Genomic DNA, 56527 nt, shown 5'->3' on the forward strand with positions numbered 1-56527 from the left:
CCGATGAACGTGAGCCAGAAGTGGACTCGTGCCAGCGTTTTGTTGAACATACGGCCCGTAAAGAGCGGGAACCAGTAGTAGACGGCGGCGAACATGGCGAACGGAATCAGCCCCATGATGATGAGGTGGAAGTGACCGACGACGTAGTAGGTATCGTGGAGCACGAGGTCAACCGGAATCGCCGCCAAGAAAATCCCGGTCACGCCGCCGATGATGAACGTCGCAATCGACCCCACGCAGAACAGCATCGGGGCTTCCAGTCGAACGTTGCCGTTCCACATCGTTGAAATCCAATTGAACACCTTCACCGCACTCGGCACGGCGATGGCGAGGGACACAGCCATGAAACTCGCGCGGATTCGCGGGTCGATGCCCGTCGTGAACATGTGGTGTGCCCAGACACCGAACGAAAGCACGCCGATGGCGAGCGTCGAGTAGACGACGAACTTGAACCCGAACAGTCGCCTGCTCGCAAACCGCGGGATAATAAGGCTAACCAGTCCCATCGGCGGGAGGACGAGGATGTACACCTCGGGGTGGCCGAAGAACCAGAACAGGTGTTGCCATAGAATCGGCCCGCCGCCGTCGAGCGCGAAGAAGGTGGTGCCGAAGTTGCGGTCGAGCAGAAGCATGATGAGGGCACTGCCGAGCAGCGGGAATGCGAACAGGATGAGCCCCGCCTGCGTGAGGAACGTCCACGACAGGATGTCCATCTCGGCCCAATCGACTTCCTTCTGCGTGAACGTGGTGGCAATGATGTTGATGGCCCCGATGGTGGTGCTTACTCCAGACAGGTGTAGACCAAGCAACATCAGGTTGATCGTTGGATTCGGCTGTTGGCGCGACAGCGGGGTGTAAATCGTCCATCCCGTCTCCGGGGGCTTGAGTTCGAAAAACGGTTGTGCGGCCGCTTGCCCAAGAATCGGTTGAATGATGTGTCCACCAACGTCGGAGATGAGACCGAACCGAACCAACAGCAAGGCTGGCGGAAGGAGCCAGAAGCCGATGGCGTTCAGTCTCGGGAACGCCATGTCGTCGGCCCCAAGGAGCAGGGGCAGGAAGTAGTTCGCAAACCCGAACAGCACGGGCGTGGCGAAGAAAAACAGCATCGTAATCCCGTGCATGGTGAACAGGCCGTTGTACGTCTCGGCGTTCCACACGTCCACCTGCGATGTGAACAGTTCGGTTCGGATCATCATCGCGTCCGTTCCGCCCCAGAAGAACGCCAGCGCGCCGAGTAACAAGTAGAGCGCGCCGATATCCTTGTGGTCGACAGTCGTTATCCATCTGACGAGTCCGGTCGGTTTACCGTATCCGGACTCGAACCCGGTGGCGTACCCGCCATCGGGCTTCGCAGTCGGGGTTCGTGTTTGCTCGTCTATCGAACGGGACAGCCAGAGTGCGACCGCTACCAGTGCGATTCCGAAACCTGCACCAGCGGCGGCTTCACCGAAGAGGTTCATTGTGGTCGGGTACGAGATATCGTCAATTGCTGGCGGTAGTTGCTGTGCGATACTGGTCTCGTCCCGACGTTAGGACGGACATCTCTTAACCGTCGGGGCCATTCTCACGGAATGAAAACGGAATCACCCCCGATTAGTTGTCATCTTGAAGGGGAACGCCGACGACCGGATGGGTTGTCTGGGTGAGCACCGACTGGGTGATACTGCCGAACAGCACCTTTTGGGCTGGACTCCGCTTCTGGCTAAGTCCGATGACGATTTCGTCGGCCTCCTCCGCGTCCGCGAGCGTGAGAATGTCGTGTGCTGGGTCGCTAGCGGCGGTGTTCTGTTCCGTCTCGACGGTTACGATGTCCGCGAGTCGTTTTTCGAACACCGACAGCGCTTCCTTCCCGTCGCGAACTTTTTCCTCGTCGTTGCCGCCGTGGAGTGAGTTGAGGATGGAGACCGATTCGTCCCCGTCGAGTCGTGAAAGGAGGTAATCACAGAGTTTCTCGCTCGTCTCGGTGCTATCGGTTCCGACGACGATGTGGGCCATGCGCGGAAAAAGAACCGGGGGCGATATAAACTGGGTGGCAGGGGTAAACCCTGCAATTTCGTCATGATTGTATTCCCATTTTCGATCGTCCACAACTATTCAACCCCGCCACGTTTGATACAGTCGTATGGAACAGGTGGCGCTCCTCGCTGAGGAAATTCGAGATGCCGATACCGTGGTCGCACTTACCGGGGCGGGCATGAGTACCGCATCGGGGATTCCGGACTTTCGAAGCGACTCGGGTATATGGAACCGATTCAACCCCGAGGATTTCGACTATCGGCGATTTCGTGGCGACCCTGAGGGGTTCTGGGTTGACCGTGTCGAACTCCACGAGACGATGTTTGGCAAGACTATCGAACCGAATCCCGCCCACGACGCGCTCCGCGAACTCGGCGAGGAAGGCTATCTTCACGCAATCATCACGCAGAATACCGACGGTTTACACGACGGCACGACACCTGCAGAACTCATCGAGCTGCATGGCAACGCCCACCACGTCGTTTGTGCATCCTGTGGTCGCCGAACCGACGCTGCTCCGATTAGTGCACGCGTCAAATCGGGAGAACGACCGCCCCGCTGCGGCCACTGCGACGGCGTGTTCAAACCGGACGTGGTACTGTTTGGCGAGCAGCTGGAGCGAACCGACCTCCAGAACGCTCGCGAGTGTTCGCGGAAGGCGGACGTGTTCTTCGCAATCGGGTCGTCACTCTCCGTCGAACCCGCCGCCTCCCTGCCACGAGTCGCCGACCGGAATGGAGCGACCACCGCCGTCATCAATTTCGACGAAACGCCGTTCAACACCCTTTCGGACTTCGATATCCACGGCGATGTGACCGATGTGCTTCCGAACCTGCGCAATTCAGTGATGTGACTTCGGTTCAAAATTTGCCACCCGACACGACCGACGTAAATTCGTTCGGCGACCGAATCGACGACGCCGTCGAGCAGTTCGCCTGAAATCTGATTTCGACCCCCGTTTTCCATTCTATCGAACGAACGTTTATAGCGTTGGGAATATAATTATAATTGATAACGTATGGCAGCGCTCGGCTACGTCGTAAGCGCCCTCGTGATGGGATTCTTGCTCGTGGTGCTCGGACTCGCACTCGTTCGAGCGAGGGATTGGCAACGGTATATCCTGCCGAAACAGTCCGGCCCGAGTTGGTCGGACGGGGAGGCCGAGTTCGAACTGCTTCGTACGATCGCCAGGAATCCCACCGGCTGGGTGCTTGGCTTTCTCGTTGCAACCCTTGGAATCGGTGCCGGGGCCGTCCTCTTTGTCAGCGGTGAGGCGGTTCCGCCATCCCTTCGACGGAACGCGTGGCTTCTCGTTGTATCCCTCTCCGTTGCGCTGGTCGCGGGGTACATATTCTGGGGCACGTACCAATCTTCGCGCTATCGTGGGCTGGACAGCGCACAGGCGACGCTCACAGCACTTTGGGTTTGGGGTGCTCTATTCATCGTCGCCGTGATTGTAAAACTCGTGATGGCGTAGCGACGCTACAGAATCGAATACGACGCCGCGAGCGTTAGCGCCAGCGCGGCAAGCAGACCCACCAATACGACGACCGTAATCGACCGCGGTTCGTATCGCAGATGCTGATAGTACCCCGCCACGAGCAGCGCTTTCGCGAACGACAGCACGATTATCCCTGCGAAGGCAGTCCAGTACGTCAGCCCCGCGAACTCCACGAGAACCTGCGCGGTCGCCATCACGAACAGCAGGACGTAAATCGCCGTGTACAGTTTGGCGTTGGTCATGGTTACAGGATGTAAAACAGCGGGAAGAGGAACAACCAGACGATGTCCACGAAGTGCCAGTAGAGGCCGAAATACTCCACCGGTCGTTCGTCGTCCAGATACGCTCCGTTCCACGCTCTAACGATGAGGTACAGTACGATGAACAGGCCAACGATGACGTGGGCCGCGTGCAGTCCGGTCGTCAAGTAGAACGTCGAAGTACGCATGCCGCTGGAAATCGTCAGTCCCTCGTGGAACAACTCCCGCCATTCGAGACCCTTGTTCACAAGGAAGGCAATCCCGAGAACGAACGTGACCACGAGGCCCGCGATGAGTCCACGCTTACTGTTTCGTTCCGCGGCGACGAGCGCCAGCACGACGCTGAAACTGCTCGTCAGCAGGAGGTAGGTGTTTATCAGCCCGGGAATCGGGTCGTGGGGAACCGGTTCCCACTGCACCCAGCCGCTGGCGACCCGGATGAACGCGTACGACCCGATGAACGCGCCGAACAGCACGACGTCGGAGGCGAGGAAAATCCACATGCCGAGTTTCATGTTTTCCACGCCCGCGAAAGGCCAACTCTCGCCGAACGGCCCCTCCGGCCCGCGGAACCGTTCTCGAGCCATCGAGACGAGGGCGAACCCGCCGAGCGAAATTCCCACGCCGAGTGCGACGAGGGAGGCCATCCCGCCGGTGAGTTGCCCTTGTTCGAACCCGGACATACCCAGGAAGGTGAAGAAGGCTCCCAGACCGACGACGAACGGCCAGATGCTCGCGTGGTCTACCTCGTGTTCGGCGTGGGCCGGTTGCGGTTGTTGCGTCTCGTATGCGACCATTCCACCATCAGTCGCTCCGTCCGCTACACCTCCCTCTAGCGCGCCGCGCTCACCGCGGTCGAACCGGAGTCTTCCGTCTACGAAACTCGGAACGCCGGGGAAGTTTTCGAGGGGCGGCGGCGAGGGAATCGCCCACTCGGTGGTGGTCGAATACGACCACGGGTTGTCCGGCGCGGGCTCCCCGACGACGAGGCTTTTCGAGAGGTTGTAGAACATTACCAGGAACGATGCGCCGAGCAGGAACGCGCCGACGGTGGCGAGTTGGTGCCACGGGATGAACGCCGGGTCGTAGACGAAATCCCGACGAGGGGTCTCCCACGCGAGGAACATCGGGAAGTAAAGCAGGTTGAAGCCGACGAAATACATCGCGAAGTGGACTTTGCCGAGGAACTCGTCGTACTGCTTTCCGCTCATTTTCGGGAACCAGTAGTAGAGGCCGCCGACCAATGCCGTCACGCCGCCGACCATCACGTAGTGGAAGTGCGCGACGACCCAGTACGTGCCCCGGAATTCGTAATCGAGGACAACTGCGCCGAGAAAAACGCCGGTAATTCCGCCGAGGATGAACAGGAGAAGTGCGCCGAACGAGAATAGAAACGGCGTAACGAACCGAACGCGCCCCTTGATCATCGTGTAGATGAGCGCAAACACCATCAGGTCGAAGGGGAGCGAAATACCGATGGTCGTTGCCATGAACAGCGTCTTGATTTGGAGGTTGATACTCGTCAAGAACATATGATGCATCCAGACCGCGAAGCTCTGTACCGCGACGAGAATCATCGCCAAGATGAACCATTTTCGTCCGACGAGTCGCCTGCCGGTAAACGTCTGGAACGTTTCCGCCATCACGCCGACTGCCGGGAAGAAGACGATGTACACCTCGGGATGGCCGAAGAACCAGAAAAGATGTGCCCAGAGAATCGACCCGCCTGCTGTCGCGGTAAAGTAGGTCGTCCCGAGCAGTCGGTCGGAAGCGAGGATGAGCAGGGCCGCAAGCAGCGCCGCAAACGCGAACAGCATCATCCAGACCGTGAGCAGAATCGTCCACGAGAACAGGGGCATCCGCCAGAGGGTCATCCCTTCGGCACGCATTCGATGCATCGTCGTGAGGAAGTTGACGGACGACACCGTCACTGAGGCGACGAACAGCATCAGTGCCAACACTGCGGTCGATGCTCCGACGTTCGGGGTGTAGACGGGGAGATTCAGCGGCGCGTACATCGTCCATCCGCCGGCCAAGCTTCCGCCTTGGAAGAAGGAGATGCCGAGCAAAATTCCCGAGAAGAGATAGAGCCAGTACGAAAGCGCGTTGAGCCGTGGAAACGCGAGGTCTTTCGCGCCGAGTTGGAGCGGAACCACGTAGTTGGCGAACCCGAACGCGAACGGTGAAAGGAACCAGAAAATCATGATGAGGCCGTGGGTGGAGACGGCCTGATTGTACGATGTGGCCGAGAGAATTCCCGTTCCCGGCGTCCACAACTGAAGGCGCATCAACAACGCCAACACGCCACCGAAGATGAGGAAGAAGAGTGCGGTAATCGTATAGAGGATTCCGACATCCTTGTGATTCGTCGTGACGAGCCATCGTCGGACGGAACTCGTCGGGGGAAATGCGCCGTGGGCGTTGGTTTCGTCGGTCATGCTGATCCCGTTGTCGTTCGATTCGTTCCCTGGGTTGCTGTCCGCTTCGTCGAATCGTTGGCTGCGCTATTATCGTTGGCAGAACTGTTGGTGCTCTCGTACCACGACTGGTACTCGCCCCGTTCCATCACGACGACATCCGCAGTCATGTAGGAGTGACCGGCCCCACAGAGTTCGAAACACCGCACTTCGTAGGTTCCCGTTTCGTCGGCGATAAACCACGTATCCGTTTGTTGCCCTGGTATCGCGTCTGTTTTTACGCGTAGCTCAGGGACGCCAAACGTGTGGAACACGTCGGTAGATGTGACGGTTAGCTGTACAGTCTTCCCCTCCGGCACTCGGAGCGTGCTACTTTCGTGTCCGTTCGGATAGATAAATTTCCAATTGAATTGCGAACCGACGACTTCGACCTGCATCGCGTCTTTCGCTTCCGTCGTGCCATCATCTTCGACGTAGAGAAGCGTTCCGTACGTCCAGAGAACCAGCGAGACGACGATGATGCCGCTCATCAAGAACGAAGTTCGAAGTTTTCCCCCGCCGTGACCGCTTCCCGTCGGGAGTTCTCCCAGTTTGGGCGGGTCAAACTCGTGCGTTCCGTTGCCGTCCCGGTATCTGTACGCCGTGTACAGCATGTACCCGATGACGACGAGGGTGACGAGAATACCGAGGAGGAGGAACACATCGAAAATCTGTTGGAACACCTCCGCACGCGTTCCGCGTGGAATGAGACCACTTGCACCGTCGTGTAGTGGGAAGAATCGGACGTATTCCAACATCCTTCATTATTAATATACGTCTATTCACTTAGCGGTTTCGGGGAACTCCTCGGGAACGCTTTTGTCCTTTCATGTAGTATCATCCTTCATGGCAGATAATGACACACAAACAGTCATGGAAGTCGATGTGAACGAAGGTGCCACGGAACCGGATTTCGATACCCTCACCGGAATCGTCGTCGACGGGTTTATCGGTGCAATCGGCGGTCTCGTCGGTACTGCGGTCATGACCGCGGTGCTCATGGTCGGGGCGACCCTCGGGGCGTTCGACCTGAACTCGTTCGCCGTCCTCGCCGAACTCACCGGAACGGAGGCACTTTTTCCCTCGAATCCGGCGGCGGTCGGCTATCTCGTCTTCCTCGCCGGTGGGATGGTGACATGGCCGCTTCTGTTCGCCTCAATCGGGTCGTATCTCCCGGGTGAAAAGTACGCGACGAAGGGGATCCCCTACGGGTTCGTCCTCTGGACCGGGTTCGCACTCGCGTTCTACGACGGCTACACCGGACTTCTCCTGGCGCTGTATCTCGTGCTTACCCTGCTCGGCCACTTCGCCTACGGGTTCGCTCTCGGTGCCGTGTTCGATTACCTCTCGAAACGCCCGACTACGCTGGTGTAAGGGGCGTTACTCTCGCGTTTTCGATTCCCACGGTGACTCGGGGTCGTCGCTATCGTCGGGTGGTTTCATCGACTCTGTGTATATCGCCTCCGGTTCCAGTTCCTCCGCTCGGAACGTTTCGAGGAGGTCTTCGACATCCTTTCCAGTTCGCATCTGGTACTCGGACAGGATCGAGATGAGTCGATTTATCTCGGCATCGGTGAGTGAAACTGTGTTCGACATGTATCAAATACCGTCCTGACGACTAAAAGAAGCCATGCCTGTATCAGCAACGGTGGTAACCCTTTCATGACAATTGTCACTGTTTGACGGTATTCATCACAAATTACATTCACGTTATTCATCGTACGGCCAGCGACCACCGGTTTTCAATTCTTCGACGTAACCCTCGTCGATTTCTTCGCGAATCTCCTCACGCGATTTGTGTGGAATTTCGCGCTCCGATTCGGCTACCGCGACGACCACGTTCGAGAGCACGAGAGCCAGCGCTCGCAGATCACGGATATCGAGCTTATCCAGCGTATCGGCGTGCGTATGGCCCCAACCGCGTCCGCTCCCCTCCGACCGAGAGTAGGCCATCACCGACGGGACACCCTCCTGCACGAACGCCCACTGGTCGCCGTGGGGGCTGATTCCCTCATGTGTGGAGAGCGGAACGCGCATCCCGTCCGTGACTTCCTCGAAAGTTCCGCCGAGTTCGGTGAACCCGTTCGTTCCGACGCCAATGTTTCTGGAGTTGCCCGCACCGTCGATATTGATGACGCATTTCACCGACTCCAAATCGTGCGCTTCGGCCCAGTGGTACGCACCGTAGAGGCCGATTTCCTCCGACCCAAACGTGACGAGTCTCACTCGCGTATCGAGTTCGACCTGTCTGAGCAACCGCCCGATTTCGGCGACGAGCGCGCTTCCAGCGCCGTTGTCGTTCGCCCCCTCGCTGATGTCGTGGGCATCGACGTGGGCGGTGACCAACACTTCCTCCTCGGTATCGGGGCCGACGACGGTCTCCACGTTTCTGGAGTTTGTCAGTTCGTTTCGGCAGTCGACCGTAACAGTCGCTTCGTCTCCCCTCTCCTCGTCCCCTCTGTCGTGCTCTCGCAGCAGTCGCGCCCCAATTTCGGCGGAGACGCCGATTGCCGGAATCGGCCCGGGACGGTTGTGGTAGCCAACCTCGCCGGTCGGCGGAAGACAGCCTTCGACGTGGTTTCGGAAGACGAACCCGACTGCACCGGCGTCAGCAGCGCTGGCGTACTTTTCCATCCGATGAATCCACCGCCCATGGTCGTCGGGGGTCTCGCTGGACGCCATGACGACCTTTCCGTCGAGATCCCGTTCCTCGAAATCCTCGGCCAATCCGTAGCCGACATCGACGAATTCGCCGGTCGCTTCGCCGCTCGGCGTTCCGGGGAGCGCGATGGCTTCGTGGTCTGCGGTGAGCGTTTCGTCACCGACCGCGAGCGACGACGACCCGCGCCACCATCCCGGAATCTCGAACTCGTCGATTTCGACTTCGCGCGCGCCACCGCGCTTGAAGGCGTCAACGATGACCTGCGCGCCGTCCGCTTCGCCCGCTTGTCCCGCCATTCGGTTGCCGACCGAGACGAGCGCTTCGAGCGTTTCCCACGATTCGGTGCTCGTAACGGCGTCGCCGACGACCGATTTGGGTAGTCGTGACATGGTTTGACCACCCACTCGGTCATCAAGAACCTCCGGAACCCGGCACGCCTTACAGCTACTTGATGAACCGACGTGCCGTCGATAACTGAACTACTATCTTTGGGCAGGTCGTACGGGCGAGTATGGATTCCGCTGACCGGACTCGCACGGCGCGCAACGCCGTCGAGCGCATCGCCGAACCGGTGCTTGCACTCGACGTCGAGTGGCGAGTTACCTATCTAAACGACCCTGCACGAGACGTTTTTGCACTCGGTATCGGGGAACGACTGCCCGACGCATTGCCGACCTCTGCGGGCGAGACGATTCACGAGCACTGTCAGGGGTCGATGACGGACGGTGAATCGCAGACCTTCTCTCTGTCCCTCGGTGGCGCGCGGTACGAAGCGACGACGCACCCCAACGAGACGGGTGTGACGCTCATGTTCCGCGAAATCGAGGTGTTGGAGGATGTGGCCGCCGAACTCAAACTGAAAGAGCGGGCCATCAACGAAGCACCCGTCGGCATTACCATCGCCGACGGAGAACCGAACGACGAACCGCTCATCTACGTCAACGAGTCGTTCGAGGAACTGACGGGCTATTCTGCGGAGGAGGTGCTCGGGCGCAACTGTCGGTTCCTTCAAGGAGAAGGGTCAGACCCCAACGCCGTCGCCGAAATGCGGGCCGCAATCGACGCCGAAGAACCCGTCTCGGTCGAACTTCGCAACTACCGGAAGGACGGCCAAGAGTTCTGGAATCGGATCACTATCGCCCCGATTCGGGACGACACAGGTGACGTTACTCACTTCGGCGGGTTCCAGACCGACATCACCGAACGGAAGAACGCCGAGTTTGCGGCCCGACGGCGGGCCGAGGAACGCGAGCACCTGCTCGAACGAATCGAGGGACTCCTCGGTGACGTGACCAGCGCGGTGGTCGAAGCACCCACCCGACAGGCAATCGAGACGGCGGTGTGTGAACGAGTTTCGAGCGTCGAACCGTACAACTTCGCGTGGGTCGGTGAACGCGACATCAGAACCGATAGCGTCGAAGTGCAGGCGGTGGCTGGTGAGTGTGACCCGAAACCGGAACACCCGATCGTCGCCGATGCACTCGAAACCGGCGAACTACAGGTGGACGAACTCGGTATCGAGGGCTGTGAGGCAGTCGCTGCGGTTCCCATCGCGTACGACGACACGGAATACGGTGTCCTCGTCATCTGCGCCACGGAGTCGGATGCATTCGACGAACGAGAACAGGTCGTCCTTCGGTCGCTGGGTAGGGCTATCGCCAGCGCCATCAACGCCCGCGAAACGCGCCGTATCCTCATCGCTGACAGCGTGGTCGAAGCGGAGTTCGCCTTCCAGAGTACCGATCTTTTCTTCGTGGATATCGCCAATCGAACCGGTGCCGAAGTCGAGTATCTCCAATCGACCAACCGCGACGACGGCTCTGTCGTCTCGTTTTTCTCCATTCACGGTGCGTCCTCGGACGACGTGTTGGAGGTAGTCGAAAACAAGTCGGGTGTGACCGATGCTCGACTGGTCGCCGAACACGACGGCGAAGCCTTGTTCGAATTCGTCCTCCCGCCGGGCACGCTCGTCTCGACCATGTCCGAGTACGGTGGAAAGACCCAATCGATTTCGGCGACCCCGAGCGAATCTCGGGTCATCGTCGAGTTCCCCCAGGAAGCAGATGTTCGCGGCCTCGTCGAGCGATTGAAGGATTCGTATCCCGGCACGGAACTGCTCGCCTACCGCCACCGCGAGCGACCTGCGAAGACGAAACAGGACTTCATCGAGACCCTGACCGACAATCTCACCGAGCGCCAGTTAACCGCCCTGCAAACCGCTTACGTCAGTGGCTTTTTCGACTGGCCGCGACCCGTCACCGGCGAGGAACTCGCCGAATCGATGCGAATCTCGCGTTCGACGTTCCACGAACATCTTCGGGCGGCGGAACGCAAACTCTGTGGCGAGTTCTTCGGCGACGAGGAGGTCTAACAGCGTGTATTCACGTCGTATCGTTTCGATTTCCGGTACAACAGCGTTTTAATCAGTCCCGGAATGCGCAACCATTCGATTGCAGACAGTGACGTGATTGCTGCCGGGATTGCGATCAAAAATAGTGCTGGTTCTTCGATGGATTTCGAAACCCGAGTGTAACGGCTACTATCCGTCGCAGTTGATTCCACCATCACCTCCTGATTCTAGCGACAGAAAGCCAGTAAACGTCGAATTGTATCTCTCAGAGTGCTGTTGATAGTCTTCGTATTTTTACCCGAGAACAAACTGACCGAACTAGTTGGGTATTTCTGATTTATTACAGCCGCCCCATCACCAGAACGGGGAGATTCGATGCAAACAACCCGACGTGATACAATAAAAACCATCGGCGGCGCAGGCGTTTTGACAATGCTCGGCGGCAGTGGCGTGGCAGCCGTCGTCGGTGCCGACGACCACCAATCGGACAGCAACGATTCGAAAACTGACGGGGATTCGAAAATGGCGAAAGTGCGTGTCGCCCACGCCTCGCCTGACGCCCCGAACGTGGACGTATGGGTAGATGGCTCGAAAGCCCTCTCCGATGTCCCGTTCAAGACAGTCAGCGACTACCTCGACGTTCCAACCGGAACCCGGACGGTGAAAATCACCGCCGCAGGTGACCCGAGCACCGTCGCCTTCGAGGGCGATTTGACCCTCGAAGCGATGACCTACACGGTCGCCGCGGTCGGCGAGCTGACCAGCGAGGATACCGAGTTCAAGCCGTGGGTGCTTCAAGACGATACGAGTACGACCGAGGGCAAAGCACGAGTTCGACTCGTTCACGCCGCCCCTGATGCGCCAGCAGTTGACGTGACCGTGATGGACGGCGAGACGACCCTGTTCGATGGCGTCGCCTACGGCGAATCCAGCGACTACCTCGAGGTCGAACCGGGCCAGTACACCCTCGAAGTCCGCGGCGACACAGATTCGAACGACGGCGACGTGGCGGCAACCTTCGACGTAACTCTCGAAGCAGGTACCACGTACACGGCATTCGCCGAAGGCTACCTGACGCCCGACGACGAACCGGCGAGCGAGATGTTCGACCTCGTGGTCGCACAGGACTCGGTGAAGGGTACGGATGACACGGAAGAGGACATGATGGACGCGATGGTTCGCGTCGCCCATGCTTCGCCTGACGCGCCGAACGTGGACGTGTGGGTGGACGACAAGAAAGTCCTCTCTGACGTACCGTTCAAGGCAGTCAGCGACTATTTGAGCCTAAAACCCGGAACGTACACGGTGAAAATCACCGCCGCAGGCGACCCGAGTACGGTTGCCTTCGAAGGCGACGTGACGGTGGATGCGATGGCCTATACGGTCGCCGCCGTCGGTGAACTGACCAGCGACGACACGGAGTTCAAGCCATGGATTCTTGTGGACGATGCGTCCCCGAGCGACGACATGGCTGCCGTCCGTCTCGCACACGCCTCACCGGACGCCCCGGCAGTTGACGTGACCGTGATGGACGGGAAGAAGAAACTGTTCAGTGACGTGGCCTTCGGCGAGGCGAGCGATTACATGGAAGTTCCTGCCGGAAGCTACACGCTCGCAGTGTGGCCCGCGGAGGACGCAGGCTGTGAACCGGTTGCGACGTTCGACGTGGAAGTCGAGGGCGGAAACGCATACACTAGCTTCGCTGAAGGCTACCTGACGCCCGACGACGAACCCGACTGTGATTCCTTCGACCTCGTCGTCACGGAGGACGCGACGAACTAAGCTGTCGTCATACATTCATTTTTGACGACGGTCATAAATCACACTTATTGTGTTCCGAATCACTTGATATCATGGTTCGATTGGTAGATTATTCCGAAAATAGCGGAGGTACGATTACGTTGTCATAGTTGATATGTTCGATACTTCACCACCGGCCTTCGGAACTTCTGAGCATCGGTCGATTACTATTTCCCACTGAGCGATACTATCGCTCGATACGCTTATTTCCACGACGTGAGTTCTCATGGACTTCGCGACGATTGGATTTCCTATATCGACGGAGATTTCTTGCTTTAGTGGTTCCCTCTTCGGTTTCGACGAATACCTCTCGGTCATTCTACAGTCATTTTCGTTACTTCTGGTGAACGTAATTAACACTATACTGGATTGAAATCGGTTTCCGATGACATAGCGTGTCGAGCGGCGTCGCCGCTACACAAGACCATGATTTCCACACCGAAAGCGGTTCGTATTAGACAGCGAACAGAAATTCGAACTGGACAGGTGGTACAATGTCCATAAGCCTGAAGCAGAGTATCGTCGTCATTATCACAGTCCTGTTAGTTGCCGGAACGAGCGTTCCGCTCGTAGCATTCGGACAGTCAGACGACGTACAAACGGGAGACGCACCGAATTCGGAGCAACTCTCATCGCCCGCACCGGTTGATGAACTGCACTCGTTAGAAGCCCCGAAAAAGATGAGTCTCGGTCTTCAGCAGACCGAGAACCAAACGACACAAGCTGGTAACGAAACAACGGACAACGCAACGCAAGGCAACGAAAGCCAGCAAGCAGCCCTCAACGGGGCGCAACAAGGTGTCGAGGAAGCAATCGACGCGGGAGTCGAGGTGAGTGACGCGGAGCGAGAGGCGGCAATTTCGGGTGCTGTCAACGGTGCGCTGGAGAACTCGGACGCGAGCCCCGACCAGCTCGAAGCGGCGGCACAGGGAGCGGCTTTCGGTGCTCTCTCCGGGGCCGGGAACGCGACAGCGGATAACGCGTCCACTGGTAACGAAACGACCGCCGATAACAACACCACGACGGCTTCGCGTCTGGCGTTGAATCAGGTGAATCAAAGCGTCGACATCGACGTCATCCAGGCCGCCGCCGCCGGTGGAGCACAGGGTGCAATCAATCAAGACGTCGATATCGACGTGATTCAAGCTGCCGCGACTGGTGGAGCACAAGGTGCCATTAACCAGGACGTCGACATCGACGTCGTCCAAGCTGCCGCCGTCGGTGGAGCCGAGGGAGCCACGCAAGGTGCGGTGGATCAAAACGTGAGCATTGGTGTCGTCCAAGCCGCCGCCGTCGGTGGAGCAAAGGGTGCCACACAAGGTGCGGTAGACCAGAACGTCGACATCGACGTCGTTCAGGCTGCTGCGGCCGGTGGAGCACAAGGTGCAATTAACCAGGACGTCGACATCGACGTCGTCCAAGCCGCTGCGGCCGGTGGAGCACAAGGTGCAATCAATCAAGACGTCGACATCGACGTTGTCCAAGCCGCCGCAGTCGGTGGAGCCGAGGGAGCGACACAAGGTGCGATAGACCAGGACGTCGACATTGACGTCGTCCAAGCCGCCGCAGTCGGTGGTGCCGAAGGAGCCACCCAAGGTGCGATAGACCAAGACGTTGACATCGACGTCGTCCAGGCCGCCGCCGCCGGTGCCTCCCAGGGCGCAATCAATCAAGACGTCGATATCGACGTCGTCCAAGCTGCCGCCGTCGGTGGAGCGCAAGGCGCAATTAACCAAGACGTCGATATCGATGTCGTCCAAGCTGCTGCCGCTGGTGGAGCCGAAGGTGCTGCGCAAAGTGCAGTGGATCAGAATGTCGATATCGACGTCGTCCAAGCTGCTGCGGCCGGTGGAGCACAGGGTGCCACACGAGGTACGGTGAACCAAAACATCGATATCGAAATCATCCAGGCCGCCGCCGCCGGTGCGGCACAGGGTGCGGTGACCCAAAACGTCGATATCGAGATCATCCAAGCCGCTGCGGTCGGTGCGGCACAGGGTGCGGTGACCCAAAACGTCGATATAGAAATCGTTCAGGTGGCTGCTGCTGGTGCGGCACAAGGTGCCACGCAGGCAGCGGTGAACCAGAACATCCAAATCAGAGTCATCCAGACTGCCGCGGTCGGTGCGGCTGAGGGTGCGACACAGGGTGCAGTGAACCAAAACATCGATATCGAAATCATCCAGGTTGCTGCTGCTGGTGCCGCCGAGGGTGCAGTGACCCAGAACGTTGACATCGAAATCATCCAAGCGGCCGCTTCCGGCGCAGCACAAGGAGCGACACAGGGTGCAGTGAACCAAAACATCCAAATCAGAATCGTCCAGGCTGCTGCGATCGGTGCCGCCGAAGGTGCCACGCAGGCGGCGGTGAACCAGAACATTCGAATCAGGATTATCCAAGTAGCCGCACTCGGGAGTGCACAGGGTACCCTCGACGCGGCTGCACAGAACCCCGGCCTAACGCCAGAAGAGGCGCAAGCCGCGGCGAACGGTGGAGCGACTGGTGCGGTCGAGACGGCAGCAGTCAACCAAAACATCAGCATCCGAGTCATCCAAACCCTCGCGGGTAACGGTGCTGAGGAAGGTGTCGCCGCAGCAGCCGCCGGGGCGAGCATCGAAGAAATTCAGAATGCCGCAGAGCAAGGTGCACAGGAGGGTACGGCGACCGGAACTGAGGCTGGAACGCAGACGGCGGAGCCACAGCCAACCGAACCGGAACCGCAACCGACTGAACCACAGCCGGAACCGCAACCGACTGAACCACAGCCGGAACCGCAACCCACGGAACCGCCTGCCAACGCTACCGGATAACAGACAGGTCGGTACCATCGGGTTCAACCGCTCTTTTTTAAACTAAAGATGACGCTCACCGTCCGAACAGGCGCACCCAAACCGATTTTTGTCATCCTACGATTTGCCGCAAGTGTCGCCTAATTCGGCTGAAGGCGTCTCATAACAATATAGGCAGTCGTGAACGTGTCTGCTATGCCCGGCGTAACTGGTGGTACTGTCAGTAGTCGATCTCTCGGTGAGATGTTCGACGCAATGGACGATGAGACGTGGTACGAAACCGCCGAACTGTCGGCAGGCGACTGCCGACTCGGCCTCGTTCACCACGGCGAGCGAGACACAAATGGGTGGACGACGTGGCGAGACGGAAATCGTGTCGGCGTGCTTCACGGCGTGGTGTCGAACCGCGCGGAACTGGGGCTTTCGACCGCCGAAATCTTCGAGCGAGTGCTTTCTGCCCCCGACCGCACGCTCCCGGAACTCAGCGGACCATTCTTGCTCGTCGTCGCCGATGAAAACTCTACCATCCTCGCAACCGACAAAATCGGCACGCGACCGTGCTACTACTCGACGGTTCACGGCTTCCTGTTCGGTAGCGAACTCAAATCGCTCGTCACACAACTTCACGACCCTCGGGTGGACGAACGAGCCGTAAGCGACATGCTGCACATGGGGTACGTGTTTGGACGGAAGACGCTCGTGAGCGACATTCGCTCGCTTCGACCCGCCTCGTATCTGCGTTACGAAAACGGTAACGTCGAGACGAAACGATACTGGCAACCCGACTTCGGCATTGCGTCACCGGAGGGGTACGTCGATGAAGCCGTTCGTCGCTATCGGCGGGTCGTCAGCAACGTCGCGGACACCGTCGACGGACAGACAGGGGTGTGGCTTTCCGGGGGACTCGATAGCAGGACGCTCGCCGCCGCCCTAAAGGACGAAATCGGCCCGATTCAGACGTTCACCTACGATAATTCTGCGACGCAGGAAGACCGAATCGGTGCGGAACGCGTCGCCAAGTCGCTCGAACTTCCGAACCAATTCTACGACTACTCCGCCGATGAGTTCGTGGATGCCATCGAACGCGGCGTGGATATCATGGACGGAATGTTACAGTGGTCGTTTTTCGTCAACCTGGCTCCATCGTTGAACAGCGTCTCCGGACAGGTGGACGTGTTGTTCGAGGGAAGCAGTCAAGGCGAGTTTTTCGGCGATGTGATGTATCGGTCGTATCTCACCGGCAAACAACCGGTCGATGCCCTCTCCGCCCTGAAAAGCCAGTTGGCCCCGGCTGACGTACAGAACCTCCTCACCGCCGATATCTCGCCCAATCAATCGTTGGGACGCGTGGTCGAACGAAGCACGCAACCCCAGCGCGAACACAGAACGCTCGATGCGCTTTGGGAAATTTTTGCGGACTCACATTTCCGCTCGAACCGTCTCTACCGGAGTCAAGCCGGAACCCGCGTTCCGTTCGCGGATGGTGAATTCATGAACCACGTCGCACGGATGCCGTACGACCGCTACCGAATCGGGTCGATTCCGGGCACCCGCGGTAGGATTCCGTCCGCCGTCGCGCCGCTCAAGCTCGAAATCGCCCGTCGGGTCGCGGGCCCGGCGGCGAACGTCCCGTACAACCGAACGAAGCGTCCGCCAACCTCTCCCCTCGCCCTGCATGCCGCAGGGTTTGTCGCGGACAACGTCAAAAAACGGATGCTCGGACAGACGACGTCGCAAATGGGTCTCTGGTACAGAAACGATTCTACTATGCGAAGCTTCATCGACGAACTTCTCGACGATGCGTGTGACCGCGACATCTTCGATTCGAATGCGGTGCGCGACCTCCAGCGCGACCATTTGGATGCACGAGCGGATCTCATCAAACCGATTTCGGCGCTGACGACCCTCGAACTGTGGATTCAAAAGCACCTCGACGCGCTCCGCCCGTCCGCTGGCCAGCGTGTTCCGGTGCAGTAATTTGGATAGTATTTAAGTTTTTGATTTCACATTGAATCCAGATAGGAAGCTTCAAGAACGACCGATTTGACCCTCTGAATGCATGGCATGCGGCAAGCGGCGCGCGAAATTCTCGGTAGCTAGCTATCGAATCTGATGCACTCTGTATGGGGAAACCGGAGTATCCCGAGGGAGAAGACATTTATAACAATTATCTGTCAGCAACGATGATACACTCCACATGGAGCGGTTTTCACAACAACTGCCATCGTAGTTCGCCCCAACGGAACCATCGAAACGCGAACAACAGCGGTGGGGAACTCCGATGGACTGCCCTAGTAACAAACACCCACTAGTTTTGATAATTATTAGATATCCTCGGCTTTTGTTGTGGTATCTGATGCCTCTATCGGTGTCTGACAAAAATTTATTATCCTTGCGGCAACACTGGCGACACAGGCTGGTCACGCGTGGACCGACGAACAAACGACAAACAGACAACTGAAACATCCCAAAATCACCGGAACACACTCGTCCTTCCGCTGTTGGGCGTCTGCTGGCTCGCGTTTCTCGGCTACTCCGAACTTCACGGTGACGGAGCGAACGTCGATTTCGTCGCCATGACGCTCGGTGCCGGATTGATGGTAGCGGGTGTGTTTCGGTTCCTTCGTACTACCGCTGAGACGGAGGAACAACCGAAAGAACGAGGCTAACGCGCGCCGTAGTGTCGTCGATGAACGTCGGCGTGTTTCTCCTCGTCGAGTTTCTCGTCGCAGTCGTCTTTCTTTCCGTCGGCGGGATTCTCATCTACCGCTGTCGAGCCTCCGGGGAGTGGCGACCACGGGAACTACGCGATGCGGAGCACGAGGCGGGAATCGAGGACAAGTGGCGCTGAGCGAATGATGCTCTCACCTACTCTCGCCACTGGCTGTGGAGTTCGGTGTTGTGCGCTCGCTCGTCGGGGTCAGTAATGATTTCGACCATCCCAGTTCGGTCGAGAGCGTACCGTCGTGTTGCGTCACGCGTCGCGAGTGACCGACTTCTCAGTTCGGCGAGGAGGCTCTGTATCTGCTCGACGGATGCGGTCACTTCGTTCGCAATCTCGTGAACTGTCAGCGGGCCGTTTGCCGCGAGCGCGGCGATGATATCCCAACAATGGTCGTCGTTACAGAGCGATTCCCTGCGCGCCGCTTCGATGCGAACCACTACGGGGTCAGCGTTCGCCAGCTCCACGAGGGATGCCGTGTCAGAAATCGACTTTTGTGAGTCTTCGTTCCCGAGTTCGTAGCCGCGTTGGCGGAGTCGTTTTCGGTAGGCTTCGACCGGGTCGTCGCCGTCGTCCGCAAACTCTTCCGTCGTCTGTTCGATTTCCCGTGTCTCCGTTTCCGATTCCGCTTCGGATTTCGATGGTATCGATGCTTCCGGTTCTTCCGACACGACTGAAGTATCCGACGCTTCCGTCGTGTTCAGACGGTCGTTCTCCTCGTTCCGCTCGAAGGCGTTCAAATCCGTCTGTTCGTCCTCTAGCTCCGTAATCCGCGCTTCGAGTTCGCGGATTCGCTCGTTTTTCTCCCGCAGCCGTTGTTCGAAATCCTCCGGTCCCCCCACGTCACCATGGGCGAGAGCGTTCGCCATCTTGCGCGCGGCGGCAGACACGTCGCGGGCAGTTTGGAGTTCGTTTTCCAACTCTGCAATCCGTTCACCCTTGCGCTCCAGTTGGCTTTCGAGTTCCGCGACTCGATTGTGTTCTTGCTCTTGGAGTTCGGTAATCTCCTCCAAATCCCCCATCAACGCGTCGCTGACCGATTTGAGCTCCGGACGCTCGAAATCGTCCAACCCGGGCGTCGCCCCCGCGTCGAACGTCTGCTTGCGGTTGAACTGTACACGTCGGATGCCACCGTCGGTCCAATCGGTCTGGACGAACCCCTCCCCTGCGTTGAGGTCGGGAACCGCATCACCGTACTCGTCGCCGACGATTCGGCTGACGACTTTGGTGTCGTTCTCCCACGTCAGCCGATGCCAGACCAGCCAGTTCGCCTGTGTGATGAAGTCCTTTTTCACGTCGGCAGGACGCTGGCTGATACCCATCACGCCCAGGCCGTGTTTTCGCCCGCGCTTGCCCACCTTGATGAGCATCTTTCCGGTTTCGCCCATTCCACCACCCTCGGGAATGTACTCGTGGCACTCTTCGACCACCAGCAAGAACGGCTTTTTCAGCTTCTTCTCCTTGGCGAACAGGTGCCGTGCGGTCTCGCGGATGAGTTCGTCCGCTTCGTCATCGTCCAGATACCCCGATACGTCCACGATGATTGGAACGTTCTGTTCGAGTGCGAGTGATGCGATTTTCTCGGCGTGTTCGGCCCCGACTTGGATGTCACACTCCTCGTCGGCCCCGGCGTGGAGCAGTTCGTACTCCTCTTTGAGGCCGTAGTACTCACCGTCCGCGTCGATGATGGCGACCGGGTAGCCAGCATCGAGCAGTTGCTCGACGACGACTGACGCGGTGTTCGACTTCCCTGACCCCGATTTTCCGGTGACGAACCCGCGTCCCGTTAGGATTTCGACCACGGGAATCGACACCTCGGTGTCGTCGGCGACGAGGTGGCCGACTGGTAACTGCTGTTCGTTGTCCATCTTCTTGCATGCTGAATTCGACAGGGATTCCTTGAATTTTTGCATCACTCGTCGGACAACTGACTATTGGCATCGAACGGAACTTGTTCCGTCCTCTGAGATACATTCTCGCCCGCCGATTCGGTTCCGAAAACACTCTCGAAACGACGCTCCGCCACAACCGCTTTCCTTTCGGCATCCGAATCTCTGCCAGTGAATTTTCATGCCGATACCAATGAACGAGACACCCATCGAAGACGTGGGGGTGACCTAACGTGAGTCGCGTCGCCGTCGTCGGTGCCGGCGTCGCAGGGCTCGGTGTCGCCTACGCGCTGCGCGACAGCGCCGAAGTCACCCTGTTCGAGCGAGCCGAACGGGTCGGCGGCCGTGCCGCCACGCGCGAGCAGGGATGCATCTACGACACCGGCGCGAACTACATCAAGGGCAACGACGAACGAGTTTCCCGCGTCATCCGCGAACTCTCGGACGGGCTGGTCGAGGTCGAGGAGCCGGTATGGACGTTCGATGCGGACGGCGATATTTCCGAGGGACGCGACGAGGACACCCCGAAATGGACGTATCGTGACGGTATCGAAACGCTCGGTGAACGCCTGCTCGATGCAAGCGGGGCGACGGTTCGAACCGACACCCGAATTGCGGGACTTCGACGGGATGACGATTGGTTCATCGAGGACACCGACGGTCGCGAATTCGGGCCGTGGGACGAACTCGTCTTGACGCCGCCAGCACCGATTACTGCATCCCTGCTGAACCTCGTGGAGTGGGACGATGACCGACGACAGGAACTTCGCGAACACGTTGGACACGTTCCCTTCCGAACGATACTTTCAGTCGCGCTTCATTACCCGTTCGAACTCGACCGACCCTACTACGCGCTGGTGAATACGGACAAGGAACACAATATCGGCTGGGTAGCACGGGAATCCTGCAAACCGGGTCACGTTCCGGCGGGTGAGAGCCTCCTCGTCGTCCAGATGGCTCCCGACTGGTCGGCAAAGCATTACGACCACGAGGATTCGGAAATCGCCGTCGCGGTTGCCGACCACACCGCAGACCTGTTCGCCGACCACGCGCTCGCGGCGCCGGACTGGTACGACGTTGTTCGCTGGCGCGATGCGCTTCCGGATTCGGGTGCCAATGAAGACGTTCTGCGACGGGCAGAGGAGACGAACCTTTGGTTCGCTGGCGATTGGGTAGCTGGTGACGGTCGAGTTCATCGCGCGCTCGGTTGTGGCCTCGATGTGGGCGACCGAATCCGTGAGGAACAAACCCGGTAATTGGCGGCCTTTTCCCATCCAGTTTCGTAGTTCAAGGAACCGTGCCGGACGTCGCCGTCCCTGTCACGCACCGAACGAACATTGCACAGCTGTTTTACGTTGGTGTTGGACTCTCTCCGGCATTCGTTCGCAGATTCGACGATGAACCGCACCGAAAGAGCGATACTCGTCCAAGACACAGACCCTCTCTCAGACCGCTCCGAACCGACACAGTATCATGAATCCACACGTCCACCGAGCCATCGTGACGCTCGTCGTCCTCCTCGTGGCACTGACCGTGCCGTTAGGATTCGTGCTTCCCGTGAGCGCGAACGTCTCCGCTCAGCATCCGGCACCAGCAGACCACTCCAGCAGTGACCCCCAAACCATCGACGTTTCGACGACATCGAACGTCCCCGGCAATCCGTACGCAGGAGTTATCCTCGCGTCCACGGAGTACGTCGAACCCGACTCGATGGTCGGCGCGAGCTCCGTCGGAAGCTACAGTCGGTACGACAGTTCGAATCCACTCGATAACGGGACTCGCGCGACGATTCACGACGCCGTGAACGACGAACCCGGCCAGTCTCTCTCCGGACTCAGCGACCGAACCGACATTCCCCGCTCGACGATTCGCTATCACGTCCGTATCTTGGCGGAGGAAGGCTTGGTCGAAACCGCGATGGTTCGGGGGAAACACCGCGTCTATCCGGCCGAAAACGAGAATCCTGCACTGTCCGCGTCGCTCTCCGACGATTCAACGGCGACACTGCTCGACGCGATTGCCAAGGATGAACCGGCCAGCGTATCGTCACTCGCTGAGGCGCTCGACTTGACACCGGGCACCGTTTCGTACCACCTGGAACGACTCGCGGACGACGAACTCGTCGAACGCGAACGTGTCGGAAACGCCGTCGTCACGACGCTCCCAAACAGCGTTCGTGACGTTATCGACGCCGATTGAAACGGTTTCGAGAAACTGGTCAAAACCTCCTTTTATCTACTGTCGAAGGGTGTACCCGGGGAAACGCAACTGGCACTTCCTCGAAACCGCTGACGCAACCAAACGACACAAAACCATGATCACCCGAGATTCAGGCCTTCGAGACCGAACGGAGGAGTGTTCGGCGTGCCGACGACGAACCCAACATCAGGTCAGTATCGAGGTACGTGCAGAGAGCGAGGGAAAGAACGCGGCGTTCTCACGCGAACCCTACCGAGTCACGGAATGTTTGGTTTGCGGGGAGACGACGAACACACGGATGAACAACGCCTGAGTCGACGATTCGGACTTCGGCGATTCAATGCCGCGTTCGTCACTCACGACGAACTCGAAGTCGTCGTGACGCTGCTCACGGATGATACCGGAATTGGCGTCAAACAGTATCGACTCGCTTTTTTATACTTTTTCCTGATTGCCATACAGTAACTATCGGTGCCCGAGTGCGTTCGGTCATGTCACTCGTCTTTTCCGTCGGCGACGGCGTGGCGGGATGCGCTGGAAAGGTTACTTCCTCGATGAGAATTTGGCGGGAGATTCCGAGCAGTCGTTTTCACGCCGATTCTCGAGCGAATCGACGCTCGGCGCGCGACTTGAGCGCCCGATTCATCGCTTCGTAGCTCCGGTGGACATCGTTCGGAACGACGAACGGGACGAGCAGTCCCGTAAGTCGTTCGCGGTTGCTGAATCGCGTTCGGTCGTCGCCGAGCGGTTCGAGGTCGAACGTGTGCGTGCCCTCGAACAACCGCGGGGAAAACACGGTACCAACCCATTGGAGTCGGCGAAACGAGTCGATTGTGGCAACCGTCACCGTCATCGTCCGACTGCGAGATTCGGACTGTCGAACTCGAATTTCGACGGTCGAACCCTCACGAAGTCCACCGGACGCATCCACGATATGTGGGTTCCATTCGTGATACGCAGAGAGGTCGGTGAGAACGTCCCAGACGAGACGCGGTGGCGCGTCGATTTCCGTCTCCGCTAATATCTCTCGCATCGTACCATGTTCGCTTTCTGAATCGATGAAGATGATGCTAGCTCGCTACCCCCGATGCAGTCGCCAGCGGTCGTAAAAGCAGTCGAATCCGGAGTTCGTCTCCGCGAACTTCACGGTTCGTTTCTCGCCCTTGGGCAAAATCGTATAGAACTCCCCGTTCTCGATATCCTTCGTCTTCGGAATCAGGGTTTCGCCGGAACCGGAGTACGGCCCCTCGAATGCGATTCGGAGAACTTCACCGTCCCGCGAGACGGTCGCACGCTTGACACCACGGTAGGATTCGTACTCGCCGGTCAACTCGTCAAGCCGTTTCCGGCGAGCGAAAAACGGCGTGGGTTTCTCGGGGTTGGCACCGAGGAGGAGCGCGAGCACACCCTCACCCAATGCTGAGAGACCGTGGTCCGGTGCGGTGTTTGCCGCAAGCGCAACGCCGAATCTCCCGTCTTCGAGAAAGCCGACGTAGGACGACGACACGCCGAGCGAGCCGCTGTGACCGACGACCGTGCTGTCTTCGACTTCGCGTCTTCGCCAGCCGTATCCGTACGGTCCGATCTCCGTTTCCACGTGTCCAGCGTGCATCACATCGAGCGAACTCCGCGAGACGAGACTCGTTCCGTCGAATTCGCCCTGCATCTGGAATCGAAGGTAGTTCGCCAGGTCGCGCACCGAACTCAGCAGGCCACCGGGTGCGTGGCTGAGTTCCTTGATGGGAAGCGGCGTGGGTTCCGGGGAGCCGTCGTCCAGAATGTAGGGTGTCATCGTGTTTTCGTCCGATTCGAACCGCTCGGCATGGAACGTTCAACGTTCCATGCCGAGCGGTTCGAGGATTTCCTCCGTGGCGTACGCCTCGAACGAACGCCCCGAACAGGCTTCGATGATTTCGTCGAGAAGCATGTAGCTGCCGTTGGAGTAGAAAAATCGCTCGCCGGGGTCGGCGGCGATTTTATCCGTCGCATTTCGGACGTGGAAGTGGAAATCGTCCCGGTCTGCCATCGGAATCTCGATTTCTTCGAGTCCGGCTCTGCGGGAAATGAGCATCTCGCTGACACCGAGTGAAGGGAGTCCCGATGAGTGAGTCAACAGGTCGTGAATCGTAGCCCCGTTCAACTCGAAGGGGATGTGGTCGGCCACCGAATCCGTCACATCGAGTTTGCCGGCCTCCTGCAACCGCATGATGGCGAGAGCGACAAACGACTTCGTGACGGAGGCGACTCCGTACAACGTGTCGGCGGTTGCAGGTCGATTGGTCGTCAAATCCCGCGACCCGAATCCATCCGTGAAAACCAGTTCGTCGTCGCGCACCACGGCGACGCTCAACCCCGGAACGTCATTGGTGGTTTGCCACTCCACGAGAAGCGATTCGACTGCTCTCTGGTCGATATCCGTCTGCTCCGAATCGGCCATGGGCGTGAGTTTCTCCCTCTGAGACGATAAAACCAACTCGGGAGGGTTTCACTTTCACTCTGCTCTGGTGAACTATTTACTCCTCACCTTCGAAGCGCGGGACATGAGATTGATGCGCCGACTCGGGGTGAATTCGGAATCGGTACCCGACCCCGTGTATAAATGCGAAGGGTGTGACAATTCGTTCACAGTTCGCTATCAGGTTTGCCCCGAATGTGGTGGGTATACCATCGAGCGGAACGACTGGGATTAACGAACGACGAGTTCGTCACCCGGTTTCACGTCCTTCACAAGACCGACTGGAAACTCGAACACTGCGTCTCCCTCCCCACGCCCAACCCCCGTCCAGGGCTTCAATCGGACGACACGCGTCACCAGTCCGTGTTTCGTCCACACGATATCTAGCGAGAGCGGTGTCATCAGCGTCGATGCGCGGCGGTCGGCAACCGAGTCGAAATCGAACACGAGCGCACAATCATCACGGAGACCGAGGCGGACGAGTCCTCTCATTCGCGACCCGAACGAATCCATCCATTTCCCGTGTTCGGTGAGCGTTCGGTCGGTTCCGTCTCGTCGGTGAACGACGCGCATGATTCGTTTATCCTCCCCGTCGCTCTCGAACGTTTCGGCGGACACTGCACAGTGCCGACCGGTGAACCGATCCGTCGTGCTGTGGCTTTTCACGCTCGTTGGGTTGTGTCGAACGACTCTGGATTGCCGGTGTCATCTGCAGTTGCTTCTATACTTGCTCCTGTCTGTGGTTTCGCCCCAGGAAGAGTGTCACCACATGGAAAATGAGCAATCCGACGAACAGCGGAAGAACCTTCGCTCCCAGTCCCTCGAAAATCAGCGGTACGTAGAACAACGGGAGCGTAACTGAGAGCCAGAAGCTGATGATCTGAATCGGAGCAGCAACGAACTGATGGCTGAATGATGTAATGATATCGACCAATGCCATAATAAATCCCGTAATATACGATATGAATACCATTGACCGGATAATCCGAACTAACTGGCTATTAATCGGCCGTCGGACTCCCTGATTCGAACGCAAAACACAGTCCGCGATATCGAAATCAACTGCGAGAACAACGTTGTATATGATGACAGTTCGGCGGATAAAACGCCGAAATCGCACGACTGCGCCACGTAAGACAAACCCCGAAAACGCGGCGGTTCTCCCTGCTTGCTGTTTTTCGTTCGAGCGTATGACTTGTACCCATCTTTCGTCTGACAGGGCTTTATGATTTTTCAGGTACTATGTATGACGTACACGAGTCACATGCATTCGAAGGTGTCCCCAATGAGCAAGTCAAACACATCCCGGTCGGCAGCGACCCCAGCAACGTACCACACGACCCATGACTGGAAGAATACGGAATCGATCAGCACGACGGTGATGACGGCGATTGCGGAAGCGATGGATGAAGACCCGCGGGAAATCGGCCCGCTCTACGACCAATTCGACCCCGACGCGTTGGACGGCCTGTTCTCGCCGCAACCAGGCGGCCGACCGCGAAAGGGAAGCCACGTCGGCTTCACGTTCGAGGGCTATCACATCCTCGTGCAGAGCGACGGACTCATCGCCATTCATCCACCCGACGAAGGGACGTAGATTTTTATCCCTCCCGGCCCCACGGAACGACAGATGCGATGATTCAGCTACCAATACGGCGGTGCTCTGACTGCGGTTACCTCGGCCCAGTCGGGCGGTTTGTCGGTGAGGAACGGGAACTAACGTGTCCTCGGTGCGGCAACGAGCTCGCCGGGACGTTCGACCCACGGTTGGCATGACCGGAACGGCACTCGCCAATGCGATAGCGGAGTATCTTTCCAGCATCGAGGCGGGGAACTACCGTGAAAACGCCGATTCCGCACTTCAACAGTGGGCGGAGTGGCTCGCGCGAGAGCGAGACGTCTCCCACCTCGACGACGTGGCGGTTATCGACTGCCGACGGTACGCTCGCCATCTCAAACGGCGAGTTCGTGCGGACGAACTGAAATCATCGACGGCCCACACCTACTACGCATACGTTCGGGCGTTTCTCGGGTTCTGTGAGGCGGACGAACTCATCTCGAAAAACCCTGCCGCAGTCTCGCGGGCGCAGGCCGAACTACCGGAGAACACCGCCGACGCCGATCGCCAATTCTGGTCACAGCGCGACCGGAAATCGATTCTCGCGTTCATGGACAAACGCGTCGAACGGGCGCTGGACGGAGACGGTGTTTCGCGCGAACGCGCTTACCGCGACCGAGCGCTCGTCCGCCTGCTCGCACTCTCAGGTGTCCGGGGCGCGGAAGTGTTCCGTTCCCCCGCCGACGACAAACGCCCCGGTGCCGCGTGGAAGGACGTGGATATCGATGGCGGTTCGATTCGCGTATTCGGCAAATCGCGAGAGTACGAATACGCCCAGCTCCCTCGCAAGGCTGCAGACGCGTTGGAGCGCTATCACCGGGTTTTCGACCCGCCAACACCACGATTTCCGGTGTTTCCGACCGACCACGCGCCGTCGAAATTCCGCGCGGTTCGCGAACAGTTGGAAGGGGAGTACACGGGGAACCGAATCGAGAGCATCCTCGATGAAAACGACATCGACGACGTGGTACGCGAGTACGAAATCGTCATCCCGGCGATTTCCACCCGCGGCGCGCGTAACCTGATGAAACGCCTCTGTGCGGAGGCTGGATTGGATATCGACGGCGAGTATCTGAAACCGCACGGGGCGCGACGTGGACTCGGCCACCAGTTGTACAGCGAGGGTCACGCGGAACTGGCCCAATCCGCCCTCCGACACGCCTCGATTGCAACGACGCACGAAAGCTATTCGAATATCCGGGCGAGCGAGACGGCGGAGCGAGTGGATGACGTGCTGGACGAATCCTGACCCTAACAGTGTAGGGAATCCGGATTTGTAATCCCCATCGCTAACGAAGCGTATGAGCCAATGCGAATTACACAGCGAGTCAGCCCGACTCGATGCTGTGTTCGATATGTTATCGAACGATTACCGACGAGAAATCCTGTTCGGACTGATGGAAGGTGACCTGCACGTATCCGACATCTCACGGCAACTCCAAACGACCACCGAGTCTGAGCGTGAGCGAATAGAACTGGCGTTGTACGGCATCCATTTGCCAAAGCTCGACCGGTTCGACTTCATCGAATGGAGCGAGAATTCCGACAACGTTCGACGGGGAGAGCGGTTCGAGGAGATTCGACCGGTTCTCGAACGAGTGTACTGACGCGGTATCTGTGACGAAGGCGAACTGCGGAACCGACTCCCAAACTACGGCGAGTCGAATCCGAGACCAACAGCCACTTTTCCTCGCACCACCGAGTCTCTGCCATGCGACTTCGTCGGACGCCCCTTCTTGCCCTCGTCTCGCTGTCGCTTTTCGCGGGCGTCGCAACGGCCCACGGCGTGACGACGAGGTTCGACGCGCCGATTCCACTCCCACTCTTGTTCGGCGGTGCCGGGGTTACTGTCGCGCTTACGGCCGTCTTTCTCACTGCGACGGTCGAGCACACACCGACCGGAACGCGACGGTTCTCACTCGTCACTCCGGACGTTGGCACGGCACTCCCCCGCATAGCGCGCGTGGCGTTTCTCGCCCTGTTCCTGTTCATCCTCGCGACCGGTGCAATCGGCCCGACGAACGCGAGGGACAATCCGGCGACGCTGTTCACGTGGTCGGTCTGGCTGAAGGGGGTCGGTTTGCTCGCGGTTCTATTCGGCAGTCCGTGGCGAACGCTTGCGCCGTGGCGGACGATTTACGACGGCGTCTCGAAAGTAGAGGGCGACGAACTGGTAATGTTCGATTATCCGAACTCGCTCGGCGATTGGCCCGCACTTGTCGGTTTTCTCGCGCTCGTTGGAATCGCGGAAAACCTAACGCAAATTCCGAACTCGCCGCGCCTGACCGCCATCCTTCTCGCGGGCTACACCCTCTTCATGCTGGTCGGCGGGGTTCTGTTCGGAAAAACGTGGTTCGAACGCGCCGACCCGCTCGCGGTGCTCTACCGCCTTTTCGGTCGGGTCGCACCGTTCAAACTCGAAGGAAGTGGAATCGACCTCCGCCCGCCGTGGCGGGGGTGTCTCCACCCCGTGCGCTCGCTTGCACTTTCCGCGTTCGTCGTGGCCAGCGTCTACACCGTCAGCTTCGACGGGTTTACCGAGACGCCGGAGTATCAAGCAATCCTGTTCTCCGCGCGGGACGCGACGGGACTCGGGTCGGTCGTCTCACTGCCGCTCTATCTTGCGGGATTTCTCGGGTTTCTACTCGTCTTCGCGCTCGTTGCAGTGCTCACGCGACGGATCGCGGGAAGCGAAAGCGGCGGTGAATCGTGGCAGCGGATGGCCCGTGCGTTCGCGCCAACCGTCGTACCCATCGCGGTTGCCTACGAAGTGGCGCACAACTATCCCTTCGTGCTTCAGCAGGCCTCACGCCTGTTGGCGGTGCTCGGCGGGCCGGAAGTCGAACTGCTCGGATGGCTCTCGCTTCCGGCGTTCTGGGCGTCACAGGTTCTGTTCATCGTCGTGGGGCACCTCGTCGCTGTCATCGCCGCTCATTACGTCGCCCTGGAGCGTACGAATCGCGTCGGATGGGCACACCTTCCCCTGACCGCGCTGATGGTTGGCTACACCATCCTCTCGCTGTGGATTATTTCCCGCCCGGTTGCGACCTGAACGGTGGTGGATTCGACGCCCAGTTTTCGACGGACGTACCAGAACCCCTTTTCTGGCGTGGTCGCTAGTCATACACAATGAGCGACTCGACTCGCGGAATTCCCCGACGAGAGTTCATGAAGGCTGCCGTCGCCATCGGCGGGTCGGCGGCCTTGTCGGCCTGTCTCGACCGGGGTGGCATGCCCGACGTAGAGCAGGGGCCGGACGATCTGTCCAGCCTTCCGAAGCGCCAGCACGCATGGAATCAATTTTTGAAAACGGACGACCACGGCAACGACGTCGCCCCGCGCCATCAGGTACTTCTCTTTCTGAACTACGCCGGAGCGACCGATGCGACGCCCAGCCAATCCGAGCGAAAAACCGTCGAGTCGGCGTTCCAGAGTCTCGAACGCGCCTACGAGCGAAGTCATGAGGGACTGCTCTTTTCGGTGGGGTACTCCCCGTCGTACTTCGCACGGTTCGGTGCCACCGACGTTCTGCCGAAGCCCAAAGCCCTCGCGTCGTTCGAAGACCCGAAATTGGACGAACAGGACGCCGTCGTCCACCTCGCCAGCGACCACGGGGAACTCGTGATCGCGGCCGAGGAAGCACTGCTCGGCAACCGCGACCAATTGAACGGGGTAGACGTGGCGGGGGTGTCCGACGTGTTCGAGAAAGCCGACCGCCGAACCGGATTCGTCGGCGACGGCCTCCCCGCCGACCATCAGGACGTGAACGGGATTCCTGACTCGAATCCCGTACCGGAGGAGTCACCGCTCTACATGGGATTCAAATCCGGGTTCAAGAAGAATCAGGCCAGCGAGGACAGCGTGACGATTCAGGACGGGCCGTTCGCTGGCGGTACCACCCAACACGTCTCCAATATCAGTCTGCATCTCGACCAGTGGTACGAACAGGATAGCCGCGACCAGCGCGTCGCCAAGATGTTCTGTCCGGTTCACGCGGAAGAGGGTCGCGTCGAGGGCGCGGGCGACAACCTCGGCGATTCGAGCGAGATGGGCGACGACTGCATCGGAGAAGTCGAATCACACGCCAGAAAACGGGGGATGGTTGGCCACTCCCAGAAATCCGCCGGGGCGCGGAAAAACGACTCGCCGGTCATTCTCCGCCGGGATTTCGATTCGACGGACGGCGGTGAGGCTGGACTCCACTTCGTCGCGGTTCAGCGCACTATCGCGGATTTCGAGGCCACCAGAGAAGCGATGAATGGAGAGAACCTCGCCGGAAACTCCTCCGTCGGTCAGCGCGTCAATAATGGTATTCTCCAATACATGACCGTGGAACGTCGGGCGAACTTCTTGGTACCACCGCGCTCGCTTCGCTCGCTTCCGAATCCGAACCGCTGAGAAGAACCATCCGTTCGAGGCGAACGAACCCGCTTCCCGCAGACTCCCTTTTCGACGGGTGTACCAGAACCCCTTTTCCCGACGGGTTATAAAATCCAGTCAATGAACCGACGGAGGTTTTTGCAGACTACCGGTCTCGCCAGCACGGCCGCGCTTGCCGGGTGTGCCGGACTGTTCGAAACGAAATCGATCCCCCGCGAACCGCCGATGGTCGAGGACCGACCGGATGCGGTGTACTATCCGACACACACCGAAGGGATGGCGATGGCGGGGATGGCAAAGCAGGGTCGGTGGCGACTCGGACTGATGTACTCGTTCCCGCACCGCTTCTGGCTAATGGGTGGCGGCACGTCGAAACAACAGGAGAAAGTGACCGTGCAAGAGGGCGACGATGTCCACCTGATGGCCACCGTTTGGGACGCCGAGACGATGACGGTTCTCCCCGCCGGAGACGTTCGCATCGAACTCTCGAAAGGCGATTGGAGCGAAACCCGGCCGATGTGGCCGATGCTCTCCCAGAACATGGGGTTCCACTTCGGCGACAACATGGGACTCGACGGTGACGGAAAATACAAAGCAGAAGTCCAAGTCGGCGGCGTCAATATCCGCCGGACTGGTGCACTCTCGGGGCAGTTCGACTCCGCAGAAACGCTCACCACGGAGTTCGAATTTAGCCAGCAAAAGCTGGAAGAGTTGCCGTTCGAGCGACTGGACAAAAAGAAGGGGTCGCAAGGCTCGGTGCCGCCGATGGAGATGGAGATGATGCCGATGAGCCACGTTCCGCCGAAATCCGACCTTCCGGGACAGTTCCTCGGCGAGCAGATGAGTGGCGACGCGGAATTCCTTGTGACTTCGGGGGAAGATACTGATTTCGCAAAGGACACCTATCTCCTCGTCTCGCCGCGGACGCCGTACGACAATCGCTATCCAATTCCGATGATGTCGCTCTCGGCAACGCTGAATCGGGGCGGCGAAACCGTGTTCGACGGCGCGCTGACACCAACGGTCGACCCCGACATCGGCTACCATTACGGCGCGAACGTAAAGAGCGTCGAATCGGGGGACGAACTCACGGTTTCCGTTGATTCGGTGCCGCAGGTCTCCCGCCACGAAGGCTACGAAACGGCGTTCCTGAAGATGTCGAACATGCAGTTTTCGGTGTGACCGAAACGGCCGCGTCGAGCTAGAGGCTGAAAAACAACGGCCACACCAGCACACTTACCCACAGGACGAGCCCTGTTTTTACCAGCAGATTCCACCGTCCGTCGGTCTCCTGCCGCGCGCCGCCGACCGCGAGCAGGCCGACGATGCCGAGAAGGGTGAGTCGGTGAAGGACGACCATAATCGGGAGCACCGTGACGCCGATGCTCCGATAGTCGAGCAGAAATCCGAGCCCCAGACCGAGGAGTGCGATACCGAACCAGTCGAGCGACTGGTCACCCTCGGGAAGAACGACGGCGGCTAACGGAAGACCGATGACGAGGACGAGATAGCCGACACCAGCGATGGCCTTCACCGGCACGGTCGGAGCGGTGGTCTCGACGACGATACTCGCGCGGCGAACGACCAGCGGCAAACTGAGGAGGAAGACGCCGAGAAGGATACCCCGTTGGGTCGTCTCCGACGACAGCCACGAGACGAGATCGCGAACGGACGACTGTATCGACTCTCCGACGCCGACCGACCCGAGGAGCAATGCGGCCCACAGCAGCGTCACTGGATACAGATCGCTCGTTGGGCGCAGATCGACGACCGAAACCCATCCGTCGGTGTCGGAGATACCCCCGTTCGCGAAGCGTTTGCGTGAGATCTCATCGACGTACCATTTTCCGTAAAACTGACTGTCGAGGTAGTACTGGGCCGACGCGAGCGACCCAACCGAGTGTCGCAGTCGGAACCAGTCCCAATGTTCGTGGTGCGCTTGAATTGCGGTCCACGTTTCGTTACCCTTGCCACCTTCGTACAATCGGAGATGGTAGCGCGACCCGAAGTAGGTGCCGTCGTGTAGTTGGGACGACTCCGTAACCCATCCGCCGCGTGAGTCGGGTGCCTGAACGTAGGTGTATCGTACCGCACCCGTCGTATTGTCCCATTGAACCGTCTCTTCGTCCGCGTCCGTCGGTCCATCCTCGCCGCCGAGTCCTTGCCACTCCTGACTGTCGTTTCGCCACTCCGCATCCCGTCGATTCCGTAAGTGGCTCACCACTCGGGAGGAGTGGTCGCGAACCACGACGTTGATAGGTAACGTCAACGAGTCGAACGATTTCCCCCGACTCGTGAAGGGCCATAGTTTCGCTTCGCTGTCCGGGTTCGGTGAGACGATTCGCACGTCCTTCGCACGACTCGGTTCGCCATCGTCCGGTACGTTCGACGTGAGAACCCCGGGTTGAGCGACGAAGAGACTCGCGAGTACGAGAAACACGAAAATCAAGGCGATGTACCGACGAATCCCGATTCGTGACTCGGGCATCTGTAATCAACTGGTACAGAGTCGGGTAAAATGAGTGTAGTGGCCGATGTTGAACGAAAACAACAAATCGACCGCGGTTACCGCAAATTAGGCGACGGCACGGCGGTCTTCTTCCGATTCGAGCAGTTCCTGGTAGCGGTTGCGAATCGTGACTTCGCTCACGCTGGCGACTTCGCTCACTTCGGATTGGGTTACCTTCTCGTTGGTGAGCAGGGAACCGGCGTACACCGCCGCGGCGGCGAGTCCGACCGGACTCTTGCCGCTGTGGACGCCCTGCTTTTTGGCTGTTTCAAGCAAGTCGTGCGCCCTGCGCTCGGATTCGTCGCTGATGTCGAGATCGGAGGCGAATCGCGTCACGTAGCTCTGTGGGTCGGCGGGTTGGATTTCGAGACCGAGTTCACGCACGATGTAGCGGTAGGTACGTTTGAACTCCATCTCCTCGATTCGGCTGACGCTCGCGACCTCGTCCAGACTGCGTGGAACGCCGGACTGTCGCGCCGCCGCGTACAGCGAGGCGGTTGCGACGCCCTCGATGGAGCGTCCCGGAAGGAGGTCTTCGTCGAGTGCGCGTCGGTAGATGACGCTCGCCGTTTCGCGGACGTTCTTCGGCAGACCGAGGGCGCTTGCCATCCGGTCGATTTCGCCGAGAGCCTGTTTGAGGTTACGCTCCTTGCTGTCGCGCGTTCGGAATCGCTCGTTCCAGGTTCGCAGACGCTGCATCTTCTCGCGCTGGCGGGCACCGAGGGTGTTGCCGTAGGCATCCTTGTTCTGCCAGCCGATGTTGGTCGAGAGTCCCTTGTCGTGCATCATCTTCGTCGTCGGGGCACCGACACGGGATTTCTCGTCCTTCTCTTTGGCGTCGAAGGCGCGCCACTCCGGACCGCGGTCGACGTTGTCCTCGTCGACGACAAGACCACACTCGGCACAGACGGTTTCACCGTGTCCCGAATCGGTGATGAGATTCCCACCACATTCGGGGCAGACGTCTTCCTGCTCCTGTTCCTCCTCGCTCTCGCGTTCTTGTTCGTGGGTCGCTACGCCAGACTCATCGTAGCGTTGGATTCTGGTTGATGTCATGATTATACGTTGGCGGAGGCTCCCGGTAGGGAAAACCTGAAAAAATCCCGGAAGCTTACTTCCTAACCAACAGTTAGGACGAAAAGTACTTAAGTGTTTCGGAATATGGTGTGGTATTCACTGTACCGTATTCCCAGTTAATGAAGCCTGTATCCCGAGTTAATCGCAGTTTACACGGTCAATATTCTGCGAAACGTGAGTCGGAACGGACAAAACCGTTTCGGTCACTCGTCCGGTGGTTGTCCACATCGGCTTCCAGGTTGCTGTCAATTACGTTGCCGCCGAAATGACAAAACGAGAGCATACGGTATGTGTTCACACGACGCGTGTTATCACGGTCGAACACGCCCACACTCGTTGTTCTCATTCGCCCTGTTATTGCTCTCATGCTCCGTTTATCCGTTCACATGTGCTTATTCACGCAGATACGTCCGTGCAACTTCGTCGGGAACTTGCTCGAACAGTCGATAAAATTGGCCGACCGAGCTAAAATGCGGCGGTGCTTCGATGGAGAGAACCTCGTCAGCCTCCCGGTATAATCGTTCGAGAGAACTAGGTGAGCCGACCGGAACCGCGAGGAGGACGTGGCTCGCTCCTGCGTTTTTTACCTGCCGAAGACAGGCGATGGTCGTCGCACCGGTCGCAACGCCGTCATCGACGACGAGGACTCGTTTGCCGTCGATATCGGGTATCGGCGCATCACCGCGGTATTGTGTCGCTTTCACACGAGCCTCCTCGGATTTGCGTTCGCGCTCCCGCTCGACGTAGACATCGTCTACCCCGATTCGCTCGATGAGCGCATCGTTCAACCAGACGCTCCCGTCGGCACCTACGGCACCGATTGCGAGTTCCGGATTGTTCGGGGCACCCAGTTTCTTTGCGACCACCACGTCCAACGGAACCGAAAGCGCATCGGCGACCGGCCGTCCAATCGGTAATCCGCCGCGTGGAATCGCCAGTACGATATCCGCTGTCACTCCCTCACGTCGAACGAGTTCTGCGAGTTGGTTTCCTGCGTCCGTTCTATCCTGGAACATGAGTTCCCACCCGTTCGAACTAACGCGAGAACCGCGGATAAAGATACACGCCGACCGGGTGGTTCTCGCCAGAGAGTACCCTCCCCCATTCATAAGAATTATGGTAGTATGGCGAGTCTATCGAGAAAACTGAGCAGCATGAGCGACACGTCCTCAATCGTCGTCCTTCATGTGGACAACGACCCCAGCTTGCTCGACCTCACAGCGACATTTCTCGAACGAGAGTCGGAAATACTGGATCTCCGTGCCGCTTCGTCCGGAGCGGACGCCCTCTCCATCCGCCGTGAAACAGAAATCGACTGTATCGTCAGCGATTACGAGATGCCCGAAATGGACGGCCTCGAACTCCTCGACGCGGTTCGAACGGAGTATTCGGAGCTCCTGTTCATCCTGTTTACCAGCGCCAGAATCGAAGCCGTCCGAAACACGGAACACACGACCGGAACTGCGACGATGCGAACCGCAACGACCGAAACCACACGAGCCACCGCGAACCCACGAACGACGAAAGCACCCCCCTCGGATGCACTCGTCGGAGGATTCTACGTCGAGAACGACGATCCGTGGATTCTCGAGTCGTCCCGTGAGATGGTGTTCGAAACGGGCTACTCCACCGCCGAAACCGGCACCGGCATCGGATTAATCATCGTTAAGCAAATCGCCGATGCGCACGAATGGGACGTTTCGCTCGATGAGGCAGAGGGCGTGGGCACACGATTCGAGTTCTTCGGGGTCGAACTGGCAACGGAATGACCCGCGTTTCACAAGAGCACGTCATCAAACGGTGGCTCGAACTGGAATGTCGAAAGCCCGAAGTTCCGTCCGTGGACGTGGATTCACTCACGGAGCGCGAGGCACTCGATGCACTCCTAAACGCAAAACCGGGTGCCGCCTCGTTCATCTGGCGCGAGGCACCGATCGAATGGCAAAAACTAACGCTCTCTCGACACTCCTTCGAGCGACTTCGAGTCGTCGCTGGGCCGGGACAACTTTCGTGGCGAGCGCTCTCTCCGGACGAAACGATTCGCGGAGCGGCGAATCGAATCGTCGCCTGCGCCAGCGAGGACGTGGACGGCCTGACGGCGGAAACGGGGGTTGATATCGAACGAGTGCTGTCGTTCTCAAACCGGCTTCCCGATGGCCCACTCGTGTTGGTAGACCATCCGGACTGTCGGCCCCCTCGCGTCGCGGACGGTAACTATCGGGCGACGGCACGAGCGTTGAACCTCATCGAAACAGACGTTTACACACCGGTTCGGGCGTATCTCGGCGTTCCAACACGGTCCACACTGAAACCGCTCCGAAATCGGTTGTGTGAACTCGTTCGGCGACGGTGTCGCCGAACGTGGTAGCCGAAAAGAATTTCTTCAAATCCGTCGCATAGCATACGTGCCATCCGCACAAACGGTCTACTTCACGGGAGCGCGCGAACTCGACGTTCGCGCTGAGGCGGTTTCCGAACCGGAACCGAACGAGGTGCTCGTTCGCGCCGAGGTGTCGGCAATCAGTCCAGGTACCGAACTCCTCGTGTACCGTGGAGAAGCACCCAAGGAGTTGGCGGCCGATGCGACGATCGATGCGCTGTCGGGAACGCTCGACTTCCCGCTCAAATACGGCTACGCAACCGCTGGAACCGTCACTGCGATCGGTGAAAACGTTTCTGACGACTGGATGGGTGAATCTGTGTTCGCGTTTTACCCGCACGCGAGCCACTTCCTTGCGTCGACGACCGACCTCATCCGGATTCCGGACGGTGTTGCGTCCGCGGACGCCGTCTTCCTTCCGACCGTCGAAACGGCGGTGAACTTCGCCCTCGATGGTGCACCGCGGATCGGCGAGCAAGTAGTCGTTTTCGGGCAGGGCCTCGTCGGATTGCTGACGACCGGCTTGCTCGCGGACTACCCCCTCGCCGACTTGGTGACGCTCGACTGCTATTCCGAGCGGCGTGAACATTCGAGAGAGATGGGGGCAGATTGCTGTCTCGACGCAACGCACGATACGCGCGAGGCAATCGAGGCCGCACTCTCGCGTGCAGAAACGCCCTCGGGTGCGGATTTGACCTACGAACTTTCCGGTAATCCCTCGGCACTGGACGATGCGGTGGCGGTGACGGGCTACGACGGACGAGTGCTGGTCGGGTCGTGGTACGGCGAAAAGCGCGCTGAATTGAACCTGGGTGGGTCGTTTCACCGGAGTCGAATCGACATCGAGAGCACGCAGGTGAGCACGCTCGCCCCGGAACTTCGAGGGAGATGGGATTCCGATCGTCGCCTCGACGTTGCCTGGCGACGATTGGCGGCCCTCGACGTCGCTCGGCTCGTCACGCATCGGATTTCCATCGGAGAAGCCCACGACGCATATCGACTGCTGGACGAACACCCGAATGAGGCGGTGGCCGTCCTGTTGACCTATGACTGACACGATCGAACCATGTACGAAGTAACCGTTTCCAAGACGTTCGTCGCACAGCATTATCTGACAGTTCCGAATCCCGGCCCTGAAGGGGAACTACACTCGCATCACTACGGTGCGGAAGTTCATCTGCGGGGCGACTCGTTGAACGAGTTTGGCTATCTCGTCGATATCGACGCGGTACGTACCTCACTCGACGCATCGATTTCCCGGTATCGGGACGAAACGTTGAACGACTTACCCGAGTTCGAGGGACTAAATCCGAGTGTCGAGCATTTCTCGCGGCTGTTCTGTGAGCAGGTGCTCGACACGCTCGACGCCCCGGAAGTGGGGACGATCGGAGTCACGCTCCGGGAAGATGACGACGCATGGGCCCGTTTCGAACGGACGGTGTGATGCGACTCGGATTCGTCGTCTACGGGTCGCTTAGGGAACTGTCCGGCGGATTTCGATACGATAGGGAACTGGTCGAATCGCTCCGTGAGCGAGGACACGTCGTGCAGGTTCTCACACTCCCGTGGGAGTCGTACGGACGGTGTCTCCTGCACAATCTCTCGCGCACGCTTCGCGCACGGCTTTCGAGCTTCGACGTACTCATCGAAGACCACCTCTGTCACCCTTCGCTGATTTGGACGAACCGTGATCTCGACACGCCAATCGTATCCGTGGTGCACCACCTCCGGTCGGACGAACCGCGACCAAAGTGGAAAAACGGCGGCTATCGGATGGTCGAACGGCACTACGTCCGAAACCTCGACGGAGCGATTTGTAACAGCGAGACGACGCGAAAATCCGTTACCAACCTGTTCGGTTCGGGCGATTCGAACGAGCTACCGACGGTGGTGGCGTATCCTGCGGGAGACCGTTTCGAGCCGCTTCCACCGATTCGTCGAGAGTTCAGCGGCACCCTGCGCCTCGTCTTTCTCGGCAATCAAATTCCCAGAAAAGGACTGCACGTTCTGCTTAGGGGACTGTCATCGGTGTCCGGAAACTGGCATCTCACCGTTATCGGTGCACGAACCGACAAGAAGTATGCCGACCGAGTACGTCGGCTTCGCGACGTACTCGGTCTGGGCGAGAAAGTTTCCTTTACAGGGCGATTGCCGGACGAGGCCGTTGCCGGACACCTCACTCGGAGCCACGTTCTCGCCGTCCCGTCGCTGTACGAAGGATTCGGTCTCGTCTACCTCGAAGGGATGGCGTTCGGCCTTCCGGCGATAGCGACGACGGCGGGTGGCGCGAGCGAAATCGTGTCCGACGGCGAAAACGGGTTTCTGCTTCCGCCGGACGATCCCGACGCAATCGCCGAAGTCGTTCGGACGCTCCGGGACGACAGAACTCTGCTCCGGCGAATGAGCAGTTCGGCGCGGGAACGATACGACGTTCACCCGGGATGGGACGATGCGACGGAGGCGGTCGAACGACTGCTGGATACGGTCGTCGAAAACGAGCGGATTTCAACGAAGCCATGACGTTCCAACAGTACCTCGACGCGAAACGAACCGTAGACGATAGAGCGTTGAACCGGCGAGTGCTCGCTCGATTTCAGCGTGAACTTCCCGACACCGCTCGACTCCTCGAAATCGGGGCCGGAATCGGCACGATGATAGAGCGCCTGCATTCCTGGGACTGCCTGCCGAAGCAGGTTCAGTACACGGCGCTCGACATCGACCCGAGAAACATCGAATTCGCCCGCGAGCGACTACGGGAGCGAGGATTCAAGCAACTGGGGAGCGAACTTCGTTTCGAACGAAGCGACCAGTCCATCACGATTCGATTCGAAGTCGCGGACGCAGTCGCGTTCACTCGACGGACGAATCGGCGATGGGATGCCCTCATCGGACACGCAGTCGCGGACCTGTTCGACCTCGGGTCGGCGCTTCCGGCGTTTCTCTCGGTGCTCGAACCGGGAGGGCTCTGTTATTTCCCGATTACCTTCGATGGCGGAACGACGTTCCACCCATCACACGAATTGGACGAACGCGTAGAGCGACAGTACCACCAGCACATGGACACCGGGGCCGGGTCGAGCGAGGCAGGGCGGCGACTGCTCGCCGAGTTCCGGGAGCGGGAGACGACAGTGCTCGCCGCCGGGAGTTCCGACTGGTTGGTGTATCCGGAAAACGGGTCGTATGCCGCCGACGAAGGGATGTTCCTTCGGTACATTCTCGGAACCATCGAAGGCGTCCTCGGCGATCGGGTCGAGACGGACGACGAATTTTCGGATTGGTTGGCAGCACGCCACAGACAGATCGAAGACGGTGAACTTACGTACATCGCCCATCAGTTCGACGTGTTGGCGAAGATGCCGTGATTCGGCGTTACGTTCGTTGACCGATCGGTTCAGTGACTATTCTAGAGGTTCGAAATCAGCGGCGGAAAATGGTAGACGAAACACAAAATATTCAAACTGAAGGTTATCCAGTATAGCTTATGGACTGGACGGATCGACTCCCGCCACGACCGTGGCTCGTGCGTGGAGTCGTGTTGTTGTTGGTCGTCGCCTTACTCGCGCCCTCCGCCGTCTCCGCGATAACGTACGACCAAGAAGAATCAAATCTGGAGAAAGGAACCATCACAAGCCCTGCGAACGGAACGTCAGTTATCAGCGTGCAGGGATATCACTTCGAAGGGAAAGGAAACAAGAAAAAGCCCGCCCGCCTCGTCGCCGTCGGCCCGAAAGGGAACGTCGAGTGGGTTCACAACGGCTCGAAGGAGGGCGCGGCGTGGTTCTACGACGTGGATCCGCTGGAGAACGGAAACCTGCTCGTCACCTCGACACAGCGAGGTGGAACACTCGTCTACGAGTACAACCCGGACACGCAGAAGAAGGTTTGGAAGCGATTCCTCAAAATCCACGACACCCACGATATCGATCTCATCAACAACGGCACGCAGCTGCTCGTCGCCAACATGCGGGCGTACAACGAGACCACAAACAAGAACGACGACAGCATCTACGTCTACGATTTGGAGAAAGACGAAATCGTCTGGCGCTGGTACTTCCGCAACCACTACGAGAAGACAAACGGCGGGGAATACACGGACGACTGGACACACGTCAACGACGTTGATAAGATTGGACCGGGCAAGTACATGGCCGACCCGAGAAACATGGACGAGGTCATCGTCATCGATCGCGAGTCAAAGGAAATTACGATGAAACTCGGGAAGGATGACAATACCGACATCCTCCAGGAACAGCACAACCCGGACTATCTCGAAAGCGAGTCCGGAAACCCAACCATCCTCGTCGCCGACTCCGAAAACCACCGTATCGTCGAGTACGAAAAACGTGGAAGCGACTGGAAGAAAACGTGGGAGATGGGTTCGTCGGCAAAGTTCAACTGGCCCCGTGATGCAGACCGTCTTCCGAACGGCAACACCCTCATCACCGACTCCTCGAACCACCGCGTCATGGAAGTGACGCCAAAAGGCAAAATCGTCTGGGAGTTCTACTCGCCGTGGCTTCCGTACGACGCCGAGCGCGTCTCCTCCGGTGACGGCTCCAACGGTCCGACGATGGCCGACCAAGGCGTGACCGGCAAATACCAGGTCTCCGGCAGCGCGAACATCGACCCCGGAACCGGCGACCGAGTGAAAATGTCCATCCTCCTCGGCAACACGTTCTCGGGAACGTCCCTCGAACAGGATATGCGGGAGTACGGCGAACTGTGGGATCAAGCGACTCCGTTCATCCGCCCCATCTGGATGAACGAGTACGCTTTTATCGCCGTAATATTCGCCACTCTGCTGGTGCTCGGATGGCTGATTGGCGAGTTGGTGTACCAGCGACGACGGATTTACTACGGCGTGAAACGGCGAGTGGCCTGATTACTGATAATCCACCGGCCCTTCACCTTCACCTATCCACGCACCTCTATCCGGTTCGCGCGATTCGAGTGGATCGATATCGTTGTACCACGGAACGTTTTTCAACTGCTCTTTGTTGTACACCAAGTCGTCCTTCGTGTCGCCCGTGAACTCGAAGTTCTGGGTGAGCAGGATGGCGTCAACGGGACAAACTTCCTCACAGAGTCGGCAGTAGATACACTGCCCGACGTGGAGGTTGTACTGCTCACCGTTGCGCTGGTCGTCCATCACGATTTGGATGGTGTCGTTCGGACAGACGTTTTCGCACTGGCGACACCAGATACAGCGTTCCTGACTGAACTTGTGGATGCCGCGGAAACGCGGACTGACTTCGGGTGCCACGTCAGGATATTCGACTGTGAAGGTCTCGCCGTCCAGCGCGTGCTTCATCGTCGTTGCCATTCCTTTGAGTATTCCGATCATCGGTCTACCTCCCCGAGAATGATGTCGAGGCTTCCCAGTGACGCAACCAAATCCGGCACGAACTCCCCCCTCGCCATCTCGGGCAGCGCCGAGAGGTTGTGGAAGCACGGGCTGCGAATCTTGAAGCGTGCGGGTTTCGGCGTCCCGTCCGACCGGATGTAGATACCGAGTTCTCCTTTCGCACCCTCGACGGCACGATACACTTCGGTGTCGGCCTCGGGTTTGAGCGTTCGAGGGACGTTCGACTGAATTTCGCGCTCTTCCTCGGGCCAGTCCGCGAGCAGTTCGACGCACTGCTCGATGATTTTCGCCGACTCCTCGACCTCTCGGAGGCGAACCAGAACGCGGGAGTAGTTGTCACAGCCGTCTTCGGTGACGACGTTCCAATCGAGTTGGTCGTAATAGCCGTACGGGTCGTCACGGCGCAAGTCGTAGTCGATACCCGACCCACGAGCGACCGGCCCGGTCACCCCGTACTGCTTTGCCACATCAGGGTCGAGGACGCCGGTATCGAGACATCGTAGCTGGAAGATTTCGTTGCCCGTGATGAGGTCGTGATACTCTTCGAGTGCTACAGGGAGTTCGTCCAGAAAGTCCCGAATCTTGTCGAAAAACTCCTCCCGCGGTTCCGGAATATCCCAGATGACCCCGCCGAGACGGAAGTAGTTGAACATCATTCTCTGGCCCGTGAAATCCTCCAGGATGTTCTGGACGATTTCTCGGTCGCGCATGGCATACATGAAGATGGCCGTGAAGTCGCCATATACGTCGAGCGCGAAGGTACCGACTGCGAGCATGTGCGCGGCGATTCGGCACAGTTCCGCGCTCATCGTTCGAATTATTTGCGCGTACTCCGGCACGTCGAGGTCGTTCAAGTCCTCGGCGACACGGGCGTACGCCCACTCGTTGAGCAAGCCGGCGGAGGCGTAATCCCACCGGTCGGGATACGGCATTATCTGATGGCGATACGTGCCGTTCTGTGCCATCTGTTCCTCACAGCGATGGAGATAGCCCACGTCCGGTTTCACGTCGAGGACTTGCTCACCGTTCAGCACCGTCTCCAAGTGGAGCACACCGTGCGTCGCCGGGTGGTGCGGCCCGATATTGATGAAGATGGTGTCAGAATCGTCCGCGAAGTGGTCTTCCTGAAGCGGATTTTTGTGGGACTCCAGCGTGACGATTTGTGGTCTGTCCTGGTCGTAATCGAGCGACAGCGGATGTCCTTGCCACGTTTCGGGCAACAGAATTCGACTAAGGTCGGGGTTCCCCTCGTACTCGATACCGACGAGGTCGTAAGCCTCTCGTTCGTGCCATTCCGCGGTTCGGAAGACGGGTTCCGCCGACTGGCTCACCGGCTCGTCAGTACCCGTCGGAACGACTACGCTCACCTCTTGCTGTGGGTCGTCGTACTTTTTGAGATGGTAGATACTCTCGTATCGGTCTTCGTACTGCTGTGCCGAGAGGCAGGACAGATGGTCGAATCCGGCCTCGTCGCGCAGGACGGTCAGTACGGCCTGCACTTCGTCGGGTCGAATGACAAACCCCGGCGCGTTCAGATGCTCCTCGCGTCCGATGACGTGGTCGCCAAGCAGATCGGCGAGTTCGTCACCGTCGAAGCGTTGTTCCTGCAGGCTCATGGCGAATCCACCCAGTTGTAACGCATGACGAGCGTATCATCGTCGATTTGGTCAGCGAGCGTCGCAACCAGTTCGTCGCGGTTCAGGTCGCCGAACTGTTCCAGTTCGTACGGCTTCACGACGACCGGACTGGCTTCCCCGTGTGCGATTCGTTCTTGAAGTTTGGCGATGCCGTAGATGAGCGCCTCGGGTCGTGGCGGGCAGCCGGGGACATGGATGTCCACCGGGATGACCTCTTCCGCACCTTTGATGACGTTGTACCCTTCCTGAAACGGTCCGCCGGAGCAGGTACACGACCCCATGCTGACGACGAACTTGGGTTCCGGCATCTGGTCGTAGACGCGCTTCATTCGCGGCGCGAACTTCGAGACGATAGTGCCCGGTACGATAATCACGTCGGCCTGTCGCGGTGATGCGCGCGGTACACCCGCACCGAAGCGGTCCAAGTCGTGTTTGACCGCGTAGGTGTGCATCATCTCGATGCTACAGCAGGCGATGCCGAACTGGAGCATGAACATCGACGACCCCCGTACCCAGTTCATGAACGAGTCGAACTTGGTCAGAATGAACGGTGACGCTCCGAGCGTCTTCCGGAGTTTTGAATCGAATCGGTTCCCCTGGCCTTTCGCCTCAGTACGACCGGTTTCGACGACCAGTTGCTCGTCCGGCGGACTATCCCTTCGTGTTACTGGTGGTGTATTGCTACTCATGGCTCCCCCATCCCATTACCCGTGTTACCGGGCATCACGGAAGCTAGGGGCGGGATAGTGAAGAATATTTGGGGGCGAAAATCGTAGCGTCGAAGCCGTCGGCGTCGAGATTACACCGATATTGCGTCGGCTTTCGCGGTTGCGCGCTCGGCCACCGTCGGATCCGCTGCGAACTCGACCACGAACTCCTCGCGTTCACTCGGATACCACACGGCCTCGACTCTGGCGTGGTCGTAGAGCCACGAGAGGAGCGACATCGTCTCGCTCGTGTTGGGAAGCGTCAGTTGGCCGGTTTCCCAATCCGGAAGTTCGGCCACGATTCGCTCCCGAAGTGCGTCGATACCCATGTTTTCGGTCGTGCTCACGACGACGGGGGTCGGCGCGAGGTCGGAGACGCCCGCAATTCGGTCGTCCAATTCGTCGTCCGAAACCCGGTCTGCTTTGTTCAGCACCGTCACGAGCCGTTTGGTATCTCCATCGAGGAGGTCGTGGGAGGTTTGGAGTTTCTCGCGCAGTTCCGGCAATGGGTCGCTCACGTCCGCAACAAGGAGCACCAGATCAGCCTCGTACGTCTCGGTGAGCGTCGTCTCGAACGATTCGACCAACCAGTGGGGAAGGTCGCTGATGAACCCGACCGTGTCCGTAACGAGCGTTTTTCGTCCATGAATCTCGGCCCGGCGAGTCGTCGTTTCGAGCGTTTTGAACAGCCTATCCTCGATAGCCGCGCTCTCATCGAAATCGTCGTGCCGACTCGTGTCGATATCCATCTCGTCGGCGAGCCGTCGCAGGAGCGTCGATTTTCCGGCGTTGGTATAGCCCGCAAGGGCGACGAGGTCGAACCCTTGTTCGCGCCGCTTTTTGAGTCGCTGGTTGCCCACATCGGAGAGACTATCGAGCTTCGACGTGATACGGTCGATACGGTCTTTGATGTCGGTGATACGCCGGTCTTCCTTCTCACCGAGTCCGTTCCGCGAGCGACGTTCGTTCGCGACCTCCTTTTCCAACCGAATTTCGGCCTGTACCCGTGGGAGTTCGTACTGCAACCGCGCGAGTTCGACCTGGAGTTTCGCCCGGCGAGTTCCCGCCTGCTGGCTAAATATTTCGAGGACGAGCCGATATCGGTCGATGATTTCGGTTCCGTCGGGACACAGTTCGCCGATTTCGTAGGTCTGCTGTGGACTGAGTGGATTGTCGAAGATGATACACCGTGCATCGCTCGCTTCCACTCGCTCCGCCAGCGTCTCGGCCTTGCCGCGGCCGAACTGGTACGTCGAATCCTCGACTCGTTTCTGTGTCACCTCCCCGACCACGTCATAGCTTGCCGCGTCGGCGAGTGCTCGAATCTCCGCCGTATCCGTCGTTCCGTCGTCCGTCCGTTGTGCGATAATCGCTGAACCTGATTGCATTCTGTATTGTCCGTGTCCGAGTGTTACTGAGTAACCGAGTGGCGAGTTCGCCACTCGGCGCTATTCGACGATGATGAACGGTGCCGGGAAACGGGAACGACAGCAGTGGCTATCCGAATAGAGACTGCGAACGACCCCGCAACGGCCCGGTTAGTGAAGGAGAGAGGTGGTCATGATTCGACCTTGGCTACCGATATGACGAGTTCCTTAAAAAACCTTATGGTGGTGTCAGTACGATAATACGGGAAAACCGAGTCACTGCCTGTCAGACGAGCAGTTGAATGTCTGCCTCGGCCATGTGTTCGAGGGCGGTGGCCGCCCCGACACCGGAAACGACGCCGTCGTAAAACTCCGATTCGTCGTACTCCATCAAATCCATCGTCATCTGGCACGCTTGTAGTTCGACGCCCGTTTCTAACGACACGTCGATGAGTTCCTCGATGGTCGCAGTTCCGTTCTTCTCGAATTTCTTTGCCATCATTTTCGTCGCCAAGGAGTCCATGCCGGGAAGTGCGGCCATCGCGTTCGGCATCGGCATGCTCGGATTACCCACGGCGCTGAGTTTGAGGTTCTTCGACTTCCTCTCGTGGAGGATGTCCAATCCCCAAAACGTGTGGAAGACGACGACATTCCAGCCGAATGCCGCCGCAGTACTGGCGAGAATGAGTGGCGGATACGCCATGTCGAGCGTGCCTTTCGTGGCGATGATGGTCATCTTCTTCTGGCCGCCGACTTCGTCTTTCACGTCAGCGAGTTCATCCTCCAACTCCTCAATTCGCTCCCGGAGCGCCGCATCGGTCGTCTCGTCGGTTTCCACGGTGGGTGGCGTGTCGGCGCTCATGGTTACTCCGTTTTTCTGACGAAGTGGCGATAGACGGCTTCGCCACCCGATTCGTCCTCTTGCTGTTCGAGCAGCTCGACGCCCTCGGTCGTGTTCGCCCACCCTTTCAGGTCGCTCATACTTCCGGAATCCGTCGCGACGACTTCCAGTATCTCTCCGTTCGCCAGTGTATCGGTCGCCTGCTTCGTTTTGACAACTGGCATCGGGCAGTTCAGTCCTTTTACGTCGAGCGTCTCCGTGATATCGAATTTCGTACTCATCGTGTTGGCCCCATTGTGCTGTGTTGGATGTATCGAACAATACTGACGCCATCATTAAAAGTGTGTTGGATATTGTGAAGTCCGCACACTCTAGAAATGGTTGTTTGCCGCAGTAAAGCACCAACCAATACATAATAGGAATTTCAATGCAGTAGTATTGCAGTATTTTCGGACTACTATGCAAATCTTTTTGTGGCTGTATCCGGTAGCTACTGCTGTTCATGAGTGAATCGCCGTTCCCATCACCGGTAGTCGAAGTGGAGTCGGTGACTGCGGACGAACTATACGAGCGAATCGACACGGACGAATCCGTGACGCTACTCGATGTTCGAGCAACGGACGAGTACGAAAAGTGGCATCTCGACGGCGACACCGTCGAGACAATCAACGTTCCCTATTTCGAATATCTCGCGGACGACCCGGACGATGAACTGTTCAACCCTGTTCCGAAGGAGGAGGAAGTGACCGTTCTGTGTGCCAAGGGTGGGTCGAGTGAGTATATCGCCGGACTGTTCGCGGAGCGCGGCTACGACGTGAACCACCTGGAAGACGGCATGAAAGGGTGGGCACGGGTTCTCGAACGGCGAAAAATCGAACGTGTCGAGCCGATGACCCTCCAATACCAGCGACCCTCCAGTGGTTGTTTGTCCTACCTCGTCATTTCGGACGACGAGGCGGCAGTTATCGACCCACTTCGGGCGTTCGCAGGGGAGTACGTCGAGGACGCGGCGGAGTACGGTGCCGAACTAATTTACGCCATCGACACGCATGTCCACGCCGACCACGTGAGCGGCATCCGAGACGTGGCGGACGCGAGCACGGCCGAGGCGGTCGTTCCCGCCGCCGCAGACGCCCGCGGTGTCGAATACGATGTGCCGTACCGCACGGTGAAAGACGGCGAAAAACTCCCGTTGGGGGACGCCGACATCGACGTAGTTCACACTCCCGGCCACACGACGGGGATGACCTCCTACCGGGTCAATACCGTGCTGTTTACGGGTGATACGCTGTTCACCGAGAGCGTAGCCCGACCCGACCTCGAAGAGGGTGACGAGGGTGCTCCCGAAGCCGCGAGGATGCTGTACGAAACGCTTCAAGAGCGTATTCTGTCGCTTCCCGACGAAACCGTGGTCGCGCCGGGACATTTCAGTGATTCGGCGATTTCCGCCGAAGACGGCACTTATACTGCAAATGTTGGCACTCTGTCCGATTCGATGGCAGTACTCTCGATGAGCCGCGACGAGTTCGTCGAATTCGTCCTTTCGGACATGCCACCTCGGCCCGCAAACTACGAAGAGATCATCGCAACGAACTTGGAGAAACGGCACACAGACGACGAAGAAGCGTTCGAACTCGAACTCGGACCGAACAACTGCGCCGCGAGTCGTGACTCACTCACGAGCGAGTAGCGCGGCAGGAGAGAGAATGGAGATACCCTTAGCACTTATAGACGCACTCATGCCAGTATTCGCGATCACAGAGTTGTTTCCGAACGGAGTCGGTCACTATGCCATCGGCGGCATCCTCATCGGCCTCGGGGTCGCCGTCATCTACCTCGGTACGGGCATTATCGCCGGGGCGAGCACGTTCCTGGAGTCATCCTTATCCTACGTCTCCAACGTGCCACGGTTCCAGCAGGGGAAGTACATCGCCTCCCGCGATTGGCGCGTCGTTTTCACCGTGGGAATGGTCGGCGGCGCGGCCATCTACCAAGCCATCTTCTACGGTGAAATCTGGACGACTGAAGTGGCGTGGTGGCGACTCCTCGTCGGTGGCCTCCTCGTCGGTATCGGGACGCGAATCGGAAAAGGGTGTACGTCGGGCCACGGCGTCTGTGGCGTCGGCTCTGCCTCGTTCACGTCCATCGTCAACGTGGCCACGTTCATGACGATCGCAATCGGAACCGCACAACTACTGCAGGCGATTGGAATGGGGGTTTCGCCATGAGTAGGAAAGCGAGCAAGAAAACAAAGGAAAATCGGAACGAACGCGGACCACTGTTCATGCTCCTGATACTGGTCGGCGGCCTCATCTTCGGGTTCGGTCTCGGATTTAGCCAGATGGCAAAGCCCGAAATCGTCCTCCAGTTCCTCCAGTTCGAGGATTTGGGCCTCCTGTTCGTCATGGGCGGTGCGGCAGTCGTCACCGGAACGACGTTCGCCGTCGCGACACGACTGTCCGGACGAGCACCGCTCACCGGAAAAGCGTACACCCGTCGTCTGAAATCGTTCGACAAAAACGTCCTCGTGGGTGGCGGAATCTTCGGCGTTGGATGGGGCATTTCCGGCATCTGTCCGGGCGCTGCCTACGCCAGCCTCGGCTTGGGGAACTACCTCATTCTGTTCGGAATCGGTGGAATGTTCGCTGGCGCGTATCTCCAAGGCCTGTGGAGGAAACGTTACACCGATACACCCAGTTCGCCGACGAGCGCGGAGTAATCGAATCCGGGGAACACATCCCACCGACCAGTCCGAGTAGAGTGTTGTGAAAACCTTGCAAAATCCTTTTACGTCTCAGTAGTCAACTTCCGACTAGAATGGCAAACTCGATGGCGGAGTATCTGCAGCAGGATATGGAGTGTGAAGGCCTGCTGGAGTGTATTCACGGACTCAAAGAACTCGACAGACAGTGCTACCAAGTCGTCGTCGAGAGCGATGAATCGTTGACTATCGACGATATCGCGGAGCGAATCGAGCGGGAGCGTTCGACCGCATATCGCTCCATCCAGCGGCTGCTTCAGGCCGGATTCATCCAGAAAGAGCAGGTGAACTACGATCAAGGCGGCTACTACCACGTCTATCGACCGACCAACCCCGGTGAAGTGTCCCATGAGATGCAGCGAATGTTGAACGAATGGTACGCGAAGATGGGACAACTGATTCAGGAGTTCGAGGACAAGTACAGCGAAACCGAGCAGTCCGGGCAACCCGTCTGACGGTTTGTACCCGTTGGTGACTGCTCCGGAAACCGTTTTTCGGGCAAGTTCGACTGCACCGACCCTGTGAGCTATCCCCCCACGACGACCTTGACTTGGTCGTACGGAAGCCATCGCAGTTCTGCATCGAGATAGTCCGCGAAGTGGGCGACGAACTCCTCCTCCCTGAGCAGACCGTCGTCGTTCCCCAATTGAATCGTTACCGCATGCACGTCATCAAGAGCGTTACTGCCCACCAACACCGAGAACAACTCCGCGGTCGTCACAGGGTTTCCGGTCTCGATATCGGCAACCACATCGGTTTCGATTTCGGTTTCCACGTCGAACCGAATATCCACCGAGATTGCCTGCCCGAGCGTGTCCGCGGCATGAACCTCCTCCGCCTTGCGAACTGCGGGTTTCAATACGTGGTCGAACTCAACGCCGCTCTCGCGCATCCCGAGGTACGTGAACGATAGCAACGCCATCAACCCGTCCATGAACGCATCATCCTCGGTAGCGTCAAACACCTGTTGTCTGTCTTTCTTTTTCAAGTGATGGACGAGTATGGAGAAATCGAGAATCGAATCCGTAATTCGCTGGCGGATTCGCGCCTCCGCGTTACGCTTCGACTGTTCGTGTTCCATCGCCGCCTCGCCGAGGAGATACGTTCGGTCGGCAGGTGAGAGTACTCCCCGCCCTCTGTCAACGTCTGGTTTCATAATCGGGAATGGATTATACGATATCGATTTCCATCCGAAGCTATTTGAAGGGTCTGAAACAACCTCCGACAAATGACGCTCATCGACGTGATAATGCGGATTCTGCATACGGTTTTCGCGGGCAGCTGGGCAGGCGGGACACTGTTTATGGCGTTTCTTGTGATTCCCGCAGCCCAGAAGGGCCATCTTGGAACCGACGGACTCGGATGGCTCACGAAACGGTTCTCTCGATTTTCGATGCTGTCATCGCTCGTTCTGTTCATCACCGGTGGGCATCTCGCCGGGACGGGATACACGTTCGAACTCCTCGGCAGTAGTTCGCGCGGCCATCTCGTTCTCACGATGGTCGTACTCTGGTTCGTGCTCACCGGCCTGACTCACGCCGCCAGTAGTCGCCTTACGAAGCATCTGAACGATGGGGCGATGCGCGCTGCGGCCGCCAACGCGACGTGGTTCTACGCCGCCGGTGTCGCGGCGGTCGGCCTCCTCATCGTCGCCGGGAGACTGTAATGACCGAGCAAACCGGGTCGAACCACGCACTGGCCACGGTGTTCGCCATCGTTTTCGTGGATCTGCTGGGATTCGGCATCCTGATTCCAGTCATTCCGCTGTACGCGTCGGCGTTCGGCGCGAACGAACTCGTCGTCGGACTGCTCATCGCATCCTACTCCATCACACAGTTCGTCTTTACGCCGATTCTCGGCCGCCTCTCCGACGAGCGTGGGCGGCGACCCGTTCTCCTCGTCTCGCTGTTCGGGAGCGTCCTCGCGTGGACGATGTTCGGACTCGCCGAAAGTCTTGCAGTACTCTTTCTCGCGCGCCTCCTCGCGGGTGCGATGGGCGGAAATATCGCGACCGCACAGGCCTATATCGCAGACATCACGCCGCCGGAAGACAGAGCGAAAGGCCTGGGCCTCATCGGTGCGGCGTTCGGACTCGGGTTCGTCTTCGGCCCGGCGCTGGGCGGACTGGTTTCCAGTGATGCTGCAATCGCGTTCTCCCGTGGCTTGCTGCCGACGTTCGTCCCGGTAACCCAGTTCTCGCTTCCGAGTTTTCTCGCCGCCGGAATCTGCGCAGTCAACCTCCTGGTCGCGGTGTTCGCCTTACCCGAAACACGGAGCGAACGGCCGACTACTGAAGGAAAGTCACGAGTCGAGCGCCTGCTCAACTCGCTTTCCGACCCGGCACTCTCCGGACTCGTCGTTTCGTTTTTCCTCATCTCGCTCGCCCTGTCGGGAATGGAGAGCATGTTCGTGCTGTTCACCGAACAGAAGTTCGGCTACGGGACGACGATGAACGGGTACGTGCTGGCGTACGTCGGCATCATCATCGCCATTGTGCAGGGTGGGTTCATCGGCCGACTCACCGATCGATTCGGCGAGCGAGCCATCGCGGTTACGGGGGTTTCACTCGAATTCGTGACCCTCTCCACCCTGCCGTTTTCCCCCGCAATCGGACGGCTGCTTCCGACCGTCGGCCCGGCATCCGGCGGATTGCTCGCGCTTCTCTTGGTGCTTACCCCACTCGCAGTCGGCAACGGGTTTTCGAACGTGTCGCTCAATACGCTCGTCTCGAAAAGCGCGTCCGACGACGAACAGGGCGGCGCGTTCGGTATCACACAGAGCGCGGGAAGCATCGCCCGCGCAATCGGCCCGGTGGTGGCGGGAGCACTGTACGCCGCAGTCGCCTATTGGATTCCGTTCGTTCTCGGCGGCCTGTTGATGCTTCCAATCTGCTACGTGCTCTTGACGACCGTGCAGGCGGGTGGACGCCCGACTCCCGCGGACTGATGTGAATCGAAAACCACCGACGTTCCCGCCAGTAATCATTTGCCCATAGGGAGCGTGAGGGATATGGATGTACGACCGAATCCTTCTACCCACGGACGGTAGTGAGGCCACGGACAGGGCCATCGAACAGGCACTAGACCTCGCGAAAACCTACGATGCGAGACTCTACGCCATTTCGGTGGTTGACCAGACCGCGGTCCCGCCGGACGTTCGGGCAGATATCCTATACGAGGAACTGCAACGCGAGTGCGAACGGGCGTTGAACGATATCGAGAAGAAAGCTACCGACGCGGGTATCGACGTTCGAACGTCGATACCGCGGGGGACGCCGTATAGAGCCATCCTCGATTTCGCCGAAGACCACGATATCGACCTCATCGTGATGGGAACGCACGGTCGGCGCGGCATCGACCGCTATCTCCTCGGAAGTGTCACCGAGAAAATAGTTCGACTCTCGGAAAAACCCATTCTGACAGTTCGCATGTCGGAGTCGACGTGAAACCGCACAAACCCGTATAACCCGGCGTTTCAGGCCTTTAAGCTGGCGTTTCCCATCATACACTTTTGTCCGATGCTACCGTAGGACGTGTCGGGTAGTCGGGAAAATGAAAGACACGAGAAACGATTGGGGCGGATGAACCTCGTAGAGAGCCTTCGTATCAGTTGGCGAAACATCCGTGAACACAAACTTCGCTCGACGCTGACGACGCTCGGCGTCATCATCGGTGTGGCCGCGGTCATCACGTTCGTCACCCTCGGCGCGAGTTTGCAAGCGGATATCATCAGCACCGTCGCCGGAGGAAACGCGGCGACGATGTACGTTTCGGCACAGTCGCAGGGTGAAACCGGTCTTCCGAACCTCGGAAGTGGGGGCCAAACCATCTTTACGGAGCACGATATCGGTGGTATTCGGTCACAGCAGGGCGTCGAAGCCGCGGTTCCGGAGGGTGGCATCGCCGCGTCGACGGTCGAGTTCAACAATTCGACGGTCGGTCGGCAGTGGGTCGTGGTGACCACACCACCGTACTTCGACGTGAAAAATCAGGAGTTCATCGCCGGTGGGTCGTTCCAAACCGGACAGCGAGAGATCGTCCTGAACCGACCAGCGACGAGAATGTTCGGGGACGAAAACGTCACCGTCGGGGACAACATTACCGTCACGCGCGCCGCGGGTGAACGACGGGTCAACGCGACCGTCGTCGGAATCGTCGAACCGACCGACGAGTCGGCACTCGGGCTCAGCGAAGGGGCCACGCCACAGATTTTTGCGCCGACCGACCCGTTCTACCAGCGAACGGTGTACAGCTCCTCGGCGAACGAAAACCAGCGTGTATACGGACGCGTGTTGGTGCTGGCAGAGAATCCGAGTGAAGTCGATGCGGTACAAGGCCGCGTGTACACGTATCTCGGTGAGCAATCGGACGCACGAGAGTTGAAATCCAGTAACTATCGATTCAAGGTCACGACGCAGGAGGAACTCGTCGATCAAGTCAAGCAGGTGAGCAATACGTTCACGGCCTACATCACCGGCATCGCGCTCATCTCGCTCGTGGTCGGTGCCATCGGCATCGCCAACATCATGCTAGTCAGCGTCACGGAACGAACCCGCGAAATCGGCATCATGAAAGCGGTCGGTGCACGGAACAACGACGTGCTACAGCTGTTCTTGTTCGAGGCCGTGTTGCTCGGTATTTTCGGATCGGCAGTCGGCGCGCTGGTGGGATTCGGTGGCGGATACGTCGCCGCGTCGCTCATCGGTCTGCCGCTGGCATTCCGCCTCGAATGGTTCGGCATCGCAGTTGCAGTCGGCGTCTTCGTCGGCGTTGTTGCCGGGATTTATCCCGCGTGGGACGCCGCACAGACCGATCCAATCGACGCACTGCGATACGAATAACCCCACAATTTTCGCACAGTTTGTCGATTCGAAATCGCTCTCACAAGCTATCGTTACCGCGATGTGAATCTTCACCTACCATCACGAACCCATCAGTATTGGTCAGTATCTCGCCGATAGCCACTGGATAACAAAGAGTGAATCCGGCGATAGTTTTTGCCGAACGAGAACACCCCGCCACATGCCGCTGAGCGGCGCTCGGTTCCACCCATGGCTAGTCATCAGACCGATTCGAAAACGACGCAAGACCAGCGCGGACTCGAATACGAACTGCCATGGCTCGTTCCTGCACTGCTCGCCGGAACGTGTATTTTCTACTTCTACGTGAGTTCGCATTCGTACCCGTCGTTCGGCGCGGGATTATACTTTCACATCGCAGAGCACATCAGCGAGAGTGGGTATGCACTCCCCGAGACGATTCCGGGATACACTGCCGAGGGAGTACCGTTCGCATATCCGCCGCTCATGTTTTACGTGTCAGCAATTATACTCGACGTAACCGGACTGAGTCCGTTCACCGTCGCACAGTACCTTCCGGGATTGGTTAGCATCGCGTACCTCGTTCCGCTCTACTTTTTCGCACGTGATCTATTCGGGTCACGGCCGCAGGCGTCACTCGCGACGCTCATCGTCGCCGTCAGTCCACCGGTACTTCAGTGGCACATCTCCGCCGGTGGAATCGTCCGTGCTCCCGCGCTGTTGTTCTCACTCATCGGTATCTATGCCGGGCTCCACCTCTTTCGGGACGGCGACACGAAATGGTTGATTCCGGCGCTCATCACGTTTACACTGACGATTCTGACACATCCGATGTACACGATTTTCTTCGTGTTGACCTATCTCCTGCTCTATCTTCGATTCGACAGGTCGTTCGAGGGACTCCTCCGGGGACTGTTCGTCGGACTCGGTGGCGTTCTCCTCACGACGCCGTGGTGGAGTTCGGTGCTCGTCGCCCACGGGTCGACAGTGTTTACGGCCGCGGCGGGAACTCATGGGGGTATCGGCAACGCTCTGCCGATGCTGGAGCGACTCATCGGACGACAGGTCAACGACTCGCCTCTGCTGGTACTGTGGCACATCATCGCTATCGCCGGATGTTTTTGGCTCCTCCTGAAACGGGAGTACTTCCTCCCAGTGTGGCTGTTCCTCACCGTCGTCACCATCGAAGAAGCACGGTTCGTCTTCCTCATCGCGGCGCTGGTGAGTTCCCGGTTCCTCTTCAGGGGTGTCGTTCCGCGACTCCACAAAGCATCCGTCGTAACCTTCGGACGGGAGGAAATCGTGACGTTCTCGGTCGTGCTTCTGGTAACCGTAAGTCTCAGCGGGGGGGCACTGTACGCAACGGGCGGACTGAATGCGCACGCCGGAAGTCCGTCGCTTCCGCAGTTCGTGAACGATGGTGATGTCGAAGCGATGGAATGGACGGAGAGGAACACCAGCCCCTCGGCGCGGTTCGTCGTGCTCGGCGATGCGGCGGAATGGTTTCCACAGCAAACAGACCGGACGATGCTCGTGGGACCATGGGGTGTCGAATGGAAAGGCCACCAGCAGTACCGCGAGCAATTACGCGAATTTCGCCGACTGTCGCGGTGTCACAGTTCCAACTGTCTCACGGTTCGATTGATGCAGTTCGGCGTCCATCCGGAGTACGTCTACATCCCGAAAGGCGTGTACACGGTTCGCGGGATGCAACGACACCAGCCGAACCAAATGATAACGACGATGATGACATCACCGCAGTATCATCTCGCGTTCGAGAACGAGGAAGTCGCCATCTTCAAATTGACGGACGGTTGGCACCCGCCACGGTCAGGGACGACCGGGCCGATTCCAGTGTAATCAGAGTACTGGATAGACCAAATCGTGGTTCATATCTCGAATCTGGTCGTCGATGGAGAGCGTTTTTGACCGGTGACTGCCAAGCACCACTGATGCGCTTCGCA

General features: G+C 58.6%; 58 protein-coding genes and 1 pseudogene (2 of these 59 running past the window's edge). 36 read left to right on the top strand and 23 right to left on the bottom strand.

From position 1 onward, the window contains the following. Nucleotides 1-1463 carry the 5' portion of a cbb3-type cytochrome c oxidase subunit I gene (locus ACN2TU_RS19240; protein WP_435157610.1) on the bottom strand. 268 nt of this gene lie to the left of the window's left edge, so only the first 1463 of its 1731 coding nucleotides appear in the window; the start codon lies at nucleotides 1461-1463; its stop codon lies beyond the left edge, outside the window. 133 nt (nucleotides 1464-1596) lie between these two features. Continuing rightward, complete coding sequence (locus tag ACN2TU_RS19245) at nucleotides 1597-1998, bottom strand: universal stress protein (protein ID WP_435157611.1); 402 nt, start codon at nucleotides 1996-1998, stop codon at nucleotides 1597-1599. A gap of 127 nt (nucleotides 1999-2125) precedes the next feature. Here ACN2TU_RS19245 and ACN2TU_RS19250 point away from each other — a divergent pair, with 127 nt between their 5' ends. Both ACN2TU_RS19250 and ACN2TU_RS19255 read left to right on the top strand, forming a co-directional pair. Continuing rightward, nucleotides 2126-2872, top strand: a complete 747-nt coding sequence (locus tag ACN2TU_RS19250; RefSeq protein ID WP_435157613.1) for an SIR2 family NAD-dependent protein deacylase — start codon at nucleotides 2126-2128, stop codon at nucleotides 2870-2872. A gap of 165 nt (nucleotides 2873-3037) precedes the next feature. After that, on the top strand, nucleotides 3038-3496 hold the full coding sequence (locus tag ACN2TU_RS19255; RefSeq protein WP_435157615.1) for a hypothetical protein: 459 nt from the start codon (nucleotides 3038-3040) through the stop codon (nucleotides 3494-3496). A gap of 5 nt (nucleotides 3497-3501) precedes the next feature. Here the strand turns inward: ACN2TU_RS19255 and ACN2TU_RS19260 are convergent, their stop codons facing one another. The 3 genes from ACN2TU_RS19260 to coxB are packed head-to-tail and all read right to left on the bottom strand — an operon-like array spanning nucleotide 3502 to nucleotide 6994. Next, nucleotides 3502-3762 (bottom strand): cytochrome C oxidase subunit IV family protein, encoded by a 261-nt coding sequence (locus ACN2TU_RS19260; RefSeq protein WP_435157617.1) that lies wholly within the window; start codon nucleotides 3760-3762, stop codon nucleotides 3502-3504. Nucleotides 3763-3764: 2 nt separating this feature from the next. Further along, the gene (locus tag ACN2TU_RS19265) at nucleotides 3765-6218 is read right to left on the bottom strand and encodes a cbb3-type cytochrome c oxidase subunit I (protein WP_435157619.1); all 2454 of its coding nucleotides are present in this window, start codon (nucleotides 6216-6218) and stop codon (nucleotides 3765-3767) included. Then, nucleotides 6215-6994, bottom strand: coding sequence for a cytochrome c oxidase subunit II (gene coxB, locus ACN2TU_RS19270; protein WP_435157621.1), 780 nt, complete (start codon nucleotides 6992-6994; stop codon nucleotides 6215-6217). Before coxB ends, ACN2TU_RS19265 begins: the two co-directional genes overlap by 4 nt. Nucleotides 6995-7109: 115 nt before the next feature. Between coxB and ACN2TU_RS19275 the strand changes: the two genes are divergently transcribed. Continuing rightward, on the top strand, nucleotides 7110-7610 hold the full coding sequence (locus tag ACN2TU_RS19275; RefSeq protein WP_435157834.1) for a DUF6789 family protein: 501 nt from the start codon (nucleotides 7110-7112) through the stop codon (nucleotides 7608-7610). Nucleotides 7611-7616: 6 nt separating this feature from the next. Here ACN2TU_RS19275 and ACN2TU_RS19280 read toward each other — a convergent pair whose 3' ends face one another. After that, nucleotides 7617-7832 (bottom strand): hypothetical protein, encoded by a 216-nt coding sequence (locus tag ACN2TU_RS19280; RefSeq protein WP_435157623.1) that lies wholly within the window; start codon nucleotides 7830-7832, stop codon nucleotides 7617-7619. Between the two features lie 114 nt (nucleotides 7833-7946). Further along, on the bottom strand, nucleotides 7947-9287 hold the full coding sequence (locus tag ACN2TU_RS19285) for a M28 family peptidase (RefSeq protein WP_435157625.1): 1341 nt from the start codon (nucleotides 9285-9287) through the stop codon (nucleotides 7947-7949). 122 nt (nucleotides 9288-9409) lie between these two features. Between ACN2TU_RS19285 and ACN2TU_RS19290 the strand changes: the two genes are divergently transcribed. The 6 genes from ACN2TU_RS19290 (at nucleotide 9410) to ACN2TU_RS19315 (ending at nucleotide 18688) form a co-directional block, all read left to right on the top strand. After that, complete coding sequence (locus tag ACN2TU_RS19290; protein ID WP_435157627.1) at nucleotides 9410-11269, top strand: bacterio-opsin activator domain-containing protein; 1860 nt, start codon at nucleotides 9410-9412, stop codon at nucleotides 11267-11269. 354 nt (nucleotides 11270-11623) lie between these two features. Beyond that, entirely contained in the window at nucleotides 11624-13030 is a 1407-nt protein-coding gene (locus ACN2TU_RS19295) for a DUF4397 domain-containing protein (protein WP_435157628.1), read from the top strand. A 512-nt stretch (nucleotides 13031-13542) separates the two neighbouring features. Further along, the gene (locus tag ACN2TU_RS19300; RefSeq protein WP_435157630.1) at nucleotides 13543-15858 is read left to right on the top strand and encodes a hypothetical protein; all 2316 of its coding nucleotides are present in this window, start codon (nucleotides 13543-13545) and stop codon (nucleotides 15856-15858) included. A gap of 174 nt (nucleotides 15859-16032) precedes the next feature. Next, nucleotides 16033-17814: an asparagine synthase-related protein gene (locus ACN2TU_RS19305; protein ID WP_435157631.1), complete on the top strand. Its 1782-nt coding sequence runs from the start codon at nucleotides 16033-16035 to the stop codon at nucleotides 17812-17814. Nucleotides 17815-18263: 449 nt separating this feature from the next. Further along, complete coding sequence (locus ACN2TU_RS19310) at nucleotides 18264-18506, top strand: hypothetical protein (protein ID WP_435157632.1); 243 nt, start codon at nucleotides 18264-18266, stop codon at nucleotides 18504-18506. A gap of 11 nt (nucleotides 18507-18517) precedes the next feature. After that, nucleotides 18518-18688 carry a hypothetical protein gene (locus ACN2TU_RS19315; protein WP_435157845.1) on the top strand — a complete coding sequence of 57 codons (171 nt, stop codon included), beginning with the start codon at nucleotides 18518-18520 and terminating at the stop codon, nucleotides 18686-18688. A gap of 17 nt (nucleotides 18689-18705) precedes the next feature. On the opposite strand, the gene ACN2TU_RS19320 is transcribed toward ACN2TU_RS19315, so the two are convergent. Continuing rightward, nucleotides 18706-20427 carry a helicase HerA domain-containing protein gene (locus tag ACN2TU_RS19320; protein ID WP_435157835.1) on the bottom strand — a complete coding sequence of 574 codons (1722 nt, stop codon included), beginning with the start codon at nucleotides 20425-20427 and terminating at the stop codon, nucleotides 18706-18708. Between the two features lie 254 nt (nucleotides 20428-20681). Between ACN2TU_RS19320 and ACN2TU_RS19325 the strand changes: the two genes are divergently transcribed. From ACN2TU_RS19325 to ACN2TU_RS19340, 4 genes are all read left to right on the top strand, one after another. Next, the gene (locus ACN2TU_RS19325) at nucleotides 20682-21704 is read left to right on the top strand and encodes an NAD(P)/FAD-dependent oxidoreductase (protein ID WP_435157634.1); all 1023 of its coding nucleotides are present in this window, start codon (nucleotides 20682-20684) and stop codon (nucleotides 21702-21704) included. Between the two features lie 217 nt (nucleotides 21705-21921). Beyond that, on the top strand, nucleotides 21922-22647 hold the full coding sequence (locus ACN2TU_RS19330) for a winged helix-turn-helix transcriptional regulator (RefSeq protein ID WP_435157635.1): 726 nt from the start codon (nucleotides 21922-21924) through the stop codon (nucleotides 22645-22647). 115 nt (nucleotides 22648-22762) lie between these two features. Continuing rightward, nucleotides 22763-22960 (top strand): DUF7835 family putative zinc beta-ribbon protein, encoded by a 198-nt coding sequence (locus tag ACN2TU_RS19335; protein ID WP_435157636.1) that lies wholly within the window; start codon nucleotides 22763-22765, stop codon nucleotides 22958-22960. After that, nucleotides 22912-23112, top strand: a complete 201-nt coding sequence (locus ACN2TU_RS19340) for a hypothetical protein (protein ID WP_435157637.1) — start codon at nucleotides 22912-22914, stop codon at nucleotides 23110-23112. Before ACN2TU_RS19335 ends, ACN2TU_RS19340 begins: the two co-directional genes overlap by 49 nt. A 124-nt stretch (nucleotides 23113-23236) precedes the next feature. Here the strand turns inward: ACN2TU_RS19340 and ACN2TU_RS19345 are convergent, their stop codons facing one another. The 5 genes and pseudogenes from ACN2TU_RS19345 to ACN2TU_RS19365 all read right to left on the bottom strand — a co-directional run bounded on the left by ACN2TU_RS19345 (nucleotide 23237) and on the right by ACN2TU_RS19365 (nucleotide 26042). After that, nucleotides 23237-23680 carry an SRPBCC family protein gene (locus tag ACN2TU_RS19345; protein WP_435157638.1) on the bottom strand — a complete coding sequence of 148 codons (444 nt, stop codon included), beginning with the start codon at nucleotides 23678-23680 and terminating at the stop codon, nucleotides 23237-23239. Between the two features lie 45 nt (nucleotides 23681-23725). Next, on the bottom strand, nucleotides 23726-24052 hold the full coding sequence (locus tag ACN2TU_RS19350; RefSeq protein ID WP_435157836.1) for a hypothetical protein: 327 nt from the start codon (nucleotides 24050-24052) through the stop codon (nucleotides 23726-23728). Between the two features lie 33 nt (nucleotides 24053-24085). After that, nucleotides 24086-25084, bottom strand: a pseudogene (locus ACN2TU_RS19355) (serine hydrolase domain-containing protein); the annotation flags it as partial. 249 nt (nucleotides 25085-25333) lie between these two features. Continuing rightward, nucleotides 25334-25768 (bottom strand): DUF192 domain-containing protein, encoded by a 435-nt coding sequence (locus ACN2TU_RS19360; RefSeq protein ID WP_435157639.1) that lies wholly within the window; start codon nucleotides 25766-25768, stop codon nucleotides 25334-25336. 55 nt (nucleotides 25769-25823) lie between these two features. Further along, nucleotides 25824-26042: a DUF8028 family protein gene (locus ACN2TU_RS19365; RefSeq protein ID WP_435157640.1), complete on the bottom strand. Its 219-nt coding sequence runs from the start codon at nucleotides 26040-26042 to the stop codon at nucleotides 25824-25826. Between the two features lie 345 nt (nucleotides 26043-26387). Between ACN2TU_RS19365 and ACN2TU_RS19370 the strand changes: the two genes are divergently transcribed. The 6 genes from ACN2TU_RS19370 (at nucleotide 26388) to ACN2TU_RS19395 (ending at nucleotide 32282) form a co-directional block, all read left to right on the top strand. Beyond that, complete coding sequence (locus ACN2TU_RS19370) at nucleotides 26388-26699, top strand: HalOD1 output domain-containing protein (RefSeq protein ID WP_435157641.1); 312 nt, start codon at nucleotides 26388-26390, stop codon at nucleotides 26697-26699. A 175-nt stretch (nucleotides 26700-26874) separates the two neighbouring features. Next, nucleotides 26875-27969, top strand: coding sequence for a tyrosine-type recombinase/integrase (locus ACN2TU_RS19375; RefSeq protein ID WP_435157642.1), 1095 nt, complete (start codon nucleotides 26875-26877; stop codon nucleotides 27967-27969). A 52-nt stretch (nucleotides 27970-28021) separates the two neighbouring features. Further along, the gene (locus ACN2TU_RS19380) at nucleotides 28022-28327 is read left to right on the top strand and encodes a DUF7344 domain-containing protein (RefSeq protein ID WP_435157644.1); all 306 of its coding nucleotides are present in this window, start codon (nucleotides 28022-28024) and stop codon (nucleotides 28325-28327) included. A 104-nt stretch (nucleotides 28328-28431) separates the two neighbouring features. Continuing rightward, nucleotides 28432-29772, top strand: coding sequence for a hypothetical protein (locus ACN2TU_RS19385; RefSeq protein WP_435157645.1), 1341 nt, complete (start codon nucleotides 28432-28434; stop codon nucleotides 29770-29772). A 77-nt stretch (nucleotides 29773-29849) separates the two neighbouring features. Beyond that, a complete protein-coding gene (locus tag ACN2TU_RS19390; RefSeq protein ID WP_435157647.1) occupies nucleotides 29850-31118 on the top strand; it encodes a DUF7405 family protein in 1269 nt (422 codons plus the stop codon). A gap of 102 nt (nucleotides 31119-31220) precedes the next feature. Next, the gene (locus ACN2TU_RS19395) at nucleotides 31221-32282 is read left to right on the top strand and encodes a DUF7350 domain-containing protein (protein WP_435157649.1); all 1062 of its coding nucleotides are present in this window, start codon (nucleotides 31221-31223) and stop codon (nucleotides 32280-32282) included. A gap of 19 nt (nucleotides 32283-32301) precedes the next feature. On the opposite strand, the gene ACN2TU_RS19400 is transcribed toward ACN2TU_RS19395, so the two are convergent. The 3 genes from ACN2TU_RS19400 to ACN2TU_RS19410 form a co-directional block, all read right to left on the bottom strand. Beyond that, nucleotides 32302-33588 (bottom strand): hypothetical protein, encoded by a 1287-nt coding sequence (locus tag ACN2TU_RS19400; protein ID WP_435157651.1) that lies wholly within the window; start codon nucleotides 33586-33588, stop codon nucleotides 32302-32304. Between the two features lie 87 nt (nucleotides 33589-33675). Beyond that, nucleotides 33676-34665 (bottom strand): transcription initiation factor IIB, encoded by a 990-nt coding sequence (locus tag ACN2TU_RS19405; RefSeq protein WP_435157653.1) that lies wholly within the window; start codon nucleotides 34663-34665, stop codon nucleotides 33676-33678. 413 nt (nucleotides 34666-35078) lie between these two features. Beyond that, entirely contained in the window at nucleotides 35079-35702 is a 624-nt protein-coding gene (locus ACN2TU_RS19410) for a phosphoribosyltransferase (protein WP_435157655.1), read from the bottom strand. Between the two features lie 138 nt (nucleotides 35703-35840). On the opposite strand from ACN2TU_RS19410, the gene ACN2TU_RS19415 reads away from it, so the two are divergent. The 7 genes from ACN2TU_RS19415 (at nucleotide 35841) to ACN2TU_RS19445 (ending at nucleotide 41948) form a co-directional block, all read left to right on the top strand. Continuing rightward, nucleotides 35841-36455, top strand: a complete 615-nt coding sequence (locus ACN2TU_RS19415; RefSeq protein ID WP_435157657.1) for an ATP-binding response regulator — start codon at nucleotides 35841-35843, stop codon at nucleotides 36453-36455. Further along, nucleotides 36452-37054 (top strand): hypothetical protein, encoded by a 603-nt coding sequence (locus tag ACN2TU_RS19420; RefSeq protein ID WP_435157658.1) that lies wholly within the window; start codon nucleotides 36452-36454, stop codon nucleotides 37052-37054. Before ACN2TU_RS19415 ends, ACN2TU_RS19420 begins: the two co-directional genes overlap by 4 nt. A gap of 37 nt (nucleotides 37055-37091) precedes the next feature. Continuing rightward, nucleotides 37092-38120, top strand: a complete 1029-nt coding sequence (locus ACN2TU_RS19425) for a zinc-dependent alcohol dehydrogenase (protein WP_435157661.1) — start codon at nucleotides 37092-37094, stop codon at nucleotides 38118-38120. 12 nt (nucleotides 38121-38132) lie between these two features. Continuing rightward, nucleotides 38133-38510 (top strand): 6-pyruvoyl trahydropterin synthase family protein, encoded by a 378-nt coding sequence (locus ACN2TU_RS19430; protein ID WP_435157662.1) that lies wholly within the window; start codon nucleotides 38133-38135, stop codon nucleotides 38508-38510. Then, complete coding sequence (locus ACN2TU_RS19435; RefSeq protein ID WP_435157664.1) at nucleotides 38483-39586, top strand: glycosyltransferase family 4 protein; 1104 nt, start codon at nucleotides 38483-38485, stop codon at nucleotides 39584-39586. The genes ACN2TU_RS19430 and ACN2TU_RS19435 overlap by 28 nt, the downstream gene beginning before the upstream one ends. Next, nucleotides 39508-40428 carry a class I SAM-dependent methyltransferase gene (locus tag ACN2TU_RS19440; RefSeq protein ID WP_435157665.1) on the top strand — a complete coding sequence of 307 codons (921 nt, stop codon included), beginning with the start codon at nucleotides 39508-39510 and terminating at the stop codon, nucleotides 40426-40428. The genes ACN2TU_RS19435 and ACN2TU_RS19440 overlap by 79 nt, the downstream gene beginning before the upstream one ends. 119 nt (nucleotides 40429-40547) lie before the next feature. Then, nucleotides 40548-41948 (top strand): arylsulfotransferase family protein, encoded by a 1401-nt coding sequence (locus ACN2TU_RS19445; protein ID WP_435157667.1) that lies wholly within the window; start codon nucleotides 40548-40550, stop codon nucleotides 41946-41948. Here the strand turns inward: ACN2TU_RS19445 and ACN2TU_RS19450 are convergent, their stop codons facing one another. The 6 genes from ACN2TU_RS19450 to ACN2TU_RS19475 form a co-directional block, all read right to left on the bottom strand. Continuing rightward, entirely contained in the window at nucleotides 41949-42410 is a 462-nt protein-coding gene (locus ACN2TU_RS19450; protein ID WP_435157669.1) for a NuoI/complex I 23 kDa subunit family protein, read from the bottom strand. Beyond that, nucleotides 42407-44047, bottom strand: a complete 1641-nt coding sequence (locus tag ACN2TU_RS19455) for an NADH-quinone oxidoreductase subunit D (protein WP_435157671.1) — start codon at nucleotides 44045-44047, stop codon at nucleotides 42407-42409. The genes ACN2TU_RS19450 and ACN2TU_RS19455 overlap by 4 nt, the downstream gene beginning before the upstream one ends. Then, nucleotides 44044-44757: an NADH-quinone oxidoreductase subunit B gene (locus ACN2TU_RS19460; protein WP_435157673.1), complete on the bottom strand. Its 714-nt coding sequence runs from the start codon at nucleotides 44755-44757 to the stop codon at nucleotides 44044-44046. The genes ACN2TU_RS19455 and ACN2TU_RS19460 overlap by 4 nt, the downstream gene beginning before the upstream one ends. Before the next feature lie 110 nt (nucleotides 44758-44867). Next, nucleotides 44868-46163 (bottom strand): GTPase HflX, encoded by a 1296-nt coding sequence (gene hflX / locus ACN2TU_RS19465; protein WP_435157675.1) that lies wholly within the window; start codon nucleotides 46161-46163, stop codon nucleotides 44868-44870. 265 nt (nucleotides 46164-46428) lie between these two features. Next, complete coding sequence (locus tag ACN2TU_RS19470) at nucleotides 46429-47004, bottom strand: DsrE/DsrF/DrsH-like family protein (RefSeq protein WP_435157677.1); 576 nt, start codon at nucleotides 47002-47004, stop codon at nucleotides 46429-46431. A gap of 2 nt (nucleotides 47005-47006) precedes the next feature. Next, complete coding sequence (locus ACN2TU_RS19475) at nucleotides 47007-47264, bottom strand: sulfurtransferase TusA family protein (RefSeq protein WP_435157679.1); 258 nt, start codon at nucleotides 47262-47264, stop codon at nucleotides 47007-47009. A 221-nt stretch (nucleotides 47265-47485) separates the two neighbouring features. Between ACN2TU_RS19475 and ACN2TU_RS19480 the strand changes: the two genes are divergently transcribed. From ACN2TU_RS19480 to ACN2TU_RS19495, 4 genes are all read left to right on the top strand, one after another. Beyond that, nucleotides 47486-48673: an MBL fold metallo-hydrolase gene (locus tag ACN2TU_RS19480; RefSeq protein WP_435157681.1), complete on the top strand. Its 1188-nt coding sequence runs from the start codon at nucleotides 47486-47488 to the stop codon at nucleotides 48671-48673. 49 nt (nucleotides 48674-48722) lie between these two features. Continuing rightward, complete coding sequence (locus ACN2TU_RS19485; RefSeq protein WP_435157683.1) at nucleotides 48723-49211, top strand: YeeE/YedE family protein; 489 nt, start codon at nucleotides 48723-48725, stop codon at nucleotides 49209-49211. Next, nucleotides 49208-49702, top strand: a complete 495-nt coding sequence (locus ACN2TU_RS19490) for a DUF6691 family protein (protein WP_435157686.1) — start codon at nucleotides 49208-49210, stop codon at nucleotides 49700-49702. The genes ACN2TU_RS19485 and ACN2TU_RS19490 overlap by 4 nt, the downstream gene beginning before the upstream one ends. 98 nt (nucleotides 49703-49800) lie before the next feature. Further along, entirely contained in the window at nucleotides 49801-50199 is a 399-nt protein-coding gene (locus ACN2TU_RS19495; RefSeq protein WP_435157688.1) for a helix-turn-helix domain-containing protein, read from the top strand. A 71-nt stretch (nucleotides 50200-50270) separates the two neighbouring features. Here ACN2TU_RS19495 and ACN2TU_RS19500 read toward each other — a convergent pair whose 3' ends face one another. Then, nucleotides 50271-50900 carry a DUF8102 family protein gene (locus ACN2TU_RS19500; protein ID WP_435157690.1) on the bottom strand — a complete coding sequence of 210 codons (630 nt, stop codon included), beginning with the start codon at nucleotides 50898-50900 and terminating at the stop codon, nucleotides 50271-50273. 72 nt (nucleotides 50901-50972) lie between these two features. Here ACN2TU_RS19500 and ACN2TU_RS19505 point away from each other — a divergent pair, with 72 nt between their 5' ends. The 6 genes from ACN2TU_RS19505 to ACN2TU_RS19530 form a co-directional block, all read left to right on the top strand. Beyond that, the gene (locus ACN2TU_RS19505; RefSeq protein WP_435157691.1) at nucleotides 50973-51410 is read left to right on the top strand and encodes a CopD family protein; all 438 of its coding nucleotides are present in this window, start codon (nucleotides 50973-50975) and stop codon (nucleotides 51408-51410) included. Then, entirely contained in the window at nucleotides 51410-52690 is a 1281-nt protein-coding gene (locus ACN2TU_RS19510) for an MFS transporter (RefSeq protein WP_435157693.1), read from the top strand. Before ACN2TU_RS19505 ends, ACN2TU_RS19510 begins: the two co-directional genes overlap by 1 nt. Before the next feature lie 67 nt (nucleotides 52691-52757). Further along, the gene (locus ACN2TU_RS19515) at nucleotides 52758-53189 is read left to right on the top strand and encodes a universal stress protein (RefSeq protein WP_435157694.1); all 432 of its coding nucleotides are present in this window, start codon (nucleotides 52758-52760) and stop codon (nucleotides 53187-53189) included. A gap of 135 nt (nucleotides 53190-53324) precedes the next feature. Next, nucleotides 53325-54584, top strand: a complete 1260-nt coding sequence (locus ACN2TU_RS19520; RefSeq protein ID WP_435157696.1) for an ABC transporter permease — start codon at nucleotides 53325-53327, stop codon at nucleotides 54582-54584. 210 nt (nucleotides 54585-54794) lie between these two features. Further along, complete coding sequence (locus ACN2TU_RS19525; RefSeq protein ID WP_435157699.1) at nucleotides 54795-56423, top strand: ArnT family glycosyltransferase; 1629 nt, start codon at nucleotides 54795-54797, stop codon at nucleotides 56421-56423. Continuing rightward, nucleotides 56378-56527, top strand: partial view of an outer membrane protein assembly factor BamB family protein gene (locus tag ACN2TU_RS19530; protein WP_435157701.1) — the 5' portion only. It continues 1230 nt past the right edge of the window; 150 of the gene's 1380 nt are visible here — the first part of the coding sequence; it begins with the start codon at nucleotides 56378-56380; its stop codon lies off the right edge, out of view. Before ACN2TU_RS19525 ends, ACN2TU_RS19530 begins: the two co-directional genes overlap by 46 nt.

This window comes from Haladaptatus marinus (assembly GCF_051194195.1).

Coding starts and splice junctions, on each gene's coding strand:
- ACN2TU_RS19245 (WP_435157611.1), bottom strand. CDS start 1,998: ATGGCCCACATCGTCGTCGGAACCGATAGCACCGAGACGAGCGAGAAA.
- ACN2TU_RS19250 (WP_435157613.1), top strand. CDS start 2,126: ATGGAACAGGTGGCGCTCCTCGCTGAGGAAATTCGAGATGCCGATACC.
- ACN2TU_RS19255 (WP_435157615.1), top strand. CDS start 3,038: ATGGCAGCGCTCGGCTACGTCGTAAGCGCCCTCGTGATGGGATTCTTG.
- ACN2TU_RS19260 (WP_435157617.1), bottom strand. CDS start 3,762: ATGACCAACGCCAAACTGTACACGGCGATTTACGTCCTGCTGTTCGTG.
- ACN2TU_RS19265 (WP_435157619.1), bottom strand. CDS start 6,218: ATGACCGACGAAACCAACGCCCACGGCGCATTTCCCCCGACGAGTTCC.
- coxB (WP_435157621.1), bottom strand. CDS start 6,994: ATGTTGGAATACGTCCGATTCTTCCCACTACACGACGGTGCAAGTGGT.
- ACN2TU_RS19275 (WP_435157834.1), top strand. CDS start 7,110: ATGGAAGTCGATGTGAACGAAGGTGCCACGGAACCGGATTTCGATACC.
- ACN2TU_RS19280 (WP_435157623.1), bottom strand. CDS start 7,832: ATGTCGAACACAGTTTCACTCACCGATGCCGAGATAAATCGACTCATC.
- ACN2TU_RS19285 (WP_435157625.1), bottom strand. CDS start 9,287: ATGTCACGACTACCCAAATCGGTCGTCGGCGACGCCGTTACGAGCACC.
- ACN2TU_RS19290 (WP_435157627.1), top strand. CDS start 9,410: ATGGATTCCGCTGACCGGACTCGCACGGCGCGCAACGCCGTCGAGCGC.
- ACN2TU_RS19295 (WP_435157628.1), top strand. CDS start 11,624: ATGCAAACAACCCGACGTGATACAATAAAAACCATCGGCGGCGCAGGC.
- ACN2TU_RS19300 (WP_435157630.1), top strand. CDS start 13,543: ATGTCCATAAGCCTGAAGCAGAGTATCGTCGTCATTATCACAGTCCTG.
- ACN2TU_RS19305 (WP_435157631.1), top strand. CDS start 16,033: ATGCCCGGCGTAACTGGTGGTACTGTCAGTAGTCGATCTCTCGGTGAG.
- ACN2TU_RS19320 (WP_435157835.1), bottom strand. CDS start 20,427: ATGGACAACGAACAGCAGTTACCAGTCGGCCACCTCGTCGCCGACGAC.
- ACN2TU_RS19330 (WP_435157635.1), top strand. CDS start 21,922: ATGAATCCACACGTCCACCGAGCCATCGTGACGCTCGTCGTCCTCCTC.
- ACN2TU_RS19335 (WP_435157636.1), top strand. CDS start 22,763: ATGATCACCCGAGATTCAGGCCTTCGAGACCGAACGGAGGAGTGTTCG.
- ACN2TU_RS19340 (WP_435157637.1), top strand. CDS start 22,912: ATGTTTGGTTTGCGGGGAGACGACGAACACACGGATGAACAACGCCTG.
- ACN2TU_RS19345 (WP_435157638.1), bottom strand. CDS start 23,680: ATGCGAGAGATATTAGCGGAGACGGAAATCGACGCGCCACCGCGTCTC.
- ACN2TU_RS19365 (WP_435157640.1), bottom strand. CDS start 26,042: ATGGCATTGGTCGATATCATTACATCATTCAGCCATCAGTTCGTTGCT.
- ACN2TU_RS19370 (WP_435157641.1), top strand. CDS start 26,388: ATGAGCAAGTCAAACACATCCCGGTCGGCAGCGACCCCAGCAACGTAC.
- ACN2TU_RS19375 (WP_435157642.1), top strand. CDS start 26,875: ATGACCGGAACGGCACTCGCCAATGCGATAGCGGAGTATCTTTCCAGC.
- ACN2TU_RS19380 (WP_435157644.1), top strand. CDS start 28,022: ATGAGCCAATGCGAATTACACAGCGAGTCAGCCCGACTCGATGCTGTG.
- ACN2TU_RS19385 (WP_435157645.1), top strand. CDS start 28,432: ATGCGACTTCGTCGGACGCCCCTTCTTGCCCTCGTCTCGCTGTCGCTT.
- ACN2TU_RS19390 (WP_435157647.1), top strand. CDS start 29,850: ATGAGCGACTCGACTCGCGGAATTCCCCGACGAGAGTTCATGAAGGCT.
- ACN2TU_RS19395 (WP_435157649.1), top strand. CDS start 31,221: ATGAACCGACGGAGGTTTTTGCAGACTACCGGTCTCGCCAGCACGGCC.
- ACN2TU_RS19400 (WP_435157651.1), bottom strand. CDS start 33,588: ATGCCCGAGTCACGAATCGGGATTCGTCGGTACATCGCCTTGATTTTC.
- ACN2TU_RS19405 (WP_435157653.1), bottom strand. CDS start 34,665: ATGACATCAACCAGAATCCAACGCTACGATGAGTCTGGCGTAGCGACC.
- ACN2TU_RS19410 (WP_435157655.1), bottom strand. CDS start 35,702: ATGTTCCAGGATAGAACGGACGCAGGAAACCAACTCGCAGAACTCGTT.
- ACN2TU_RS19415 (WP_435157657.1), top strand. CDS start 35,841: ATGAGCGACACGTCCTCAATCGTCGTCCTTCATGTGGACAACGACCCC.
- ACN2TU_RS19420 (WP_435157658.1), top strand. CDS start 36,452: ATGACCCGCGTTTCACAAGAGCACGTCATCAAACGGTGGCTCGAACTG.
- ACN2TU_RS19430 (WP_435157662.1), top strand. CDS start 38,133: ATGTACGAAGTAACCGTTTCCAAGACGTTCGTCGCACAGCATTATCTG.
- ACN2TU_RS19435 (WP_435157664.1), top strand. CDS start 38,483: ATGGGCCCGTTTCGAACGGACGGTGTGATGCGACTCGGATTCGTCGTC.
- ACN2TU_RS19440 (WP_435157665.1), top strand. CDS start 39,508: ATGGGACGATGCGACGGAGGCGGTCGAACGACTGCTGGATACGGTCGT.
- ACN2TU_RS19445 (WP_435157667.1), top strand. CDS start 40,548: ATGGACTGGACGGATCGACTCCCGCCACGACCGTGGCTCGTGCGTGGA.
- ACN2TU_RS19450 (WP_435157669.1), bottom strand. CDS start 42,410: ATGATCGGAATACTCAAAGGAATGGCAACGACGATGAAGCACGCGCTG.
- ACN2TU_RS19455 (WP_435157671.1), bottom strand. CDS start 44,047: ATGAGCCTGCAGGAACAACGCTTCGACGGTGACGAACTCGCCGATCTG.
- ACN2TU_RS19460 (WP_435157673.1), bottom strand. CDS start 44,757: ATGAGTAGCAATACACCACCAGTAACACGAAGGGATAGTCCGCCGGAC.
- hflX (WP_435157675.1), bottom strand. CDS start 46,163: ATGCAATCAGGTTCAGCGATTATCGCACAACGGACGGACGACGGAACG.
- ACN2TU_RS19470 (WP_435157677.1), bottom strand. CDS start 47,004: ATGAGCGCCGACACGCCACCCACCGTGGAAACCGACGAGACGACCGAT.
- ACN2TU_RS19475 (WP_435157679.1), bottom strand. CDS start 47,264: ATGAGTACGAAATTCGATATCACGGAGACGCTCGACGTAAAAGGACTG.
- ACN2TU_RS19480 (WP_435157681.1), top strand. CDS start 47,486: ATGAGTGAATCGCCGTTCCCATCACCGGTAGTCGAAGTGGAGTCGGTG.
- ACN2TU_RS19485 (WP_435157683.1), top strand. CDS start 48,723: ATGCCAGTATTCGCGATCACAGAGTTGTTTCCGAACGGAGTCGGTCAC.
- ACN2TU_RS19490 (WP_435157686.1), top strand. CDS start 49,208: ATGAGTAGGAAAGCGAGCAAGAAAACAAAGGAAAATCGGAACGAACGC.
- ACN2TU_RS19495 (WP_435157688.1), top strand. CDS start 49,801: ATGGCAAACTCGATGGCGGAGTATCTGCAGCAGGATATGGAGTGTGAA.
- ACN2TU_RS19500 (WP_435157690.1), bottom strand. CDS start 50,900: ATGAAACCAGACGTTGACAGAGGGCGGGGAGTACTCTCACCTGCCGAC.
- ACN2TU_RS19505 (WP_435157691.1), top strand. CDS start 50,973: ATGACGCTCATCGACGTGATAATGCGGATTCTGCATACGGTTTTCGCG.
- ACN2TU_RS19510 (WP_435157693.1), top strand. CDS start 51,410: ATGACCGAGCAAACCGGGTCGAACCACGCACTGGCCACGGTGTTCGCC.
- ACN2TU_RS19515 (WP_435157694.1), top strand. CDS start 52,758: ATGTACGACCGAATCCTTCTACCCACGGACGGTAGTGAGGCCACGGAC.
- ACN2TU_RS19520 (WP_435157696.1), top strand. CDS start 53,325: ATGAACCTCGTAGAGAGCCTTCGTATCAGTTGGCGAAACATCCGTGAA.
- ACN2TU_RS19525 (WP_435157699.1), top strand. CDS start 54,795: ATGGCTAGTCATCAGACCGATTCGAAAACGACGCAAGACCAGCGCGGA.